Source organism: Legionella taurinensis (assembly GCF_900452865.1).
Lineage (GTDB): Bacteria > Pseudomonadota > Gammaproteobacteria > Legionellales > Legionellaceae > Legionella_C > Legionella_C taurinensis.
Genome location: NZ_UGOZ01000001.1, coordinates 2,241,809 through 2,299,479, shown reverse-complemented (window position 1 = coordinate 2,299,479; position 57,671 = coordinate 2,241,809). Strand labels below are relative to the sequence as shown.

Sequence of the window (57,671 nt, the reverse complement as noted above, 5' to 3'; positions counted from 1 at the left end):
CGTTCGCCACCGGTGGAGTGGGCTTTGATGGTCAGGTGGGACGGTAGGGGGGCTGTGAGTTGGGTGTCGACCTGCATGGTCAGTTCAGGGAGAGTACCGCGGATGAGCAGTTGCCCTTTCGCACTGGCGAGCTGCGTTAAACCCGGGAGCGGTGGCCATTGCAGTGATTGCCATTGCAGCCGGGTATCCAGTTGCTGACCGTTTTTCAGCGTGCCGGTGAGCTCCAGAGTGCCTAAACCCTGAAACTTCCCGTGCCAGCGATAAGCGGTGAGATCCCCGGTCATTGCAAGAGAGCCCTTAAGTCCCTGGCCTGGCTTGACCGCGCTTAATTCAATGCGGGCCTGCAGCGGGTAGGGGAAACGCGGTTTCGCCTTGGCCGTGATGTGCCATTGATGACCCTGGTAATTAAAGTCAACGCCACTTAATTGCCAGTTGTCATTCGACAACGAGGCCTTAAGGCTTACCTGCTTAAGGACCGCATCGCCGCCGGGATTACCAATGACCAGACGGTCGATGCGCGCCTGGGTTGCCATGATCGCCACAGGGAATTCAGGAAGCGCGAAGGAACCTGGCCCTGTCTGAGTTGTTGGTTCGGGATGAATGAGGACTTGTTTCGCCTTAAGGGTCTTAAAAGTCAGACGGTGATGAAAAAGCAACTGCCTGAGCGAGCATCGGAGGGTGACACCCTGACCCTCGATAAGCAGACCTTTGTCTTCATAGGTTAATTGACCGATGGTCAATCTGCCGCTTATATGACCGCCGGCCTGACGAATGTGAAGCTGGCCGGGTAAAAAAGCATGCGCCAGTTTGACTGTCAGGTACAGGCCTGGCGTTGTCGTTGCTAAAAAAACGAGGATGCTGGTCAGCATCACAAAGGCAAGAAGCAGGCTGTAAGTGATTGACTTGCTGAGTTTTTTTAGAAAAGGCATCATAAATCCGGTCCCATATTGACAACAAAGCGCGGTTTTCTGTCTTTGATGCGGTTAAAGTGGCTGTCCACGGCCTGGGCAATGCCGATTTTAATGGGGCCTACCGGTGAAACCCACATCAAGCCGATGCCTAAGTCATTTTGCAATACCCGGGGGCTGGGATCATACACATCGCCGGTATCAAAAAAACCGGTGAGATACCAGTGCTCCACCGTTTCCTTTTGGATTTCAAAACCCCCATAGGTGAGAATTTTACCCGGGCCAATGGCGTTAAAGGTGAAGGCTTTCAAATTGTCCGATCCCCCAAGCAACAGGGCCAGAGAGAGTGGCAATTGATTCACGTCATTAATGTCGGTAATCCCCTGCAGGGTATGAAAGTAAAATCGGGTGCGGATAAAGGGCAGGGTGATCGCCGCGCGGGCGTCCACCGAGGCCTGAGCAAAGCTCACTTCCGACAATACTGCGCGACTGGCACCCAAGGCATTTACGGTGATGTGATAACCCGTCGGTGAAAAGAGCTGGTTGGAAGTGTTTTTCCATCCCAGCGTGGCTTTTGGGAAAAAAGTCAGTTTTTCAAGTTTGGGCGCATTGTCATAGTTGAACCGCTCATACAAGCCATTTACCGTGAGCATTCGCTGAAACTGGTCCTTGTTGTGGCGTTGCCCCATGGAAAGCAGCAGCGAATTACTGTAGCCTGCGCCATAATCGAGATTGGACAGGCTGCCGGTAATGTCGTATTCATCGGTCAGCGGGTTTTTACCCGGGATGATATACTGCGCCTGCAGCGTATTCTGATTAAAAGAGCCTAAAGCAATGGCATTGAATTTATGACCGGCGCGATTCACAGGCACCACGTGGTAACCTACGCGCCCGCGAATCCCGGTGTCAGTACCAAAGCCTAAGCCCAGCGAGTAATTAATGCGGGCCGCCGCCTTAAGGTAAACATTGACCGGGATGGTGCGGCTGCTGTTCATGTCCGGTTTGGCATTGACCTGACTGAAATAACCACTGCCGGCTAGGCTGTTGCTGAGCTCAAGCAATTGTTCGGTGGAATAGGGTTGGCCATAGTCAAAGGGAATGTAACGGCGCAACAACTCCGGTGAAATGTAGGTCGGTTCAAAACGGACCTGGCCAAAATAAAACTGCGGGCCGGTATCAAAAACCAGGGTGATAACAGAGGTGTAGCTGGCCTGGTCGATTAGGATTTCAGCCTTTTGAAAATGGGCATGCAGGTAGCCTTCCTGTTCGGCGGCATCAATGAGCATCTGTTTACTCTCTTCGTATTTTACGCTGTTAAGCGGCTTGCCCTGTTGAATCGGTAAATGATGAAGTTTTCGCTTAATTTTAGCATTATCAGCCCCTTCTCCCTGCAGTTGAATGGACAGGCGGGTGACAAGCAGCGGCGGTCCCGGGTTGACGTTAATGAGGATGCTTTTGCCGCCGGCTGTGCGGCTGACCTGAATGGCGGGACGCAGGTAGCCGTAAGCGTAAACAGCCTGGGCCACTTGTTTTTCGAGGTTTTCATTGGTGTCGCTGAGCAGCGGTTTGGATTTTGCGTATTCGAGCAGGCGCATCTGAATATTATCCAGCACTTTGCCGCGGACGCCTTTGATTTGAACCTGCTCAGGGCCTTTGGCAGCAAAAAGCAGGGTAAGGCTGCCTGCGAAAAGTAAAAGGCAAACCAGTTTTTTCATGGTACGGTCAACGTGCTGGTTACTGAAAAAGAAGATTCCGCCAGGTTTTTCAGTGTGTAAATCAAGTCCAGGGCTTCCCGCGCGGACAACTCATCGGGGTTAATCGACGCCAGCAGCGCCGTGGCTGGCGAGGGAGCGGCCTTAAGGGGCTGCGTGGCAACCGGCGCAGCTGCGGCATGCGTAGCCTGTTGCAGGTGCTCTGTGGCAATGGCCAGGACGGCCTCTGGCATGCCGGCCAGGCGTGCGACCTCAAGGCCGTAACTGCGGTCGGTGGGACCTTCTTCAACACGGTACAGAAAGGCAATGCGGTTGGCATTCAATGCGGCCTGTAAATGTTTATTGCGAATGCCGGGATAGTGCTCAGGCAGCGTGGTCAATTCAAAGTAATGGGTGGAAAACAGCGTGTAGGCTTTGAGGGTGCCGGCCAGGTAAGAGCAGGTGGCATACGCCAGAGCAATGCCATCGTAGGTGCTGGTGCCGCGGCCTATTTCATCAATCAGGACCAGACTGTGCGCGGTCGCCTGCCTTAAGATACGCGCGGTTTCGGTCATTTCCACCATGAAGGTTGAACGGCCTGAGGCCAGATCATCACTGGCCCCGATGCGGGTAAACAGTTTATCAATGCGGCCAAGGCGTGCTTTTTTGGCAGGGACGAAACTGCCGGTATGGGCCAGCAGAACGATCAGGGCGTTTTGGCGCATAAACGTTGATTTGCCCCCCATGTTCGGGCCGGTGATGAGCCACATGGATTGCTCAGGCTTAAGGCAGAGATCGTTGGCAATGAATTGTTCTTGCAATATCTGCTCAATGACCGGGTGGCGGCCATCCTGAATGTCAAGCCCCGCTTCGGTGGTCATTTCGGGACAGCACCAACCGAGGCAGGCGGCGCGTTCGGCGAAATTGGTCAAGACATCCAATTGCGCAATGCCTTGCGCGAGGGTGGTCAATTCCGGCAGGTACTGAAGGATTTCGTCGAGCAGGTTCTCATACAACCATTTCTCGCGAGCCAGGGCTTTCACCCCGGCGGACAAGACTTTTTCCTCAAAGCGTTTCAGTTCCGGCGTGATGTAGCGCTCGACGTTCTTTAAAGTCTGTTTGCGTTGATAATAATCGGGTGCTTTCTCGGCCTGCAGACGGGACAGTTCAATGTAGTACCCCTGCACGCGATTGTAACCCAATTTTAATGAGGAGAGGCCTGAGCGGGCTTTCTCCTGCTGTTCCAGTTCGGCCAATTGACTGTTGGCATTGTCGCTGAGCAGGCGGAGTTCGTCGAGTTCGTCATCAAAGCCGGTGGCAATCACGCCGCCATCGCGAATCAGCATGGGGGGATTATCGACCAGCGCCTGAGTTAATAAAGCCAGCAACGCGGGCTTCGGCGTCAGATCATCGCGGATTTTAACGCCAAGCGGCGAGGAATGATTGGCCAGGGCGCTGTGAAGATCCGGCAGTAGGCGAAGCGCCTGGCGCAGTTGCGTCAGGTCGCGCGGCCTTGCGGATTTTAAGGCGATGCGTGAGGCAATGCGTTCAATATCGCCGAGCTGGCGCAAGAGGGGCTTTAAGACGGCCTCCTGCCGGTTGTGCATTAATTCCTTCACCGCATTCTGGCGTTCCTGGATAAGCGCATGTTGGCTTAAAGGCCGGCCCAGCCAGCGTTTCAATAAACGGCTGCCCATGGGGTTGCTGGTGTGATCGAGCACATCAAGCAGCGTGTTGTCCTGGCCGCCCTGGTAGTTTTCAAACAATTCCAAGTGCTTTTGGGTGGCGGCGTCGACCTGCAGGTAGTCGTCGTTTTTTTCAAGCGTCAACTGTTTAAGGTGAGGAAGGGCTTGCCGTTGGGTGGTGTGCAGGTAGGTTAAAAGGCAACCGGCGGCCGGATAGCTTATCAGGTACTCTTTGCCTGCGATGCCCTCCAGATGACTGACGGCAAATTGCTCGCAAAGCAGGCGGTAGGCCTGTTGTAAATCAAACTCCCAGGCGGGACGGGTTTTGACCGGGTAATCACCCAAACCGCCGTACTGACTTTGTTCGGGAATCAAAATTTCTGCGGGTTGCAAATGACCTAACGCCGCCTCGAGCGCCGAGTCATCCGCTACCTGCATTAAATGAAAGCGTCCGCCGCTTAAATCCACCCAGGCGAGACCGTAGTGGGATTTTTGCCGGTAAATGGCTAAAAGCAGGGTGTCGCGGCGGGCTTCAAGCAAGGCTTCGTCAGTGATGGTTCCTGGGGTGACAATACGGGTTACTTCACGTTCAACCGGCCCTTTGCTGGTCGCCGGGTCGCCAATCTGCTCACAAATGGCAACCGATTCCCCTTTTTTTAGCAATCGAGCCAGGTAATTCTCGACCGCATGATACGGAACACCCGCCATGGGAATGGGCTTGTCAGCCGACTGGCCGCGATGGGTGAGGGTCAGATCGAGAAGCTCGGCGGCGCGTCGGGCATCGTCAAAAAACAATTCGTAAAAATCACCCATACGATAAAACAGCAGCATGTCTGGGTAGTCAGACTTAATGCGTAAATATTGCTGCATCATGGGGGTATGGGTGGCTGACATAGGCAATCCCAAGCGGGTAAATAGTGCGATTTTAACAAATGCGCCACAGCAAGTCAGTAAAAGCCCGGAAGTCATGTGTATTAATTCAGAGCGGTCTGTAAAAAACAGACTTTTTTTAAGGGCTTATTCCACTCTCAGGATTTAGAGGCATAAGCTCAATGTCTTCAGGGCTATCGGAATGGTTCACCTTGAATAACCTGTTTTTCATGGTTTTAAAATGGCTGATGCTTTCCTGGCTCTCATCGCGCTGTAACAGCGTTTTTTTAATAAAATCAGCCAATTGATATAAAAAGTCGCCGATGGATGGAAAACCAGGAGCCTCTCCCTTCTCCTTTTTGTCAATAATGGCCTGGGATGCGGGTGAAAAATGAACACGGTTTGCCTGTAAAAGCCGCAAAATGGAAATGTCGGTTTGGGCAACTAAGCCGGGACTTAGCGTAAGGGCCTCAAAGATCAGGTCCTGATGCTCGGGAAGTTTATAAATTTCTTCGATAAAAAATTGAACCATGGGCAGTTGATTGGAGCGAATGGCCTGCAGCAAATGGGTCAATATCAGCGTTTCATCCACGAGGCCGGGCACTTTTTTTAACTGTTGGTAAAGAAGGTTGATGCAGGCTAAGGATTTACTGCGCAGGGCTGCCTTGATGGCATCGCCTGCAAGAATGGTTTGTGCAATGTCTTTTTCACTTAACTCTGGCGAGCCTTCATTCTGGTAAGCGTCAAGCATGAGCTGCAGAATATCCGGATTACCGCCGGCAGCGGCATGATGAAGGAATGTGGCGGCATTGCCTCGCATCAGGATAATGTCTCTAAAGCAGGCACTGCCATTGTCATCCTCCAGGAGACAATCCAGGGCTTCTTTACGGCCTTCACGCAGGGCTTCCCTGAAAATGTCAGGGATTTGACGGATGTCTTTCTCTTTTTTTATCTGTGAAAGGAAGAGGGGCAATACCTGAGTGGCATTCATCGAGGCGGCCACAATGCAGGCGGTGACTACATGCCTGTCATTGCTAAATCCTTTATCATACAGGACCTTGACTGCTTCTTTGTTGTCCATTTGGATGGCCCAAAACAGGTTGGTAATCCCATAGTCGCCGGCGCTGCTTAATGCCGTCTGGTCGGTTGTGAGGTATCTTTTAAATAATTCGTCCACGGCAGGAAAAGGCCTTGGCGTGTTATTTCGTTCAGGATGCCTGATCACCTGAACATGCAAACCTAAAGGGCCATACAGTTCAAGCGGTACGGCAATGGGGCTCAGCGTTTCGCTTAAATCCAATGGATCAGTGAGCAGGCCCAGCATGCCGGTGTATCGGAACACATTAAAGTGCAGTTCATGAATGACATCCTTTTCACTCTGGAATACTTTAAACCCTTCACGGTAATTGGGGTCATAAAGGATGTATTTGCCTTCTTTTTTACTGATGGACGCGGCATGATTGACGCTGCGGATAATCATGGCTTCGTCGTCTCTCAATGCAAGGTCTTTTAAAATTTGAATCCAGTGCGTGTCGCTGGTGGTTATGGCCAATTCAAAAGACGGCGTCAGAGGCTTGCCGGCAATCTCAAGGGTGGTAATGCTCTGTAATTGATTTAAGGTTTTATCATACTCTTCAGGCATGAAGCTTTTGGCAACTTGTTTGGCGAAAAGATGAATTTCTTCATTCCATTCGCCCGTCGCAGGCAGGTTGGCGATGGAATTTAACAGGGCCTGAAATTTTTCCACCTGCCCCTGCAGCGCATATTTAACGTACACGGCGGCCAGGCCATTGCAAATCCCTTGCCTGTTCATCCGTACGGGGTTGTTATGCCAATCAAGGTAGCGGTTAAGATGACGAATAATATTGCCTTGATGAGTGGCAGGATGCATAAGTTACCTTTGAAGAATACCGTTTCACAAACGCGTGATTGGTTTTAATTTTTATCATCTGGCGTCATTTTAATTCTTTAGGATTAACTAAAGCTTAATTGATGGAAAAATTGCAAAAAACTGATCTGAATTTAGTCAATCTGGCAGTCATTGGCGCTTACCGCTTCAGTGAATTCATGCTGCGGGTCAAGGCGGTCATCAGGCTATTTTAAAATCGTGCTGTGCAAAGAATTCCGTATTGGCCTGCTAACGGGTTAAGGAATCAATCCAGAATCAACATATTTGCGGTAAATCAACGCTAACTTCTTCACTTAAGATAAATTTTTGTTAGACTATAGCTGGTGATCTAGAATAACAATAATGTTAAAAACACGGAGAATAACTATGAAACGTTTAGCCCTTTTGGCTGTATCTTCATTCCTGGCTGTCTTACTGACTGCGTGCGGTGATAACGCTGAGAAAAAAGCGGAAGACAATGCCGCGACCAATGTTGAGCAAACCACCACAACCACGCCTGCGCCAGCGCCTGCTGATCAAAACAACAACCAAACCACCACCACTCCGACTGACAATAATGCCGCTACTGATGCCTCCAAGCCTGAGTAATGGTGTCTAAGGATTAGAAGCCCCGCAACCATGCGGGGTTTTTTTTGAGGCATAGAGAACATGAATGAAGTCATAGAGCCTTTGCTGAAATCCCTCACTGCCTTGCTGCAAGACAAAAAAATAATCATTGCCACGGCGGAGTCCTGTACCGGCGGGTTGATTGCCTCGCTGCTGACGGAATTGCCGGGAAGTTCGGCCTGGTTTGATCGGGGGTTTGTCACTTACAGCAATGAGGCCAAACAGGAGTTACTGGGGGTTGAAGCCGGGTTGCTGGCCCAATACGGTGCAGTCAGCCTGCAAACCGCAGAAGCCATGGCTGCCGGTGCCTTGAAGCACAGTCATGCCCATGTCGCCCTTGCGGTCACCGGCATTGCCGGGCCGGATGGCGGTACCGAAGCCAAGCCGGTAGGGACGGTTTGTTTTGCCTTTACTGAGCGCAATGGCCTCATGCAGTCCCGCTCCTGCCTTTACTCGCCGTCTTCCCGCAGTCAGATTCGTTTTCTGTCCTGTATCGAGGCCCTGCATGGCATGATTTTTTTGTTGAATCAAGCCTACCCTCAAGCGTAATTGCGACGTTTGCTGCAAGTGGCCATCTGTGTGATAATTTGCCCTTTGAATACTAGGTGATGAACTATGGAAGAGAATAAACAAAAAGCGCTGAGCGCTGCACTGGCTCAAATTGAACGCCAGTTCGGCAAGGGCTCGGTCATGCGCATGGGCGACAGCAGTGCAGAGCGGGACATCGAGGCGATTTCCACCGGCTCGTTGGGTCTGGATATTGCTCTCGGCATTGGCGGTCTGCCGAAAGGGCGTGTTGTTGAAATTTACGGCCCGGAATCATCCGGTAAAACCACGCTGACCCTGCAAGTGATTGCCGAGTGCCAGAAAATGGGCGGTACCGCCGCGTTTGTCGATGCGGAACATGCCCTGGATCCCAGCTATGCTGCCAAATTAGGTGTCAATGTCGATGAGCTTCTGGTTTCTCAACCCGATACCGGGGAGCAGGCACTGGAAATCACGGACATGCTGGTTCGTTCCGCAGCTGTGGATGTCATCATCATCGACTCGGTTGCCGCTTTAACGCCGAAGGCAGAAATTGAAGGCGAAATGGGGGATACCCATGTCGGTCTGCAGGCGCGTTTGATGTCGCAGGCGCTGCGTAAACTGACCGCCAATATTAAGCGCTCCAATACCCTGGTGATTTTCATCAATCAGATCCGCATGAAGATCGGTGTGATGTTCGGTAATCCTGAAACCACCACCGGCGGTAATGCGTTGAAGTTCTATTCTTCCGTGCGCCTTGATATTCGCCGCGTCGGCTCCATTAAAAAGGGAGAAGAGGTGCTTGGCAGCGAGACACGCGTTAAGGTCGTTAAAAATAAAGTGGCTCCGCCTTTCCGCACCACTGATTTTGATATTCTTTATAATGAAGGGATTTCCCGCGAGAGTGAAATCATCAATCTCGGTACGCAATTGGGTCTGATTGAGAAATCAGGGGCCTGGTACAGCTACAAGCAGGAAAAAATTGGTCAGGGCAAAGACAACGTTCGCGTTTTTCTGAAAGAAAATCCTGCCATTGCCAAGACACTGGAACAGCAAATTCGGGCTGAACTGCTGGTGAAGAAACTGCCGGTTGCTGCCGTGGAAGAAGAGGTTGAGACGGTCGATGACTAAGGCGTTCGACTGTGCCTTGCGTCTGCTGGCCAGGCGGGAGCACAGTGCGCAGGAGTTGGTTGGCAAGTTGATTCAAAAGGCGTACAGCCGGGAAGAAGCAGAAGACGCGCTTCGTGTGTGCCAACACCAGCAGTTGCAAAGCGATGCTCGTTTTGCCGAGCAGTTATGCCGCACCCGAATCAATCAAGGGTACGGCCCTTTGCGCATTCGCCAGGAACTGGAGGCGCAGCGGGTCAGTGAGGACATCATTGCCCAGGTGTTGGCAGAAGAAGAGGGTAATTGGCCAGACCATGCTCAGGCTGTCTGGCTTAAAAAATTTAAGGCCCAGAGGCCTGCCTCGTTAGCTGAGCTTAAAAAGCAGCAGCGATTTTTACTGTACCGTGGATTCCCTGGCGATATGATCGCTCGAGTTTTTAAAGATAATTTAAACGTTGTGAGAGCATGAAAAGTTCAGACATTAGAAAAGCATTTATTGAGTATTTTTCTCAACGAGGTCATCAGGCTGTGGCGTCGAGTTCACTGGTACCCGGTAATGATCCCACCCTGTTATTTACCAATGCCGGCATGGTGCAGTTCAAAGACACCTTTTTAGGTCTCGAGCCGCGCCCGTATACGCGGGCGGTGAGTTCACAACGGTGTGTGCGGGCCGGGGGTAAACACAATGACCTTGAAAATGTCGGCTACACGGCCAGACACCATACCTTTTTTGAAATGCTTGGCAATTTCAGTTTTGGCGATTACTTCAAGCGCGAAGCCATTCGCTATGCCTGGGAATTTCTTACCGGGGTGTTAAAGCTTCCCGCAGAAAAACTCTGGGTGACCGTGTTTGAAGACGACGATGAGGCGGCGGACATCTGGTTAAAGGAAATGGGGGTATCGCCGGAGCGCTTTTCACGATGCGGTGAGAAGGATAATTTCTGGTCCATGGGCGATACAGGACCCTGCGGCCCCTGCACTGAAATTTTTTATGATCATGGACCATCCATTCCGGGCGGGCCGCCAGGCAGTCCCGATGCTGACGGCGACCGCTACATTGAAATCTGGAATCTGGTTTTCATGCAATACAACCGCGATAAACAGGGCGAGTTGCATCCTCTGCCCAAGCCTTCGGTGGATACCGGCATGGGCCTTGAGCGCATTGCCGCTGTGGTGCAGGGCGTTCACACCAATTACGAAATCGACAGTTTCCAGCACATCATCTGCGCCATACAAAAATTAACGCCGACAACCAAAACCACGCACCCATCCCTTAAAGTGATAGCGGATCACATTCGCGCCTGTTCATTCCTGATTGCCGATGGCGTTTTGCCGGGTAATGAAGGACGGGGTTATGTGTTAAGACGCATTATCCGCCGCGCGGTTCGGCATGGGAATAAACTGGGCTTGCAATCGCCCTTTTTCTCAAGCCTGGTGGTGCCATTAATTGACGTGATGGGTGATGCTTACCCCGAATTGATTGACACGCGCGAAACCATCGAACGGGTTCTTGCCCAGGAAGAAAATCAGTTTGCCCGGACGCTTGAACAGGGGCTGCGTTTGCTTAAGGATCAGATTCAAACCATGAGCGGCCGCGAAATCAATGGGGAGGTGGCCTTTAAGCTCTATGATACTTACGGCTTCCCTCTGGATTTGACTCAGGACATTGCCCGCGAGCAGGATTTAACGGTGGACATTGAAGGATTTAATCGCTGCATGCAACAGCAGCGGGAACAATCCCAATCAGCGAGCCAGTTCACCACCGATTATTCTCAATCGCCGCCACTGCAGGAAACATCCACATTTCATGGCTACGAGGTGGAGGCAATGGCCAGCACAGTGACGGCCTTGTTAAGCGAAGGCAAAGCAACCGACGTGCTGGTGGCTGGGATGAAAGGCGCCATTGCGCTGGCGGCTACACCCTTCTATGCCGAAAGCGGCGGTCAGGTGGGTGATAAAGGTCAGTTACTCAGCCCCGATGCCTTGTTTCGAGTGGATGACACGCAACGAGTCGGTCAGGCCATCGTCCATTACGGCGAGGTTCTCAAAGGGCGCTTTGTTGTAGGACAAGCCGTCGAAGCGAAGGTGGATTCTGTTCGTCGCGGCGCCATTCGTTTAAACCACACCGCCACCCATTTATTGCATGCCGCATTAAAGCAGATCATTGGCGGCCATGTGCAGCAGAAAGGGTCCCTGGTTGACGCGGAGCGGGCGCGGTTTGATTTTTCTCATTACGAATCGTTAACGGCAGAACAAATTCATCAGATCGAATGCCTGGTGAATGAGCAAATCCGTGCCAATCATCCCGTCGTGACGGAATTAATGGATGTTGAGAAGGCCAGGAACAGCGGGGCGGTGGCCTTGTTTGGTGAAAAATACAGTGACGAAGTCCGGGTATTGTCGTTGGGTGAATTTTCCAAAGAGCTCTGCGGCGGTACGCATGCCATCCGAACAGGGGACATCGGTCTGTTTAAGATCATAGCGGAATACGGGATTGCCAGCGGCGTACGTCGCATTGAAATGATGACCGGCGGCCATGCCTTAAACTGGATTAACAGCCAGCTGGACAGCCTGGATGAGGTGGCCCGGAAATTAAAAACTACAACGCCACAGGCGGTTGAAAAACTCTCGCAATTGTTAAATGAGACGCGGCAGCAGGAGAAGGAATTGACCCGCCTGCAAACGAAGTTGGCTGCAAAATCCGGTGACGATCTGTTGTCAGAGGCAGTAAAAATCGGCAAAGTGAATTTGCTGGTTAAAAAACTGGACAATGCCGACAGCCAGGGCTTGCGTACAACCCTGGATCAATTGAAATCCAAATTGGACAATGCCGTCATCCTCCTGTATGCCATTGATCAGGAAAAAATGAATGTGGTGGCAGGGATTAGCAAAAATCTGATAGGCCAGGTGCCCAGTGCGGGATTATTGGTCAAGCACCTGTGCGGTAAAGGCGGCGGCCGTGACGACATGGCCCAGGGAGGCGGTCTGGTTCCGGATGATTTGACAGCTAAACTGGCAGAAATTAAAAACATGGTAGGGGATGCTGTGAAATCGGCTACCCTTTAACCTCTCTGGCCATTTTATGCGTTAAAATGGCCATGCCTGCACGAAAGGGAATTGATGATGCGTTTTTTCAGTGAATTTAAAGAATTTGCCATGCGCGGCAATGTGGTTGATTTGGCCGTTGCGGTAATTATTGGTGCCGCCTTCGGAAAAATCGTTTCTTCGCTGGTGGATGGCATCATCATGCCGCTTATCGGTTTGCTGCTGGGTGGTGTTAATGTCGCGAATAAATCCTTTCAAATTGGGGATGCGGTGCTCAAGTGGGGGGCTTTTTTACAAACCGTCATTGATTTTACCCTCATCGCCTTTGCCATTTTCGTGGTGATTAAGCTCATCAATTTGTTGCAGAAAAAAAAGGACGAAGCCCCGGAAAAGTTGAGTCGGGAAGCGGCCATTTTAATCGAGATCCGGGATTTGCTGAGCCAAAAGGGGACACGGTCCGCGGATTAGCTGAAGGTCTTGCGTTTATTTTTACCTAACTCCGCAAGCTTGAGCTTCTCCGGCGGATGCGCAATGGACGCCCTCTCAGGATGTCTATCCACGTGTGCAAAAGTCAGTTTATTCCTAACCCCTTTCAACGATCCCCTTGCTTCTTTGCTATACTTACAATGTGTTCACTGATAGGAAATTATCATGGCTGAACTACTTAATTTAATCGCGGTGATTATTATCGCCGGTGTATTAATGTGGCTCGTCAATGTCTTTATTCCCATGCCAGGGGCGATTAAAACCTTGCTTAATGTATTGGTGTTGATTGTATTAATTCTTTATATCTTACAATTCTTTGGTTTAATCCATACCATGTTGCCGACAATCCGGCTATTCCGTTAACGTGAATCAAGAGATGAAAAGCGGCCTTATGGCCGCTTTTTTATTGTGCATTTGGTCTATATTTATACAATGGTCCCGTTGTAGCGAGTGATATTTTGGCCGTTGATAAAGACAAGCTGCGTGAGTCGTTGAATGAAGACAAAGAGGCCATTCAACAGCGATTAAATTCACAAATTGCTCATTATACTGACATTGATACGCAACACTTCGTGAGTTCACGTCTAAATGAAGACGCTCAGGCTGAATTATACCGGGGCGTTCCACCGGACTCCCACCATCCTCTCGCACCGCCGAATGATGAGGGACTCTATGACCCGCAGTATTTTCGTAAAAAACTGATTGCCCATATTGCTGCCATTGAGGCGGGTAAGGAACCCTCTTACAAGGGCGATGCTCACAAGCGGGCGGTGGATCCGGCTTCCGCAACCATCTCGATGCAGGATTTTCTGGGAGCGAACGGGGTTAAACTCTATCGTCTGGCACTGGAAGAAGAATTAAACAGCAGGGAATACCGCAATGCCCTGTTTTATGCCTCAACCGACCATTACCCTGGCGAGAAATGGGCAGAAAGACCGGCGATCATTGTTTCCGGGCCTTCAGCCAGTGGCAAAACTGTAGCCACTCAGGCTGCTGTTGAGCAGGCGACACGCTTTTTACCCAAAGCCACGCCTCAGGATTTTTCTGGCAATGATGTCGTTGCCATTGACGGGGGTAAAGCGCGTGAGGTATCGCAAATGCGCAAGTTGGTCATCCAGGCAGCTAACCACAAAGGATTTTCAGGCATTAAGGATTTACACAAACAAAGCGACATCCTTGAAAAAGCCAAGGGCAGTATGCGTGAAGCAGTGATTAAATCCGATTTGGGCTTTGTCATTCCTGAAACCTTTTCAACCTGGAGTATTCCTTTTCACAAAATCCATGATTTGATGAAAAAAATTGATGTCTTACCTGGCACCAAGCAACTCTTTAGCCGTGTCGTCGGTGAAGAACCCTCGTTGTTTCAGAAAATTGTTAATTTTATGGGTAACAGGCGGGCCTGGAAGCGGGAGGGGTTTGAAGAACAACCCACCCTGGATCTCAATAATCAGCGCATCTCGGAATCCAAGGCTTACGGGGCAAGTGGTTTCAGTTTTGGTGTAAGCGGGTCTGAGAAGGCAGAAAAATGGTTTAAGAGACACAGCAAGGACAAACTTTCAATGACCATTACCAATGATTTGATGCTGGTGAAGGAACATCCACCCGGCTCCGAGCATTGGCAGAAAGCAGAACCCGGTGAACCGGGTGTCGAATTGATTTCACAACGGGTTTTTGATTACTGGCAGTTTTTACAGCAAACAACGGATGGGAATTCGTTAAGCATTTCTGATAAATATTATGCCAGCCTGGATTTTAAACGGTTTTGCAAAGAAATAACCCGCCCTGACGATTTGATTCGTGTAAAACCCGATCCTGAACACCCCAGACGATGGCTTGCGGCCCCTATCCATGACCAGGGGGCATTACTGGTTTCCCGGCGGGTATATGACCAATGGCGATTTCTGCAGGACAATAGTTCACAATGGCTGCTTGAAAGTCAGGAGGGCCACTTAAGTGAGGGGGATAAGAAAAATCTTCTCGACAGCCAGCTAAGCCTTGAAGAGTACAGCAAAAAAGTGATTCTTAAACCGCACATCAAAACGTCGGCGGAAATTGACATCAAGGTGGCTTTGGACGCCATCGTAAACCGTCATTTGAAATTGCAAGAAGGGTTGGATGCCGGCCTAAAAAGCGGCAAACTGTCTCCGGAAGAGATAGAAAAACTACAGGCAAAAATCAATGTGCTCAAAGGCATTGAAATCGTCCTTAAGGATTTAAATTCTCCCAGCAAGGACAGTTTAATGGCGTTAAGAGAGAATATTGATTTCAAAATCAAGGCATTAAAAGAGCATGGTTATACCCACAGACTGTACAGCGAAACCGAACGGGTCTTAAAAAACCTGCAAGGGGCGCTGGATAAAGCCATCAGTGAATTTGACGGCAGACCGTCCAGTACCCAGGATTTTAAAGAAGCACTGGCAGAGATAGCAAATGACACGGCCTATACTTCCGAAGTATCCGCCAAGCCAAGGTGACAGAAGGGGAAAGAAAGCATTTTATTGAACCTCATGAAGCCTCCAAAAAACGAGTTAAAATGGCAGTGACGGGTCAGACTGAGCCAAAGAGGAAGCGAGTGGGATGAAATCTTAAAAATGGATCCTTCGCTGAATGAATCCCTGAGAATAATGGTGGTGTGTTTATAGAAGTCGTGGGTATACTGTATTATGGCACTGTAGAGAGGGGCGAGGCATGCGCACAGCATTTATAGGGTTGGATTACATCATCGACATCATGCATCCTGAAGGTAAAATAGCACGGTGTGCTGAACAGGCGGCAGAGCGTGACATCATTACTAAAACGAATGACGCTTTGGAAATTATTACTCAGAAGGGATGGTTAAAAATTCTTGTCAAGGTCGGTTTTAGCGAAAACTATGTTGAGCAACCCAAGCATTCGCCCATGTTTGGTAAAGTCAATGAGTTGGGGGCTTTAAGGCTTGACTCTAAGGGCACTGACTTCCATCCGTCCTTGAATACCTCTGACTGTCTGATTGTCGTAAAGCCGAGAGTCAGTGCATTTCATGGAACAAATCTCGACGTGGTATTGCGCGCTAATAAAATTGAGCGTCTGTTGATCAGCGGGGTGAGTACTGCCTGGGCTGTACAAAGTACGGTGCGTGCGGCGCATGATTACGACTACCAAGTGTGCATTATTGAGGATCTGTGCGCCGCTGCGGATAGGCACGAACATCAAACATCAATCGATTTAATGAGCAGAATTGCAAAGGTAATCACTGTCGAGGATTTAAAAAATTTTTAATGCGATTCTATCAAAAGGGTTTAAACGGATTAAAAATGAAATCAGAGGCAACTTGCTGTTGCGTGGTGTTTTAGTTCTCCTGCCCTTTGCCTGTTTGTTTGGGTTAACTGGAAATTATTCCTGGATGCAAATATCAGTGGTCAGTATGTCTACTCTGATTGTTGAGGAAAGGCTTAAACTCACAGTTCCCGGCGTTTTGCTGCATGGCTTAGGCATCATTATTCTTTTTAATGTCCTGTTTCTAACTCAATTCCAACCCTTTATTTTTGTAATAGTCTGCACAATGTCTGCCACAGCGATTATTTGGGTTACCACTCAGGGTGAGCAGCTACGCACATTGGGAAATTGGACTTTTATTCCTGCAATTATTCTTTCGATAGAGTTAGCCTCTGAATCAAAGCATGGACTATTGGAGGAAAGCAAACTAATTTTCCCGTATTTGATAGCTGCTTTATTGCCCACGCTGTGTATCAGTTTGTATGAGCAAATTAAAATGATAAAAAGAGAGTCTCGTTTTAACCTGCTGCAATTGTCTTCTCTATCGGATTTTGGGGAAAAGAAAAATAATGTGGAGGCCATGCTGGCCATGGCGCTGGGAATTATTGTTTCTGCCTGTTTTGTTGAGTATTTACCAATGGAGAATGGGCAATGGATGATTTGGGGTGTTGCCAGTGTGATTACAGGTCACAAGGACAGTTCGACTAAGAAATTCAAGGAACGTCTTCTCGGAGTTTCAATCGGTGTTCCTCTCGGTATTGTCTTTGGTGGATACGTCATCCCTTCAACACCGTTTGATTTAATCGTGGTAACCGTTTGTCTTTTTTTGACCTTGGTCGCTTTTCGTCGTTATGTGATCGCCTATACCTGTCGTTGTTTTTTAGTGGCTACTGCGGTCATGCTGCTCACGCATTCGAAAACCATAGCCTTTGAAAGACTTTCCCATGTCATTGCGGGTGGTGTAATTGGCTTGACTGCCATTGCTTCCTCGCGTTTTCTGCTTAAACAAAGGAGTTAATGGCTTCTGGAATTGTACTACGAATGGGTCACTCCATTTTGCGCGGTAATAATAAAAACGGGCCTTGCGGCCCGTTTAGTTAATCCTCATCCCAGCTTAAAGTACCACCTGCCTGGTATTCAATGACACGGGTTTCAAAGAAGTTTTTTTCTTTCTTCAAGTCCATCATTTCACTCATCCAGGGGAAGGGATTTTCTGCGCCTGGGTATTGCTCTGGTAGGCCAATTTGCGCGAGACGGCGGTTGGCAATGAAATGCAGGTATTCTTCAAACATCTCGGCATTCATACCCAGAATTCCATGCGGCATGGTGTCTTTAGCGTATTGATATTCGAGAATGACCCCTTCTTTAATCAACGCAATGATTTCTTCTTTAAAGGCCGGTGTCCATAAGTGAGGATTTTCAATCTTAATCTGGTTGATGACATCGATACCAAAATTCATGTGCATGGATTCATCGCGCAGAATGTATTGGAATTGCTCAGAGGTTCCAACCATCTTGTTGCGTCGTCCCATGGACAAAATCTGAGTAAAGCCGACATAGAAGAAGATCCCTTCAAAAACTACATAGAAAGCGATTAAATCACGCAGCAAACGCTGATCCGCTTCAAGGGTGCCTGTATGGAAGGTGGGATCGCCAAGGCTTTGGGTGAAGGGCAGGGCCCAGGCCGCTTTGTTGGCTACCGCAGGAATTTCGCGATACATGTTAAAGACAGCGGCTTCATCGAGACGCAGGCTTTCAATGATGTACTGATAAGCGTGGGTATGCAATGCTTCCTCGAAGGCCTGACGCAGCAGATACTGACGGCATTCCGGATTGGTGATGTGGCGGTAGACAGCCAGGACCAGGTTGTTGGCGACTAACGAATCCGCTGTGGAAAAGAAGCCTAGATTACGCAAAACAATCAGGCGCTCATCCGCGGTCAAGCCATTGGGATCCTGCCATAATGCCACATCCGCGCTCATGTTGATTTCGTTAGGCATCCAGTGGTTGGCACAGGCAGTTAAATATTTATCCCAGGCCCATTTGTATTTAAAGGGAACCAGTTGGTTTAAATCAGCACGGCAGTTAATGATTTGCTTATCATCAACCTGAATACGGCTGGCTCCCATCTCTAAGGATTCCAAACCGGTGGCACCCGTATGACCGGGTGCGCTGACATGTTGTTCTAATACTGACATTGGGTTCTCCTCAATTTATTGGCAGGCTTCACAATCCGGATCGAGAATCGAACACACTTTGGGTTCATCGATCGATACGGCATTGAGAGCACCGTCAGTAACCGTTGACTTCTCAGCGTTACTGGCACCCAAGCTGCGTAGATAATAGGTTGTTTTTAAACCGCGTTTCCAGGCATGCTTATATAACTCATCCAGCTTCTTACCGGAAGGCTTGGCCATGTAAATATTCAATGACTGCGCCTGATCAATCCATTTCTGACGGCGGGAACCGGCCTCCACCAACCACAGTGGATCAATTTCAAAAGCAGTCGCATAGCGGGCTTTCAACTCATCCGGGATACGGTTAATGGGTTGAACGCTGCCATTGAAATATTTTAAATCATTGACCATCACTTCATCCCAGAGATTCAGCGCTTTCAAATCAGCCACCAGGTAAGGGTTAATGACCGTGAATTCACCGGAAAGGTTGGATTTCACGTACAGGTTCTGATAAGTCGGCTCAATCGACTGGGCGACACCGCAGATATTGGATATCGTGGCTGTCGGTGCAATCGCCATCACATTGGAGTTGCGCATGCCCTGGGTGCGTACTTTAACACGTAATGGCTCCCAATCAAGCCGCTGTGAACGATCTTGATCGAGGTATTGGTTACGGGCCTGTTGCAGCAGATTAATGGAATCAATCGGCAGAATGCCTTTGCTCCACAAGGACCCCTCGTAAGTGGAGTAGCTGCCGCGCTCTTTGGCTAAATCAGAAGAGGCTTCGATGGCATAATAACTAATCAACTCCATGGACTCATCCGCAAATTCAACGGCCTTTTGTGAAGCATAGTCCACTTTCAGTTCGTAAAGCGCATCCTGGAAGCCCATTAATCCCAAACCGACCGGTCGGTGTTGCAGGTTGGAATGGCGGGCCTGAGGCACTGAATAATAGTTAATGTCAATGACGTTATCCAGCATGCGAACCGCGGTGGTAATGGTGCGCTTTAATTTGGCGCGATCGATCTGCCCATTGCTGATGTGCGCGGGTAGGTTGATACTGCCTAAGTTACAGACCGCAATTTCTTCCTGAGACGTGTTGAGTGTGATCTCGGTACACAGGTTGGAACTGTGGATGACGCCGGCATGCTGCTGCGGTGAACGCAGGTTGCAGGGATCTTTAAAGGTGAGCCAGGGATGGCCGGTTTCAAACAGCATGGACAACATCTTGCGCCACAGCTTCTGGGCCGAAAGCGTTTTTACGTTTTTGATTTTGCCTTGGCGGGCTTTTTCTTCATAGTCCATGTACAAGGCATCGAAGGCTTTACCGTATTGATCATGCAACTCAGGCACTTCGTCCGGTGAGAATAAAGTCCACTCGCCGTCTTCATTGACCCGCTTCATGAACAAGTCAGGAATCCACAGGGCGGTATTCATGTCATGGGTACGGCGTCGGTCGTCGCCGGTGTTTTTACGCAGCTCAAGGAATTCCTCGACATCACGGTGCCAGCACTCCAGGTAACCGCACACTGCCCCTTTGCGTTTTCCACCCTGATTAACAGCGACCGCGGTCACATCCGCCACCTTCATGAAGGGCACAACCCCTTGTGATTTGCCATTGGTGCCTTTGATGTGCGAACCCATGGCGCGAACAGGCGTCCAGTCATTGCCCAGACCGCCGGCAAATTTGGACAACAGGGCATTGTCTTTGATGGCGCTGTAAATGCCGTCCAGGTTGTCGGGAATGGTGGTTAAATAGCAACTGGATAATTGCGGTCTGACTGTTCCTGAGTTAAACAGTGTGGGCGTGGAAGCCATGTAATCAAAGGAGGACAGCAATTGATAAAACTCAATGGCCTTGGCTTCACGATCTTTTTCACGCAGGGCTAAACCCATGGCCACGCGCATGAAGAAGGCTTGCGGCAATTCATAACGAACGCCTTTCTCATGAATGAAATAGCGGTCATAAAGGGTTTGCAGACTGAGGTAGGTGAACTTCATGTCGCGTTCAGGCAACAGAGCGGCGGCCAGTTTGTCCCAATCAAATTCAGCCAGTTTGGTGTCCAGAATGCCTTGAGCAATACCTTGATTCAGGTAGGTTTTGAAATAAGTAGGGTAGAGCTCGGCCATCTCGTCAAAGGTCGCTTCCGTCTTAAGGGCTAATTTGTTCAATGCCTGGCTGCGCAGACTGTCGAGCAGGAGGCGGGCGCTGACGTAGGTGTAATTGGGTTCTTTTTCCACCAGGGTGCGAGCGGCCATGATCAGCGCTTTGTGCACGTCATCAAGCTTGGCCTGATTGTAGAGGTTACGCAGGGCATCTTTAATGACGGGTTCGGCACTGACGGCTTCGAGATCACGGCAGGCTTCTTCCACGATGGTGCGCAACCGATCCATGTCCAGCGGTCTTAATTCGCCGTCCGGCATGGTAATGAGGGGCACCTTGCTCTCAGCAGCCTGTTGCTGCAGCTTGGCTTCACGGGCTTTGCGGTGTTCTTCACGGTAGAGGACATAAGCGCGCGCCACCTTATACTGGCTGCTGCGCATCAGGGCTAATTCCACCTGATCCTGAATGTCTTCAATGTGGATGGTGCCACCGCTTGGCATACGGCGTTTAAAGGCCTGCGTGACCTGTCTTGCAATGCCTTCAATCAATTCGTGAATGCGATTGGACGCTGCCGCATTGGCCCCTTCCTCAGCGATAAAGGCTTTGGTAATCGCTACTTTAATCTTGTTCTCATCATAACTAACCACTTTGCCGTTGCGCTTGATGGTTTTAAGCAACCCAGGGGCATTGGCTGTCAATTCCAGCTGACTGATAGGCGGCACATCTTTTACCGGCTCAAGAAGTTCTGACATGGTTTCTCCCGAGATATTTTTCTTGTTATTTTTCTCTGACGCTTCATTCATAGTAAAGTAAAACCAACCCAATATCTAGTGTGTATTCTATAATTCTAGCTCAAGATATTGTGTTTTTCTTGTGGAAAGCAAGGGAATAAGCTGTGGATAAATTGTTGTTAATTCGCAAAAAACCAGGCGTAAGCGATGCTTAGTGTCTTAAGAAAACAAGCACGTTGGAGCTACTTCTTCGCCTTGACGATGATGGCATCGCTGACGTTGGAAAAGCCATGGACATTCAAACGGAAATTATTCAGCTTAGCGTACAGCTGCGTGGAGTTTCCGCCATCGAGATTGAGCGCGTTCAAGCAGTTAAGCGGCGGGGCTTTCATGAGTTGCGCCAACTCCGTGGTGGACATGGCGGCATGGTCGGTGACCAGGATGATGACATGCCCATCCTGGGTAATCCCCAAGGCGGTGCGCTCTGCGCGGCCTGCTTTAAGCGGTGGAATCTTGCCATTGACCAGAAGGCGCGGACCGCTTTGTACGGCAAAATCAATCTGGGCGCTGGGGTAGAACTGGCGGGCGCTCGCTAAGTAGGCGTGGTTGTTTTTAATGTAGAAAACACCCCACCAGCTGATTGGCTTAAGCGGGTTAAGCTGCTTTTTGTCCTTGATACGAAGCCCTAAGGAATTGTAATTGTCATCAAAAAAGCCGCCATTAATCGCCAGCAGCGCCTTGCTGAAGGCTGCAAATTCATCGACTGACGCATACTGCTGCGATAAATCCCGCGCCATCACCAGCGACAGGCGGTTGTCTTTCAAATGAATACGGAAGGCATGAATATGCGACCAGGGAGTCAGGTAGCCGCTGCCTATATCCTGGTAGTCAATGCCGGGAGACAATTGCTGCCAGTCGCTGGCCGCCACGGCAAAATTGAGCACCAGAACCACCATCAGCAGGGTAAATGCTGTTTTCGAAGCTCGCGTCAGCCATTTAAAGGGTGCAATGGTTTTCTTGAGCATAGTAAACTTGTATCCTTGAAACAAAACTTCAGCAGTAAGGGGACTGCCAATGGAAATATCAACGCAAAATAACAAAAGATTACAGGAACAGTCAACCGGGAATTTAAAGGCATTAATGCAGGAGGTCTTGGCGCTGGCAAAAGCAAAAGGGGCGAGCGATGCGGCAGTTTCAGTCAATCATGACAGCGGTTTTTCCGTTGACGTGCGCATGAGGGATGTTGAAACGGTCTCGTTCAATGAAGACAAGGGAGTAAGCCTGACCGTCTATTTTGGGCATCGCAAGGGGTCAGCGAGCAGTACCGACACATCCCCCAAAGCCCTGGATGCCATGGTCAATGCCGCCTGCGACATTGCCAGAGTCAGCGCCGCTGATCCCTGTTTTGGCCTTGCGGACAGAGAGTTAATGACCAACGAGCACCCGGACCTTGATCTCTATCATCCCTGGGACATTACGCCAGTGGAAGCCATTGAGCGCGCCTTGGCCTGTGAAACGCACGCCCTGTCGCTGGACAAGCGCATTGCCAACTCCGATGGCGTCAATTTCGGCACCTACACTTACAGTTACGGCTATGCCAACACCTACGGCGGGGAAGGCGTCATGCGGGGGTCGCGCCACAGCTTGAGCTGTTCCCTGATTTCCAGAGAGGGCGAGGGCATGCAGCGCGATTATGATTACACCACGGCCCGTCATGCCAGTGAATTGAAATCCCCTAAAGAACTGGCTGAAAGTGCGGTGCAGCGTGCAGTGAGTCGCCTCGGCGCCCGTAAAATCAAAACACAGAAACTGCCGGTGATTTTTTCTTCCAGGGTCTCCAGCGGGTTAATTTCAAGCTTCGTGGGGGCGATAAGCGGTTCCAATTTATACCGAAAAAGTTCGTTTTTGCTCGATTCCATTGACAAGCAGGTGTTTCCGAAGGGGTTTCGAATTTATGAACAACCGCGCTTGTTAAGGGCCTTGGGCAGTTCAGCTTTTGACGGGGAAGGTGTGCCGACCCGAAACAATGTGCTGGTGGAGGACGGCCGGGTCTGTCAATACGTGCTTGGCAGCTATTCCGCGCGCCGTTTGGGGTTAAAAACCACCGCGAACAGTGACGGGGTACATAATCTCACCGTGGATGCCAACGCGGGTGATTTGCAGTCGCTGCTCAAACAAATGGGAACCGGCCTGCTGGTCACCGAGCTCATGGGACAGGGCGTTAACGGCTTAACAGGCGATTACTCCCGGGGGGCGACCGGTTTCTGGGTCAAGGATGGTGAAATTCAACATCCCGTGGAGGAAATCACCATTGCCAGCAATTTAAAAGACATGTTCCTGGCCATTGCGGCGGTAGGAACGGACATCAATCCGAATATCGCTACCCGTTGCGGGTCGATTTTAATTTCACAAATGATGGTGGCGGGGGAGTGACGCGGTAACACACAGGACATGCGCGGTGCGGTTAATTCTGCGTACCGCGGCTTGTCCGCGGTATCCGGATACTGTCCTATGACAGGTGTCATGAAGAGAAATGAAAAGGCGAAGGCAGGATACAACCGGTAAGATTAATTCTTGTCGCGGAAGATAATGCGGCCTTTGCTCAGGTCATAAGGGGTTAATTCGACTTTAACTTTGTCGCCGGTAAGGATACGAATGTAATTTTTACGCATACGACCGGAAATATGGGCCGTCACAATGTGGCCATTTTCCAGTTCGACTCGAAACATGGTATTGGGTAAGGTATCGATAACGGTACCCAGCATTTCAATATGATCTTCTTTTGCCATAAGCTCTCACAAAAATGGAACGAGAATAAGGCACAAATGATGCACTAAATTATCCCAGATGGCAATAAACTCAATGCGGCTGCCACGATCCCTGCCGTGTAGGGTGAGTCAAACTTTCTTTTAAACGCTTTAAAAAATCGGATCGTTCGACAATCACCGCACCCAGACTCATCAGGTGGGCGGTGGGCAATTGGCAATCAATAAAATCAAATTGCCAGTCGGCTAGCGTCTTGCAGAGATAATACATCGCCATTTTGGAGGCATCGCGTCGATAATGGAACATGGATTCCCCAAAGAAAGCGCGTCCAAGGCTCAAGCCGTACAATCCGCCGCACAATTCGTTGTCTTCTGTCCAGATTTCAAACGAGTGCGCATAGCCCAGATGATGAAGCCTAATGTACGCCTCCTGCATTTCCGGCGTTATCCAGGTGTGATTTTCACCTCGCCCTTCACAGCTGGCACAGGCCTTAATGATCTCGCTGAAATGACTATCTCGACGGAAAACATGGGGGCGGTGCAGGGCTTTTTTGAGGCTGTGCGAAACGTTGAACTGATTGGGTTTCAGCAGCAGCCGCTTTGGGGGCGACCACCACAAAATTGGAGAGCCGGCCTGATACCAGGGGAAAATACCTTGGCTGTAAGCCTGTAAAAGATGGTGGGGCGCAAGGTCTCCGCCTACGGCAAGAAGGCCTTCCTCATCGCTCTGATTTGGATTGGGGAAAACAAAATCATCACCGGTGAGGAAGGTCAATGGCGCAATAATTATTCTCCCAGATCATCCAGGTATTTTTCGGCATCAAGAGCCGCCATGCAGCCAAATCCCGCGGACGTCACCGCCTGGCGGTAAACGTGATCAGCGACGTCGCCGCAGGCAAAGACACCGGGAATATTGGTTGCGGTGGCCATGCCTTCAAGACCCGAACGGATAGTAAGGTAACCATCCTTCATATCGAGCTGGCCTTTAAACAGGGCGGTGTTGGGATCATGGCCTATGGCGATAAAGACGCCGTCCATGGGTAATTCCGTGATTTCGTTGTTCTGAAGATGACGCAGACGCACACCTGTGACTTTCATGGCATCCCCCCTCACTTCTTCAAGGGTATGGTGCCACATCAGACGGATGTTGCCGTTTCGTGCTTTTTCAAACAGTTTATCCTGGAGAATTTTCTCGGCACGCAGGCTGTCACGGCGATGGATCAGCGTCACACTGGCTGCAATGTTGGATAAATAGAGGGCTTCTTCCACGGCTGTATTGCCGCCACCAATCACACAGACTGTTTTATTGCGGTAAAAAAAGCCATCGCAGGTGGCGCAGGCAGAAACGCCGCGTCCCTGATAGGCTTTTTCGGATTCAAGACCCAGGTAGCGGGCGGAGGCGCCCGTGGCGATAATCAAGGCATCACAGGTGTAGGTTTCGCTGTCGCCGTGCAGGACGAAGGGTCTTTGCTGAAGTTCGGCTTTGGTGATGTGATCAAAAATAATCCGGGTATCGAATCGCTCGGCGTGTTTCTGCATGCGCTCCATCAGCGCGGGACCCATCAGGCCTTCGATGTCGCCGGGCCAGTTGTCGACTTCCGTGGTAGTGGTCAATTGCCCGCCGGGCTGCATGCCGGTGATGAGAACGGGTTTTAAATTGGCGCGCGCGGCATAGACGGCGGCGGTGTATCCGGCGGGGCCTGAGCCGAGAATTATAAGGCGATGGTGATTGTTACTGCTGATCATCTCTGCCTTCCTCATGAATTATGTTAAGATGCAAAATAGTATGACAAAACAACTGATTTTAAAATAGCTATGGCAAAACAAGACGCAAGTACCAAGGTCGATAACTCGAAAAAAATCCTGCCGAATTTTTTGATACGACGATTAAGTGAAGGCAGTTTCATTCTGGTTTTAACCTGTGCATTATTCGTTTTATTATCACTGAATACGTACAGCTTTTCCGATCCAAGCTGGTTTCATGTGACTAAACGCAGCAATGTGGTCAATAACGCCGGCGGCCAGGTGGGTGCTTATGTGGCGGACGCCCTGTACTGGATGTTCGGCTATTTCGCCTACCTGCTACCCTTGTGCGTGGCGTATGTGGCCTGGGTGATCCTTCAGGATCACCGGGCGTTGCGCACGGTCAATAAACCGGCGCTTCTGCTTCGCACCAGCGGTTTTTTGTTTTTAATGCTGGGCGGCTGCGGCCTGTTGAGCCTTGAATCCTCCGGAACGAAAGAATTTGTCCACCGTGCGGGAGGATGGCTTGGCGATTTTGTTGCCGGCGGTTTCGACTATGCGCTTAACTCCCAGGGCGCAGCGCTGCTGCTGTTGGCAATTTTATTGGTGGGCGTGACCTGGCTGACGGGCTTGTCCTGGGTTCGCGCGACCGAATTCATTGGTTTTTATACCCTGCAGTTCTCGCAGAAACTGTTAAAATGGGGGCAGCAACTCGCCGCTGTCGTCAAGGCAAGGCTTGCACAGTTTGCAACGCATCAGGAGCCGGTTGCGCCGTCCAGTGAGCGCAGGCCGCCGCTGCTAAAAAAAGAAAAAGCCGAACTGCCGGTTCTCAAGGGACCTGCCCTGACGGTGCCCGCCGCGGCAACCGTCCCCGCACTTCCCTCATTGGAAGTCGCCCCGGCCCCAACGAACGTGGTGGTCAGGGAACCAATAAAAGAGCCGCCGCGGGAGACCCCTCGGGCCCATAAACCGATTGTTCCGGTATTGGGTAATCTGCCTTCGATTAATCTGCTTGACAAGGGGCAGCCCGGCAAGGCGTTGGGCGGTTACACGCATGAGCAACTAGAAACCCTGTCGCGCGATGTCGAACAGCATCTGCTCGATTTTGGGATTCAGGCGGATGTGGTTGCGGTTCACCCCGGGCCGGTGGTGACCCGTTTTGAACTGCAGCTGGCGGCAGGCATTAAGGTCAGTCGTTTGTCATCCTTAGCCAAAGATCTCGCGCGCTCGCTGTCGGTGACCAGTGTTCGTGTCGTGGAGGTTATTCCCGGAAAAACGGTCGTAGGTCTTGAGTTACCCAATCAGCACCGCCAGACTGTCCGTTTATCGGAGGTCCTGTCTTCCGAGGTGTATCAACAGGCCAGTTCACCCCTCATTCTGGCCCTGGGTGTGGATATCGCAGGACACCCCATGGTGGTTGATTTAGCCAAAATGCCCCACCTTCTTGTCGCCGGAACCACGGGTTCGGGTAAATCAGTGGGCATTAACGCCATGATTTTAAGCCTGCTGTTTAAGGCAACACCCGATCAGGTGCGCCTCATCATGGTGGATCCCAAAATGCTCGAGTTGTCGGTTTATGACGGCATTCCGCATTTACTGACTCCGGTGGTGACGGACATGAAAGAGGCGGCAAGCGCCCTGCGCTGGTGTGTGGGCGAGATGGAGAGACGCTATCGTCTGATGGCGGCCATGGGCGTGCGTAACCTTGCCGGTTTTAATACCAAAATCAGCGAGGCCCAGGCGAAGGGCGAGCCATTGAAAGACCCGCTGTGGAAACCGGTCTCTTCAATGGATGAACAGCCCCCCGAATTACAAACCTTACCCTATATCGTCGTGGTCATTGACGAACTGGCCGACATGATGATGGTCGTGGGCAAAAAAGTGGAGCAACTCATTGCTCGTATCGCCCAGAAAGCCCGTGCGGCGGGAATCCATTTGATCCTGGCCACCCAACGGCCTTCAGTGGATGTGCTGACCGGACTGATCAAATCCAATATCCCGACACGCATGTCATTCCAGGTGTCGTCAAAAATTGATTCGCGTACTATCCTTGATCAACAGGGCGCTGAACAGTTGCTTGGCCATGGCGACATGCTTTATTTGGCGCCCGGCAGCGGTGCTCCTCTGCGCGTGCACGGGGCCTTTGTTGATGACAAGGAGGTTCACCGGGTGGCGGATGACTGGCGTGCCCGTGGTGAGCCGGAATACATCGATGAAATCACCCAGTTCAGCAGCGACGGTGAAGGCGGGGGCGGTGGTGGTTTTGGTGAAGAGAACCAGGATACCGAAGACTCCGATCCTTTGTATGATCAAGCGGTGGAATTTGTATTGCAGACCCGTAAGGCAAGCATCTCTTCCGTTCAACGGCGGTTAAAAATCGGTTACAACCGCGCCGCCCGCCTGATAGAAGAAATGGAACGTACCGGCATTGTCGGGCCTCTGGAAGGGGGCTACAGGGATGTGCTGGTCGCAACGGTTAACGAGGAATAAACCATGAAAAAACTGATCCTGTCCGTCTTATTGTTGGCATTCAGTACGGCCTACAGCGAGCCTGTGGCTGAAGAGTTGCAAGTCAAATTGAATAATATCCGCAGCATGACGGCTAATTTCAGCCAGGTGGTTAAAGCGAAAAAACGGGAAGTATCCAACTCTCAGGGTACCATGGCGCTGGAGCGCCCCGGGCGTTTCCGTTGGGAGACTAAAAACCCCATGGAGCAACTGGTGGTGGCCGACAGCCAGAAACTCTGGGTGTATGATGTGGAGCTGGAGCAGGTCACGGTTAAAAAACAGGAGAAAGGATTAGGGGGAACGGCGGCTTTGTTTTTAAGCGGTTATGATGACACCGTGACCCGTGATTTCAATGTCACCGTGTCCAATCAGGGAAAAAATCAACTTTATGATCTGCATGCCAAATCGCCCAAGGAAAATTTTCAGCAGGTAAAACTCCTCTTTAATAACGACATGTTAATCGGCATTGAGTTGTTTGATCAGTTAGGTCAACATACGGTGGTGAAGTTAACGAATATTAAATCCAATCCTAAACTGGCCGGCCGTTTGTTCCAGTTTAAGCCGCCAAAAGGAGTGGATGTGGTGCAGCAATGAGTCTGTTTAATGACCCGCCCCATGCCCCTTTAGCGGAGCGTTTGCGCCCTGAGCACTGGGATGAAGTCATTGGCCAGACGCACCTGTTAGGACCGGGTAAACCCTTACGGCTTGCCTTTGAAACCGGGAAGCCGCATTCCATGATCCTCTGGGGGCCGCCTGGCGTGGGCAAAACCACGCTGGCTAAGCTCAGCGCCAAAGCCTTTGATTGCGAATGGATTGCCCTGTCAGCCGTGTTTTCCGGTGTAAAAGACATTCGTGCCGCTGTTGAGCAGGCCAAAACATTTTTGATGCAGGGGCGTCAAACGGTGCTGTTTATTGATGAAATTCACCGGTTTAATAAATCACAGCAGGATGCGCTGTTGCCGTTTACAGAATCCGGCCTGCTCACGTTTATCGGGGCGACTACGGAAAACCCCTCGTTTGAAGTCAACTCAGCCCTGTTATCCCGGGCGCAGGTTTATGTTCTTAAATCATTGGACGAGGAAGAGTTAGCCCGATTAGTCCATCGCGCACGGGAGACACTGCCTCATTTGCAATTTGATGAAAAAGCAATTGAACAGCTCATTGCCATGGCCGATGGCGATGCCAGGCGTTTACTGAATCTGGTTGAGCAGGTGGGAACTGCCGCTGACGCGAAGCAGGAGAATCAAATCACGCTCGATTTTTTACAGAACGTGCTGGCTTCCACGCAACGACGGTTTGATAAAGGCGGGGATTATTTTTACGATCAGATTTCTGCTCTGCATAAATCGGTACGAGGGTCCAATCCGGATGCAGCCCTGTATTGGCTGGCCCGCATGCTGGATGGTGGGGTTGATCCTTACTATCTTTCCCGCCGTATTGTGCGCATGGCCTGGGAAGACATTGGTTTAGCTGATCCCAAAGCCCTGCAGATTGCCAATGAGGCGGCTCAAACGTATGAACGGCTCGGTTCACCCGAAGGGGAGCTGGCCCTGGGGCAGGCTGTGATTTATCTAGCCGTGGCTGCTAAAAGCAATGCGGGTTACAACGCCTTTAATGAGGCGCGTGAATTCGTTAAAAAAGACAAATCACGTGAAGTGCCGCTGCATTTACGCAACGCGCCCACTAAGCTGATGAAAAAAATAGGCCATGGCCACGATTACCGTTATGCCCATGACGAGCCCCATGCCTATGCAGCCGGCGAAAACTATTTTCCGCAGGGGATGAAAGCGCCCGGCTGGTACCAGCCGGTACCCCGGGGCCTTGAAATCAAGATAGCCGAAAAACTGGCTTTTCTGCGCAGCCTGGATGAAGAATACAAAACAAAAAAATAGCCCGGCCGCTTCGGCATTGAGTTAATAATTTGACTTTCCTGTGTTTTTAACTGTCAATTATTCGGCAAAACCGATTTTCACGCAATTAATGCATTGATTGCATTGGCATTTTTAATTTGGCCTGATCTTTGCTAAAGTCGAATTAAAACGGATAAAAAGAAATGCCATGAGCACAGTCATTGACCGACAGAACCAACGCCCCTTTACCCTTTCAGAGAAGGAAATTCTTGGCTGCCTGCCCTGTGGTTTGATCGTGCTGAATACCCAGGGATTGATCGTTTGGCTTAATCAGGCGGCCAACCATCTGCTCGGCGGTGATTTGCGTGGCGAGTTGTGGCTGGATGTCATTAATCGCGTTTTTTCGCCGCGGGCGGATGATGGCCATGAAGTGTCTTTGGTGGATGGACGCCGGGTTAATGTATCGATTTCTTCATTGGAGACTGTACCCGGCCAATTAGTGACGCTCATTGATTTGACGATGACGCGTGATTATGAAGACGCCAAGGCGAATCAGGACAGGCTGATGATGATAGGCCGCATGACGGCCCAATTGGCGCATCAAATCCGCACGCCCCTGGCTTCCGCATGCCTCTACACGGATCATCTGCAGCAACAGGTGACGGAGGAACGATGCCTGCAATGGTTATCCCGCCTGCAGGATTGCCATGCCAGCATTGAACAGCAGATTGCCGACCTGCTGCTGTTCGCCCGCGGTGAAGCCCTGGTGTTGGCCCCAACGGATCTCAGGCAATGGAGTTATCGCTTTTTAGAGCGCGTTTATACACTCCTTGACAATCAAAAAATTAAACTGGAAGTCAACAACCGATTGCCGCAGGCCCTGTGGCGCCTCCACAGTGAATCCTTGATTGGGGCGTTGCTGAATCTGATTAATAATTCACTGCAGGCAGAGGCTGATGCCCTTAAAATTACCCTTCAGTTGCAGGAGGGGGAGGGGGTTGTCATTCAGATTGAGGACAATGGCCTGGGGTTATCCGACGAAGCAAAGCGTCAGGCGTTTACGCCCTTTTTCACCACCAAAGCACAGGGAACGGGATTGGGGCTCGCTGTGGTGCAGGCTGTGGTCAAGGCCCATGGCGGGCAGGTTATGCTTGACTCCACGCCGGGTCAGGGTTGTTGTGTGACAATTCATTTAGTGGAATGACATTAAGAGAGGGGTTGTTCATGAGCGACGTATTAATTGTTGAAGATGATCCGGTTTTACGTGAAGCCTTGGGTGAGACGATGAGCCTGGCCGGTCATTCTTTTCTCGCTGCCCGCGATGGCAGAGAGGCCTTGGCCATGCTGGAACGTCATAACCCGGCCATCGTATTGAGCGACATTCGCATGGATAAAATGGATGGGCAGCAATTGCTGTCTGAAATTCAACGCCGTAATCCCGGCGTTCCTGTCATTTTAATGACTGCTCATGGCTCGATTGATGATGCAGTTCATGCCATGCGTCAGGGGGCAGTCGATTATTTGCAGAAGCCCTTCAGCGCCCATACATTGACTGAAAAAATCAATCACTACATTAAACCGCTGTCCATGGATGATTCCGAGCCAATCGCTCAGGATCCCAAGAGCCAGGCCCTTATGTCCATGGCATTAAGGGTGGCACAGTCGGATGTGGGTGTCATGATCAGCGGCGAAAGCGGCACAGGCAAAGAAGTCCTGGCCCATTTCATCCATGATCATTCCCCCCGCCGCGAGCATCCGTTCATCGCTATCAATTGCGCAGCCATTCCCGAGCAAATGCTGGAAGCCACGCTTTTTGGCTACGAGAAAGGCTCGTTTACCGGTGCCTACAAGTCCACGCCCGGCAAGTTTGAACAGGCCCAGGGGGGTACGCTGTTACTCGATGAGGTCAGCGAAATGAGTCTTGGACTGCAGGCTAAACTGTTGCGGGTATTGCAGGAAAAAGAAGTCGAGCGCATTGGCGCCAACAAGATGATTAGCCTGGATGTCCGGGTACTGGCAACCAGTAATCGCCAATTACTGGATGAAGTGAAAGCAGGGCGTTTTCGCGAGGATTTATTCTACCGTCTGAATGTGTTCCCTCTGCATTGGCTGCCGCTGCGCGAACGTCCCAATGACATTATTCCCTTAGCCAATTACTTAATCCGTCGTCATTGCCAGAATAACCTGCCGGTTACCCCGGTATTAAGCGACAAAGCCAAACAGGCCCTGCTTCGCTACGCCTGGCCAGGTAATGCCCGCGAACTGGATAATGTGGTGCAAAGGGCGTTGGTCCTGCAAACGCAGAATGTCATTGAAACAGAGCATTTGCAATTACCGGATACGGCGGTGTCAGGTACAAAAAAAGAAGTTAAAAACCTGCAGAATCATGAATTTGATTTGATTGAGCAGATCTTGAAAGAGCATCAGGGAAACCGCCAGCAGGTGGCGGCTATCCTTGGGGTCAGTGAACGCACCCTGCGTTACAAACTCGCGAGGATGCGGGAAGAGGGGTATGTTGTGTAAATTTGCATCATATTTGACGGCTGTTGCCAAGGCGCGTAATTATAGAAGCTGGGGTAAGGGTTATTCATAAGTATCATTAAGAGGACAGCATGATGAGCGATATCAATACCGTATCCTTGTTGAATCAGTTGAAAGTCATGGCCAGTGAGGCACAAGGAAAGAGTGTGGAATTTGCAAACGATCAGGTACAGTTTAACGATATTTTTCAAAAGACCCTGGGCGAGGTGAATGCCCTGCAACAGACGTCCGATGGTTTGAAGGCGCGGTTTGAATTGGGTGATCCCAATGTCAGCATTGGCGAGGTGATGATTGCAGGTCAAAAGGCCAACCTGGGCTTTGAAGCCGCCTTGCGTGTGCGCAACCGTTTCGTGCAGGCCTACCAGGATATTATGAATATGCCGATTTAACGGTAAGGTCATTCAGGTGGACAGGAGTTAATCATGGCATTGGCTGACAGCGCATCCAAAGCGGCCGCAAAATTTGCAAGTCTCTCAATCATGAGGCAGTTGGGCCTGCTGGTTGGGCTGGCTGCCAGTGTGGCCATTGGCCTTGGGGTGGTGTTGTGGTCGCGTGAGCCAAGTTACATGCCCTTGTACAGTCAGCTCAGCAACCGTGATTCTGCTGATGTGGTCGATGTGCTGCAGCGTAATGCCATCAGCTTCAAGGTGGATGAAACCAATGGCATGATTCTCGTCCCCACCAATCAGGTTCAGGCTGCCCGTATGAAACTGGCCGCAGAAGGGCTGCCGCGAGGCAGCGGCGGAAGTTTCGAATTGTTTGCAGGCAACAATTCATTCAGCACCAGCCAATTCATGGAGAACGCGCGCTACATTCAGGCGCTGGAGGCCGAGTTGGCGCGAACGATAAGCCAGTTTCACGACATTAAATCCGCACGCGTTCATCTTGCCATTCCGCGGGAATCAGCCTTCGTCAGGGACACGCGCCAACCCAGCGCCTCGGTATTCATTGATGTTTATTCCGGCGTTGAAATTAAAAAACAGACCATCGCCTCCATCATTAACCTGGTGGCTTCAAGCATCCCAAGCCTATCTGCCAGCCGCGTGACAGTGGTGGATCAGAACGGGCAGTTATTAAGCGAAGGTGGTGGCCAAACGCTGTTTACTGAAACCGAACGGTTCCTTGATTACCGGCAAACGCTGGAACAACAATACGCGCAGAAAATTCAGGACATCTTAACGCCGCTTTTAGGGTACGGACGGGTCAGTGCCAAAGTGTCGGCTGACATTGACTTTACCTCTTATGAGCAGACTCAGGAAATGTATAACCCGGAGATGCCGGCGGTCCGAAGCGAACAACTGGTGCAGGATAACCGCAACGTAGGTCCCAATGCGTCCAGTGGTGTTCCCGGCGCCTTGTCCAATACCCCGCCTGCCAATTCGACTTTAACGCCGGTGAGAAACCGTAACATCAATTCACAGGCAATGACGAATCAGGATATTGAAGCCAACATGGTGCACAAGGAAAGCACCAAGAATTTTGAGTTGGATAAGACCATCAGCCACACCAAAAATCAACCCGGAACCATTCGGCGTCTGACCGTGGCAGTCTTAGTCGATAACCGCTCGGTGATGAATGAAAAAACCAAGAAAATGGAAGTCAAACCCTTATCAAAAGCCGAACTGGATCAGGTGAAAGCCTTAGTGGCGGACGCCATCGGCTTGAATGCGGAGCGGGGGGACAGTTTGAATGTGGTTAACAGTAATTTTGTGAAACCGGAGCCCATTGAAAGCCTTCCTGAGCCCCGCTTCTGGCAAAAAGACAGTTTTTGGTCAATTATTAAACAAGTGCTGAGTGGTTTATTTGTACTAACCATCGTGTTTGGTGTACTGAGGCCTTTATTCAAAACCTTAGCCCATTCCCGCCGTGAGGAGGAAAGCGGCTCGGCGGAAACGCAAGCCGCCCTGTCGTATGAAGGGAAGGGATTGCCGCCTAATCTCAGCGATTATGACCAGCAGTTACATCTGCTCAGACAAGTTGTGGACAAAGAGCCCAAACGGGTAGCGCAAGTAGTAAAAACCTGGGTTGATCGGGGGTAAGTAAGATGGACGGTATTGAGCGGGCAGCCATTTTGTTGTTGGGTATGGGGGAAAAAAATGCCTCGGAGGTCATGAAGTACCTTGAGCCCCGACAGGTTCAAAAGGTGGGTATGGCCATTTCCAACATGAATAACGTCAGTAAGGCCAAGATGCAGAACGTGCTCAGCGAATTTTTAAATGCCATCGAGGAGCAAAGCAGTCTGACGGTGGATACCGAAAACTACCTGCGTACAGTGTTGATTAATGCCTTGGGCGAGGAAAAAGCCATTCCTTTTATTGATCGTATTCTGGTTTCTGACAAAGACAGTGGCCTTAACCGTTTAAAATGGTTGGATGCCCGTCTCATTGCCGACGTTATCCGTAACGAACACCCGCAGATTATTGCGACCATCCTGATTCACTTAGACAGTGAGCAGTCAGCCGAAGTGGTCAGTTATTTCGCTGCTGAGAAACGCGCGGAAGTGCTGCTTCGCATGTGCAATATCGATACCGTCAAGCCTGAAGCGATTTCAGAGTTAGGTCATGTCATTGAAAAGCAATTAAGCGGACAAAAAGTAGCTAAAACTGCTTCTGTGGGTGGCATTAGAAGCGTGGCTGACGTGATTAACTTCCTAGACGGTGCTATTGAAGCGGAAGTGCTTGAAAAAATCAATGAATGGGATCAGGAGTTATGCGACAAGATCAAAGACAAAATGTTTGTCTTTGAAAACTTGGTCGATATGGATAACCGCAGCGTGCAAACCCTGCTTCGCGATGTGACCACCGAGCAGCTCATGCTTGCTTTAAAGGGAACAACCGAGCCTGTGAAGGAGAAAATATTCACCAACATGTCGAAACGAGCGGCTGATTTGTTGCGTGAAGACCTGGAAATGCAGGGGCCTGTTAAAGTCAGTGACGTGGAAAAGGCTCAACGCGATATTTTAGCGATTGCCCGAAGCCTCGCAGAAGAAGGCAAGATTTCCTTAGGTACCAAGGGCGGCGAGGAAATGATTTAATCATGGGGATAAGACGTTATGAACAAGGATTTTCAACCCCTGTATGACGAATCCAATAAAAAGGATTTCAGCGCCTGGGAATATAAAAAGGATGAAAAACCGGCTAAAGATCCGGTAGTGGATGAACAGGCCCTCTTAGCCGCCGAATGCGAACGTCTGCGCGAAGAGGCGAAAGCCAAAGGGTATCAGGAGGGATTGCAGCAGGCCCAGGACGAAATGAACCAGCTGCGGGATGAATTAAAGGAATGGCTTGAGTTTATCCAGAACCCGGTGCAGCTGGTGGATAAAAACGTCAGTGAAGAAATCATTAAGACCATCATCTGGCTTTGCGAAGCTTGCATCGGCATTGAAATTTCCAACTCACCAGAAAAACTCCTGCTTCTGCTGGAAGAGATTAAGAAAGAACTGCCAAGCCTTCGCCGCGATCAGCAACTGGTGATGAACACCGAAGACGTCGAATGGTTAAAAAGCCAGTTAAGTCATAAATACCGCGACATCATTGCCATGTTAGTCAGCGACTCCACCCTGTCGCGCGGCGATTTTTATCTGCGAAACGAGTACAGTGAGTTGGATGGCACCTTAAAAACCCGTTTGATGAATTTATTCAGCGCCCATTTGGGTTCCTTAACGCTTGATATTATCGAAGACGAATAATGGCTATTTACGAATCGCGTCTGGTGGATGCCTTAAAAAAATTCCGCCAGGTCCCGGATTCCGGGCTAAGGCATTGCGGTCATGTGAGCCGGGCTGTTGGCTTAACGCTCGAAGCCAAGGGGTTCCATTACCCGGTTGGCGCGCGTTGCTGGGTAAAATTAAATGAGACTGAGCGCGTGGAGGCCGAAATTGTGGGCTTTGACGGCGAGTGTGCCTACCTCATGTCCATCGGCCAAACCCAGGGAATAGGCCCCGGAATGCTCATCACCCCCAGCGGCCGTGTTGCCCACGTGAAAGTCGGAGCGCAATTGTTGGGGCGAATCTTAAATGGCGCCGGTGTCCCCATTGACGGCGGTGAGCCCTTGGTGGCTGCGGAAAGTTATCCACTGACCAGCGCCCCGTTTAATCCCTTGCAGCGGGCGCCGATTAGCACAGCCATGGATGTCGGTATTCGTGCCATTAATGGTTTGCTGACTGTTGGCCGCGGTCAGCGGCTTGGCCTGTTTGCCGGTAGCGGCGTGGGTAAATCGGTGCTGCTCAGTATGATGACCCGTTTTACCGCGGCTGATTTGGTGGTCGTCGGACTCATCGGCGAACGGGGTCGCGAGGTCAAGGAATTCATCGAATGCAATCTGGGTGAAGAGGGGTTAAAGCGCGCGGTGGTCGTCGCCGCGCCGGCCGACGAAAGTCCCTTGATGCGCCTGCATGGCGCCATGGTCGCCACCAGCATTGCGGAGTATTTTCGTGATCAGGGAAAACACGTGCTGCTGCTGATGGATTCACTGACCCGGTTTGCCCAGGCGCAACGGGAAATCGCCTTGTCCATCGGTGAACCGCCTGCCACCAAAGGGTATCCTCCTTCGGTGTTTGCCAAATTGCCGCAGCTGGTTGAACGGGCAGGGAATGGTACCCAGGAGGGCGGTTCGATTACTGCTTTTTATACCGTATTAACCGAGGGGGACGATCAACAGGATCCCATTGCCGATGCCGCCCGCGCCATCCTTGACGGCCACATCGTATTGAATCGAGAACTGGCGGAATCGGGACAATACCCCGCGATTGATCTGGAGGCTTCGATAAGCCGGGTGATGCCGGCCATTGCGGATTCCAAACAAATGAGTCAAACCTTGTTGCTGAAAAAATATTTGTCCATCTATGAAAAAAACAAGGATTTGGTCTTGCTGGGCGCTTACACCAAAGGCACCGACAAGCAGCTGGATAAGGCCATTGCCTATCGCGAAGCCATCAGCAATTACATTGCCCAGGGTATGAATGAGGCCGTCAATTACCAAGAAAGCCTGGCGCAACTGGATGCCCTGGCTGCAAGCCTGGAGCGCTAAGCCGTGTCCAGACAGCGGCTGGAACGCTTGAATACTCTCCTGGGCATGAAAGAAAAGGCCATGGAGAAGGCCGGTGAGATGCTTAAACAGGCGCGCGAGCAGTTTACCGCCGGAAAAAGCAAGCATGACCAGATTGTCAGTTACCGTCAGGATTACGTTGAGCAACTGCACCGTATGGGGGATACCGGGTGTACGCTTGGACGATTACGCAATCGCATTGATTTTATCAACCAGTTAGACACCATTCTTATCCAGTTGAACCAGCAATTGAGTCAACTTGCCAAATTTCGCACCCAATGCGAAAAAAAATTTTTACAGGCTAAAGCAGAAAAAGATGCCGTTATTCGCTTGATTGAACGAGTAAAATTACAACGGAGCGAACAGCTTGCCAGGCTTGAGCAAAAGGAAAGTGATGAGTACGCGCAAAAGCAATGGTATAGTAAAAACTCGACGAACAACCCTGATAAACGCGGTGGTTAACTTTTTTAAGCGAATAAGGATTTTCCTGGCTGCATTCATTATTGTCGCGGCATTACTTTCCAGTCTGTTTCGTGCGCTGACGCCCTGGGCTACGCAGTATAAATCAGAAGTGGAACAGCACTTGTCAACCCTGCTGGGGGAGTCTGTGACGATTCAGTCGATGGAAACCGGGTGGTATTGGTTTGAGCCGGTGATTAAGCTTAATCAGGTCACCGTGACGGATGCGCATCGTGACACCATCAAACTCAGGCAATTGTTTGTGGGCATTAATCTGTTCAGTTCCCTGTGGCATTGGCAGATTCAACCTGGCGTGCTCTACATCAATGACGTGAAGCTGACGGCAAGGCAACAGCAGGATCAATGGCAGATTGATGGCTTAACCACCCATGACAGACAGCCGATCCACTGGACCGACGACTCCTACCAGCCGGTTTTAGCCTGGATTCTGGCGCAACAGAAAATCATCATTAAACACCTGTCTTTGGATGTGCACTTAAAAGACGGCACCTTTATTCCTGCCCGTGGCATCAACCTGGTCATTGGTCGAAGCGGATGGGGTTATCGCATCAAGGCCAAGGCGCACCTTCGCCAGCAGGTCCCCACCGCGCTGCAGTGGGTGGCTTACCTGACGCTTGATCCCTATCATCTCGACAAGACAGAGGGGCAAGTGTATCTCTCATTGAAAAACGTGGTGCCTGCGCAATGGCAGGGTTTTTTTAATCCAGAGCGCTACACGGTGACTGATGGACGCGGCGATGTGCAGGTGTGGACGGACATTAAGGCCGGTCATCTCGAGGACGCCCAGGCGCGGGTCGATATTTACCGTTTGGCCTTGAATGACAATCAAACGCAGCGCCATAACCGTCTGGATCGTTTTAAAGCCAATTTAGCCTGGCAACTCACCCGGACTGGATGGCAGTTAAGCGGCGATCATGTGGGTCTTGAAATTAATCATCGCCATTGGCCGCAAAATCAATTCCTCGTGGAGTACCAAAAGCCGCTCAATACCTGGACAATCTACGTCAAACAACTACTCATCGAGTCCCTGTTGTCTCTGGATGTCTCCTGGCCTGATTCGTTTAAACCCTGGCTAGCCGTCAAACCCCAGGGCCTGCTTAAAGACACCCGCATTCAGGTTAAAAACGACGCGCCTGCCTTCCTGCTGACCCAATTTAAAGCCTTAGGCTGGGAAGCGTTCGGTCCTTATCCCGGGGTAGAAAACCTGTCGGGGGTATTAAGCTGGCAACCGAACGAAGGCCATGTGGAGATTGACGGTGAGTACACGGTCATTAAACCCAAAGACAAACCGCCCGTGACCTTTTTATCCTTAAACACGGTGCTGGACTGGAAAGAGCTTAGTCATGGCCTGCGCATCAGCCTGGATAGACTCGTCTTACGGCACCCGGATTTACTGCTCAGTGGCAATGGCGTTCTTGATGACGTGACAGCCAGCGAGATAGGCCACATCACTTTAACGGCGGCCTTATCCGCAAGCAAGGCCCAACGCTGGCTGCTTTATCTTCCCTCCCAATCGCTTAAACCCAAGCTTGATGCCTGGCTTAAGCACGATGTGAAGCGCATTGATAAACTCGTCGCCAATGTCAATATCAATGGCCGTGGCGCCGACTTTCCCTATGACAAGGCTGAGGGTGAATTTGAGATCAATGGCCATTTAAGTGGAGTGGATTTGGTTTTTGCCCCCCAATGGCCGGTGACCAAAGACATTGAAGCTTATGTACAGGTCAAGCAACGCACCTTTAATGCCGACGTGGTTTATGCCGATTTGCAGGGAATTGTGTTAAATGAAGCCAATGTGGTCATTAATAATCTTGGGTTGAACCGCGAAACCCTGCTGGTGCACACCAAAGTCGATACCAGTGCCAGTAAGGCGCAGAGCTATGTTCTGGCCTCACCGCTGAATAAAAAACTCTCGGCTCTAAACAGCCTGCAGATGAGCGGCCCCTTAAGCCTCGATCTCCAGCTTGAAGCGGCCTTGTATCCGGAAAATGACGACATTCTCGCCTTAGGTGATATCACGTTTAAAAACAATCAGGTGAAGGTGAATCACACGCTTGAAAACATAGAACTGCACGAGTTGAATGGCTCCCTGCAATTTGATCATGAAGGCGTGCTCGACAGCAGTTTGCAGGCGTCGCTGCTCAATAATCCGGTGTCAATACTGATCCAGTCCATACGTTCCTCCAATCCGCGTACCGAGGTCAGGATTAAAGCCAAAACCAACATCGCCCTGTTACGCGACAAATTGAATTTATCCATTTTTGAATTGATGCGGGGGGATTTCTGGCTGGAAGGGCTTCTGATTATAACCGAGAATAAACAGGATCTGGATCAGTTTCAGATCAAATCCTCCTTAAGCGGTCTTAAGATCGATTTACCGCCGCCGTTAAACAAAACCGCCGACAGCAAAGCGCCGTTAACCGTCGACATCCATTTCAATCCGGATAAAGCCCTGCGTTTTCGCATCAATTACGATTCACGACTCAGTGCGGATTTGTGGTTCAGCGGGCCGAAAGGCCAGTTTCATCTGCAAAAGGGGGAAATCCGCCTGGGCAGCTCCACGGCACGCTGGCAGGAGCAACTGGGTCTGCAGATTGTCGGATCGCTGGCTTCGTTTGATTTGCGCCAATGGCTTGATACCTTGGCCAAATTACCCGCCACCCGCAGCAAGGAAAGCGTTAGCGACGCGGTCAGCTTCATTGACTTGCGTTTGAAACAGGCGCGCATTGCCGAGCGCAATTACACCGATTTGGCTGTGCAGGCCACCCGGTTAAATGCCAATGAATGGTCTATCGAAATCGAACAACAACGGGTGAAAGCCAATCTGCGTTACAAAATCAAAGAGCGTTTGTTAAGCGGGGTATTGGGTCACCTGTATTGGGATAAAAACAGCGACAGGCAGTCCAAACCGTCTACGCTTAACGTCAGCGACATGCCCAATCTGGATTTGCGTATCAATGATTTTCGCTATGACACATTCAATCTCGGGCAAGTGGCCTTAAAAATGACAAGAGCCCCCAAGGCCTGGCGGCTCGATTATTGCAAAATCAAAACCCCGGCTTATCAAGTGACTGCGACCGGCCAGTGGACCCAGGAGGCACCGAGCAGTCAAACCCAAATCAAAGTGGATATGCAAATTAATGATCTGGCAGGCAGTCTGGCCCGATGGCATATCAGTCCGGTGGTGGAATCGTCGTTTGGCCAGATTGAATTGCGAGGCACATGGCCCGGATCGTACACCGATTTTGCCTTAAATAAAGTAAAAGGGACAATGGCGCTTTATTTTAAGCATGGCCGCATCACCAATTTAAGCTCGGAGACGGAAGAAAAACTTGGTTTGGGTAAATTATTAAGCATCTTAAGCCTGCAAACCATCCCGCGGCGTTTAAAACTGGATTTCAGCGATCTGAAAAATGATGGTTACAGTTTTGATGTGCTGAAAGGCAGCTTTGACGTCAGGAACGGGGCGATACACACGACGGACAGTTACATTGACGGTCCGGTGGCCTATGCCAGCATGAAAGGCAGTCTGGACCTGGCAAGACAGCTTTACGATGTGGATTTGCAGGTATCGCCACACATTACCGCAAGCCTGCCCATTGTGGCGACAATTGCCGGCGGTCCTGTGGCAGGCGTGGCCACCTGGGTGGCCAGCAAGATCATTAATCAGGGCATGCAGAAAATCAGAGCCTATACTTATAAAATATCAGGACCGTGGAAACAACCGGTGGTGCAGCAGGTCAGTATTTTCAGAAAGGAAAAAAACCAGTGACCCTGCAAACAAAGAAAAACTTAACCCGGGATTGATCGATGTGGCTTGCCATTTTAAAAAAATACTGGCGTGTGACGACGTTCAGGGAAACCCCTGCCAACACGCCTTATTCCCTGTTGATTCTGCTGCTGGCCATCCTGATTTATTTTTTAATCGTTACCCTGCAATGGGAACTGATGGATTTAAAAAATCAGTTTCCCTTATCAGACACCATGCTTGCAGCCATCTTGTTAGTCGTCTCTTATTACGCCTATACCGCGTTGTTGCTGGCCGCCACCGGCAAAAGCAACCGGATCCTGCAAACCTTGACCAGTCTTTTAGTCTGCCATCTCATTATTCTGATGGTGGGGTTTATCATTGTTTTTTTAACGCCGATGCTGGCTAAAGCCGACATGACACAGGTTGGCATGCGGCTGTTGGTTATGATTTATCTTTTAAAGGTTCTGGTGTTAACATTATGGCAATTTTCAGTGGCCGCCCACATTTACAGACAAGCCCTGGATTCGGACTATCTGACCGCCATCCTGGCCAGTTTTGGTTTACTGGCGGCCAACATTTTAACCATGAGTTTCTTACGGTGAGAGCAACATGCATTTACACATTTTGGGAATAGGCGGGACCTTCATGAGCGCGCTCGCTATTCTGGCGAGAGAAGCCGGGCATCAGGTCACCGGATGTGACGCAAACTGTTATCCGCCGGTCAGTGACTTGCTTGCAGCCAAAGGGATTGAATGGTCTGAAGGCTATGAGGACACGGCCAGGGCGTTGAAGGCGGACTGCGTGATTGTCGGTAATGCCATGAAGCGCGGCGTACCGGTACTCGAAGCCGTGCTCAATCACAGCAAACAGTACACTTCAGGCCCTGAATGGCTGGCGCAAAACATTTTAACCCGTTACCGCGTGTTAGCGGTGGCGGGGACTCACGGTAAAACCACCACCACCTCCATGCTCGCCCACATTCTTCAGGAGGCTGGCTTGAATCCGGGTTTTTTAATTGGCGGCGTCGCGCCCAATTTTGCCACCAGTGCGCGGCTTGGGTCGGGGGAATGGTTTGTCATCGAGGCGGATGAGTACGACAGTGCCTTTTTTGACAAACGACCCAAATTGATGCATTACCGTCCGCAGATTGCCGTGTTAAACAACCTGGAGTTTGATCATGCGGACATTTACACGGATTTGGCAGCCATCAAGCAGCAGTTTCACTACTACCTAAAGACGATTCCATCGACTGGCACCGTCCTTAAACCCCGGGATGATCAGGCATTAAATGACGTCATTGCCCGCGGCATTTACTCTCATCTTGAAGACCTTGCCCTTGAAGGCACAGCCGCCTGGCGGGCGGAGATTCTTGATGAAAGCGGCAGCCATTTTCGCGTCTGGCATCAGGGCAAGCCGGTGGCGGAGGTACAATGGCCTTTAATTGGCCGCTTTAACATTGAAAACGGCCTGGCCGCACTGGCTGCCAGCACCCACGCAGGGGTTAAGCCGGGCATTGCGGCTGAAGCCCTGGCCCGCTTTGCCCCGGTCAAGCGGCGTCTTGAAGTCAAATCCAACCGCCATGGTATCACCGTCTATGATGATTTTGCGCATCACCCCACGGCCATCGGCAAAACCATCGAGGCATTAAAGCAAAGCCAACGGCATCAACGCATTTTTGCAGTCATGGAATTTGCTTCCTACACCATGCGCTCGGGCGTGCATGCGGCAGACATGGCGAAGGCGCTGGCGCCGGTGGATGGCGCCTTTGTCTTAACTCCACAGCAATTTAATCTCGCTGACTTAGCCAGGACCTGGACCTGCCCCTACCAGTTGCTACCGGATACCGACAGCATCATTGCCAGCCTGGTCAATACCGTGCAGCCGGGCGATGCCGTGTTGATTATGAGTAACCGGGGCTTTGATAACATTCATCAGCAGTTGGTTCGCCGCATTGATGAACGCTTCTTATCCGCCTCATCCATGATTTAAAGCAAAGGTTATTGCAAATTCTTTGGCAGGTTGTTATAAAAAAAGAAAGTGCTGATTAACAATATCTCTGCACTCTGGTATTTTTGTTAACCCTAATACCAAAAAAGTTGCAAATAAATACCGACAGGCTTACAAGATGTGCGTGGTTGATTGATGGGCAACATAACGGACTGACTTTTATCATCCTTAATGACGATGCTCGCTTAACAGCCAGCGTGGAGGATTGCCATGCCAGACTACAAGGAGTTATTGGAGAAAGCGACGAAGCTGCCTGGAAATCTGGTTGTGGCCCATGATAAACGTTATTCGTATGTTTCCATGTTTTTTACTTCTGTTTTATGCACCCAGGCCTACACGGATGCCCTGCTGATTCAAAAAACAGCGATTTGTCTCAATCACTACAAAGCCAGTGAGGAGGATAAGAAATTAATCCTGACAGGGATGTACATTTACGTGGCCAGGAAAAATTACAGCGGTTTGGCCATCCTGGGCGATAACACGCTGTTGCAATTGCTGCATGACCATCTGAAAATCAAATCATTCACTGAATTCAGCGCCGGCTTCATCAAGGCCTGTTACGAGGAACTGGATAAATTTTCTGACTGGGTTTATGAGCAGAGGGAGTTTGAAGAGCCGCACGCGCTCTACACCGCGTTTCCTCACGATATGAAAATCGTGATCCAGGGTCCTATCGCAGAAGAAAAAAATACTCACGGTTGTCTTGGTCTGGTCTCTGATTGCCTGTCCGGACTGAGAATATAAATTATTGAAGGGAGGTAGTATGGAGATACCAAATTATGAGAGTCTGCAAAAGGCCACGCGGGAACTGATTGGCTCGTTTAATGATCTTGCCAAACGGTATAAGCCGGGTTCCTATCAGGCGCTGCTTCAGGTGGTTAAGGGCCTGAAAGAAACATACGAACAAAACGTTGAAAAGAAACAACAAAAAAAATCCAGGGGATTGTTCTCATTCACGTATTTCACGAACCCCGCTATTTATTTCACGAATACCGTACCCGATCAACTGCGCCTGGAGCAAATTGCCTGCATCACCCAACTGGCAACGACGCTGCCGGAAACCCTGGAAGAAAAAAAGACGGCCAACTATTTGGGGATTTTATTAGGCAGCATTATTTATCGTTATTTAAGGCTGGAAATGGTCTATCAAGGTTTTTCAGCCGTGGGGTCCGACTCAGAAAACTGCGCATTAAAAAAAACCCTGGCCGAGGTGCTTAAATTAAACACGGATAACGCACTGGATGCATTGACTGTGTTTGAGTGCTGCAGTGCCTATCAGACGTTTTTAAAGCAAGATAAAATTGCTGATACGTTTGCATACATTAAAAGCGACAAGGAGTTTTTTAGCAAACTAAGCCACGTCATTGCCGAATGTCAAACTGACAGCGAGATGATCTTAAGGCGCATAGAGTATCTCCACGTCATCCAGAATGTCGATGAGGTCTTAACCCGCCTGGATGGTCCTACCCGTCTGCTCTTCCCCCCTTTAATTAAAGAATTAAAAGCCGCCATGGCTGAAAAGCAGGAACTCAGTGCAGCAGAGATCCAGGAATTTTGGAAAAAATACGCGGTCAAACTCAAACCGCAGGAGGCGGTGTTGCTGGAAAAAATAATGGTGTCAACTATCAAAAAAGAAGAACTTGATTCTAAAGATTCAAGCATTTCTCCTCTCGAATGCAGGCTCGGACGCCGATTAAACACGTACAAAGAATATGTTTTGTTTGGCGCGTATGTGACCACTTTGCAAAAGGTCAATGAACTATCCGTCGCCGAGCTGAACCCGTTGGCAAAAAAAATGAATACCGCGTTGACTGAAACGATCTCTAAGGCACTCAAGATTGATGCCTCAAATCGGCTTGAGAAACAAGACCTGAAATGGGGCTTTGATTACATGGAGCATTTCTTAAAAACACCTGGTATTGAGGAACAAATCAATGCCAAGCCCTGGGGGAGGGCTGATATTTTAAAAGGTTATGTGGTGACCAGCCACAAAGCGTTGGACGAAGTGGATGAAGTGGATGAAGGTATGGTGTTGAAAGTCTAGGGCTTAGGGCTGCTTCGCAGCCCTGCAGGAATTAAGACACCTGTTCAAAGGCCAGATTTCCATTCTTAAGCACCACCTCAATGGTATGCCCTGGCGTAAATTGACCGGTCAGTATGGACTGGGCTAAGGGATTTTCCAGTTTTTGCTGAATTGTGCGTTTGAGCGGTCGGGCGCCGTAGACGGGATCAAAACCGGCTTCCGCCAGATAATTCAGCGCGTCTTCGCTGAGGTCAAGGCCGATATTCTGGGCGCTTAACCGGTGTTGCAGGTAGCGGATTTGAATCGCGGCGATGTTGGCGATTTGCGCCTTGTCAAGCGGATGAAAGACGACGCTGTCATCAATGCGGTTAATGAATTCAGGCCTGAAATGCTGCCCGACAATTTCCATGACGGCTGTTTTCATCTGCTCGTAATTGAGTTTGGACGCCATGTCCTGAATCAGATGCGATCCTAAGTTGGACGTCATGACAATGACGCTGTTGCGGAAATCAACCGTTCGCCCCTGTCCATCCGTCAGGCGGCCATCGTCCATTACCTGCAAGAGGATATTAAACACATCGCTGTGTGCTTTTTCCACCTCATCCAGCAGCACCACGGAATAGGGGCGGCGTCTAACGGCCTCCGTCAGGTAGCCGCCTTCTTCGTAGCCCACATACCCCGGAGGAGCGCCAATTAACCGCGCGACGGAATGCTTTTCCATGAATTCGGACATGTCAATACGAATCATTGCTTCTTCCGTGTCAAAAAGAAACGCAGCCAGGGCTTTGCAAAGTTCGGTTTTACCCACACCGGTTGGTCCTAAGAACAGGAATGAACCAATCGGGCGGTTGGGATCGGCTAAACCGGCACGGGAGCGGCGAATGGCATTGGCCACCGCATCGACCGCTTCATTCTGGCCGATCACGCGTTTGTGCAGGGCTTCTTCCATGTGAAGGAGTTTCTCTTTTTCCCCTTCCAGCATTTTGGCCACGGGGATGCCGGTCCATTTCGACACCACTTCCGCAATTTCTTCCTCCGTGACTTTGTCGCGAAACAACTTCGCCTCCTCGCTGTTCTGTCCTTCCCCCGCCTGGGCCAATTGCTTTTCGAGCTCTGGAATACGGCCATACTGCAACTCCGACATGCGGGTTAAATCCCCGGCACGGCGTGCTGTGTCCAACTCAATTTTGGCTTGTTCGAGTGCTTCCTTGATTTGGTTGGCGCCTTGCAGGGCGGCTTTTTCTGACTTCCAGATTTCCTCAAGATCCGCGTAATTTTTTTCCAGTTCGCCGATGGTGGTTTCGAGATCGTGCAAACGCTTCCTGGAGGCTTCGTCGTGTTCCTTTTTTAAGGCTTCGCATTCAATTTTCAACTGGATGAGGCGTCTGTCCAGTTTGTCCAGGCTTTCCGGTTTGGAGTCAATTTCCATGCGGATCTGGCTGCCGGCTTCATCAATGAGATCGATGGCCTTGTCAGGAAGCTGACGATCAGTGATGTAGCGATGCGAGAGGGTTGCTGCGGCAACAATCGCCGGGTCGGTAATCTCAACGCCGTGGTGCACTTCGTAGCGTTCTTTAAGGCCGCGTAAAATGGCAATGGTGTCTTCAACACTCGGCTCATCGACTAAAATTTTCTGGAAACGCCGTTCGAGGGCTGCGTCTTTTTCGATGTATTGACGGTATTCATCCAGTGTGGTTGCACCGATGCAGTGCAATTCACCGCGTGCCAGCGCTGGTTTCAGCATGTTACCGGCATCCATGGCGCCTTCGGCCTTGCCGGCGCCGACCATGGTGTGCAGTTCGTCGATAAACAGGATGATTTGACCTTCCTGCTTGGCCAAATCATTTAAAACGCCTTTCAGGCGCTCTTCAAATTCGCCGCGGAACTTGGCGCCAGCGATGAGAGCCCCCATGTCAAGCGACAGCAGGCGTTTGTCTTTTAATCCTTCAGGCACTTCGCCGTTGACTATCCGTTGTGCCAGTCCTTCCACAATAGCGGTTTTTCCTACACCGGGTTCGCCGATGAGTACGGGGTTGTTTTTAGTCCGGCGCTGCAAAACCTGGATGGTGCGGCGGATTTCATCATCACGGCCGATGACCGGATCCAGCTTCCCCTGTTCGGCGCGTTCGGTGAGATCAAGGGTGTATTTTTCCAGAGCCTGACGCTGTTCTTCCGCGTTAGGATCTGTAACCTTGTCGCCGCCGCGGATTTCCTCAATGGCTTTTTCAATGGCCTGTTGGTTTGCGCCTGCCTGTTTCAGCAATTTAGCCAGATTGCCCTCTTCGCTCACGGCGGCCAAAACGAAAAGCTCACTGGAAATGTAATTGTCCTTGCGCTGCTGCGACAGCTTGTCCGTCAGATTCAAGAGACGATTTAACGCATTGGAGATATGGATGTCGCCCCCGGTGCCACTGACTTTGGGTAATTTATCGAGGGCCTGATCAAGCAGATTTCTAAGCATGGCCAGGTTGACGCCGGCCTTGCTGAGCAGGGGACGGCAACTTCCGCCCTGTTGATCGAGCAGGGCTTTTAAAACGTGTTCCGGTTCTATAAATCCATTGTCTCGGCCTAAGGCGAGTGATTGGGCATCAGCCAGGGCCATTTGAAATTTGGAGGTGAGCTTATCCATACGCATAGTGCAGTCTCTCTTAAATGAGTTATTTAAATTAACGGATACCTACCGTAAAATGAGGTTCTAATTCAAAAAATCAAGTAGCTACTATGAACAATAATCCGACTCAGGACAATGTTGAATCGCAAACCCTGTTAAATAAACTGGTGATCGAATACCTGCGGGATCAACGGCGTAAACGCCGCTGGCGATGGATCGTGCGGGGAGCCATTGCCTTGCTGATTGTTTACTTCTATTTTAGTGCGTCAAGCTTCACTGATGACAGAACTGCTAAAAACAAACCGCATGTCGGCCTTGTCGATCTCGAGGGGACCATTTCGGATAGCGACACAGCCAGTGCTGACAATTTCGCTAAAAGTCTGGCTGCTGCCTACAAAAGCGAAGGATTACGGGCTCTGCTTGTTCGCATCAACAGCCCCGGAGGCAGTCCGGTGCAGGCTGACTACATGTACAATACCCTGCAGTATTACCGAAAAAAATACCCCAACGTGAAAACCTATGCGGTCTGTGTCGATATCTGCGCTTCCGCGGCCTACTATGTCGCAGCAGGGACCGATGAGATTTATGCCAATCCTTCGAGCATGGTGGGCTCCATCGGGGTGCTTTATAATGGGTTTGGTTTCGTCGACGCCATCCAGAAGCTTGGCATCAGCCGCCGCCTGCAGACTGCCGGCACCAATAAAGCCTTCCTCGATCCCTTTTCTCCAACCACGCCGGAGCAGCAGCAAATGCTGCAAACCATGCTCAATGAGGTGCATCAGCAATTCATTGACAAGGTGAAACAGGGACGTGGCAGCCGCCTTAAAATTGATGGCGATACGTTTTCAGGGTTATTCTGGACTGGGACTCAATCAAAGGAAAGGGGCTTAATTGACGGCTTTGCCAGCAGCGGTGAACTTCTGCGTGACGTGATCAAGCGCGAAGAGGTCATTGATTACACGTACAAGCAAAGCGTGTTTGACCGCATGACCAAAAACATCGGCGCGGCGGCGGCCAATCAATTACCGGCAGCACTGGGATTGAAGAGCGGGATACAGGAGTAAATGCCAGGCCTCCCCTGATCCACAGGGGAGGGTACTCAGATGACTATTGCAGTTGCCGCCAGGATTGCCGGCCAAAAATTTGTTTACCCGGGTTTTCATGAACTTTTTGAATACCGCCGCTGGTGCCTGGCAGGTATTTGTATTCTTTATCACCCGCATTCAATACAGACGGTGTGGCAATCAAACCCACGGAAGCCTTCATGCCGCTGACCGGAACAGTGTAGTTTTGTCCACCGTTGCTGTAGGTCACGGAGTCATTGACATCAAAATTATTGTCGTTGTTGATATCAAACACATTGTAATTCAACCGCGCTCCCGTGAAGGCATCGAGTTCCATAAGCCAGCTTTCGCCTCCAAAATCGCAGGGATCGCTGGTGGGTATGATGGTTGAGAAAATGATTTTGCCGCTCAGGTACAGCATGTTGGACACGACCCGCTCGCCCCGAGCATTGCCATTGTAGACTAAATCCATGTACCAGCCGCGATCATTGTTGGCCAATAAATTATTGCTGGTGATACGCAGGCCATTTTGTTCATAGATAATGGTTTGCTGGCGCAATTGCGCGCGTCCGGTGATGACGGAGGTGTTGTCATCCCTTAAGGCGTAAATGGTTTGCACGCTGGTGTCGGTTTTATCACTGGGCTCAATGTATTTGCCGGTACCAATGTAAATCTGCAGGCCTGAGGCTGAGAAGTTCAGTCTGGAAACGGCGGGCTTGGACGTGATGGGTTGACGGTTACCGCCGCTGTCGGTGGCCACAAACAGGGGTTTGGGCGTGCTGCCCTGTTTGTAGGCGAAATCCCATTGATTGGGGTTGCTGGCGGAAACATTGATTTTCCATAAATTGCCAAACAAATCGCCGACATAGACGGTATCGGCAATCGCATTGCCGTCCAAGTCGACGACCGTGGGGCTGGACATGCCGTTCGGGCGGCCCAGAGACAGCGGATCCGCGCTCATGCCCACACCGGTATCCAATTTTTTAATCAGCGTCCCCGTGGCAATATCGACAATATAAAGAACCGCATTACCGGTGGTGCTGGCATTGCCGTCGGTGGCGGTGTTGTTGTAGCCATTGCCAAAGATGGCAGCCCACTGGCCATTGGCCATTCTGACTATGGACGCCTGGCTGTAGGTGAATCCCAAATCGGCATCATCGGTGTCATTAAACTCCCATTTGACAATGCCTGGCGCGCCATTCTCAGTAAATTGAGTCGGATCGGTCACATCCAGGGCATAGACCCCCTGGCCGCCGCCATTTAACGTACCCACAAGCACGGTACGCCACTCGCTGTTGATGTAGACATCAATCACGGTGGGGGAGCCATCCACGTAATAACGGTGGGCGTAATTGGGATTGGTCAGTTGATTTAAGGTTTTAAAAATGCTGGCAGGGACATAGGCAAAGACCTCAACCCCCGTGACCGCGTCAAACGCATGCAGCATCCCGTCGTTGGCTCCCACATAGATGATCGCGCGGCGGTTTAGATTGTTTTCACGGAAAATACCGTAAGGGCTGCTGTTTTCCGGGGCGCCGCCCGCCCAGGTCACCGGGTATTGCTGGTTGGGCACTTTGATGACCAGCGGGGTGGAGTTAATGATGTCGCCCAGCAGGGTGGTGCGATTACGGAAAGTCCCGCCATTTTTCTGTTCCAGCGATTTATCCCCGCGCAGGAAATTCAAGCGGTTGCTGCCTTGCCCGTCACTGACCGCGGTTACCGGATTTAAGTTTAAAGCCGTCACCTGGGATACATCCAGTTCCGTGTTGGTGGGGGAGGCTGGGTTCGAAGGCCAACGGAATTTAATGCCGGTGTTGTTGGAGGGCTTAAAGGTGATGATGTGACGCCCTGTGCTGAAATTTTGCAGGCTCAGCTTCTGGGAGGCATCCCAGAGGGAGCCTTGCGGTCCTGAACCCGTAAAAAGAATATTGCCGTTGGTTTCATCAATGTCAAAGGCAAGCAGTTGACCACTCCAGTCCTTGGTTCTGAAAATAGCCTGATAAATCAGGGTGTCAGAGGCCAGGAAACCGCTGCTTAAGGCAGCAGATGAGAAGGATCCTGTTCGATCGAGGATTAAGGCAAACGCCTTGGCCAGTTGCGCGCGCAGGCTATTGGCATTGGTCACCAGAAAATAATTATCCGGATCGCTGTCATTGTCGGTGTCGAATTCGGTGTTCAAATCCGGCTCATTGTTATTATTGGAATCAATGAATCCACCCCATTTTGCCGCATACCACAGCGGGGATTTCAGGACGGTGGCCGAAGGGGTTGAGCTCGGTGTAAAGGTTCGGGTGGTGGTTAAAGGCAAGGCCACCCAATCATTCCAGATACCGCCAGGCGGCTGGCCGGGCGGGGTGTCTAAAAAGTAGTTGACGTCACTGCCGGCAGCCGTGTCGATATCCCGTACTTCAAGATACACCCCATCCTGCGTGGTACCGGAAATGACATACCCCATGTGCTGGGTGATCCCGCCCGCGGCGTAGATGGAGTCGCAGGCAATGGTCAGGGTATTGTCGGCATTGACGGTGATGGTGTATTTGACAATCGCATCCATGTCAAAGTCAGCGCCCTGTTGCAAGTCGGCAAAATTCACCCGCAGCACGGCCTGGGTAGGCGTGAGGGATTCAATGTAATAATCGACAATTTCATTGGTGGGCTGGTATTGGCCCTGGGTTGCATTGATACTGAATCCGGCGACGGATTTCCCGAAAGGCAGCACGGTAATCGGATTGCCTCCCACTAAAAATTTAAGTTCAGGCATGGGGGCGGACAGTGCAATTAAGTAGGATTTGGCATTTTGTTCTCCCTGAGCGCTGTTGAGATCATTAACCCAGGCATACCAGGCAACGCTTCCTGGGTAATAGCTACCCTCCGAGTTGGCTTCCAAAGGAGCAAGACCGCGGATATTGCCGAAACTGGTCACGGTTTTAGGCTTGGGAGACCCATCGGCTGTCCCGCCGGATTGGCCAATGAAAGCCAGCAGGCTTGAAAAGCCTTCACCGGTAAAAATACTTTGTGCGAGGGAGGCGGCATTGAAGGAGGGCGATAAGTCACCGCTGAAGGAATTGAAATAGCTCCCGGGCACCTGATCGCTGTCATAGGTTGGGTTTAAGTCGCTTAGCACCAGCATATTGGCTTTGGCACAATAAGGATAAACCGAATAGGGGTTAACCCAGGAGGGCTTGGGCAGGCCGAGTGTCACATCTGTGCCGGTAGAATAATTGTAGGCAGAGTTGGCTGACGATTTACCGGCCAGGTAACGCACCGATTCATACATCATTTCACCCAGTGGATTTCCCCACATTTCGCACTCGCCGTTGTTGATGTTGCGGGTTGAGATAAATCCACAGGAATACTCGTAATTACCGCCAAAACCGGTGACGGTTAATTTGTTAATGGTGGAAATAATGCCGTTCACCGCGGTAAATTGCCCGGTGTTTAAATCAATTTCATCGGTAATGCTGGAGATGTTTTTGCGCAATACGCCGCCAGCCAGGTTGTTTTTGTATGTTCCAGTCAACAAACCAAACAACATGGAATTGTTTTCGCCAAATTCCTGCAGCAGACCAATGGGTTTTTTCTGACCATTGGGGTAGCTGCGGCAATTGTCTTCAAGGCCAATGGCGCTGTCGCAGACTTTAACGCGCACGACATAATCGGTAAGGCCGGTAATCAGCGGTCCTGAACTGCCATGCAATGCCCGGGAACCGGCCACCGGCCGTTCAATGCTGACCCATTCCCAAATGCGATAGGGTTGGTTTAAGGCCACCCGCAGCAGGGGGGAGGCGGTGTTTAACAGGGTGGTGTTGGCAAACAGATGGTAGTTGGTGCCGGATGGGGCGGTAAACGGGGTGTAGTCGCTGATGTTAAACCCGTCAATGGCTAAACTTTTGTATTCTTTACCCCAGCTGTGCCCATCCTGAGGAATGTAAGAGCGTTGCAGCACCGTGGCGGTCGTTGAGTCGATGGAACGATAGCCGCCATACAACACCTTGCGAATGGCATCCAGGCGGGATGTGGTTAAATAGTTTAGGAAATTACCGCTCCAGCTCCCCGGGCATTTGCGATCAACCGCCATGGCGGTTGGGTAGAAATACTGCTGCCCAGAATCGTAGGCATAGCATTTGGCGCTGTCAAAATAACCGTAATAGTCAATGCTGGGTTTAAAATGCAATTCAATCTGACCATCGTCATCCAGATCAGTCAAATCGTTGTAGGCTTCAAAATAAAGTTTGTGGTCGCGGCTTAAAATCAACATGGTCATGGGTGCGACGGTGTCGGTGATGAACAGCGGGGTCTGCGACAGATTCAAGGTGCCGGAGAACAGGGGGGATATGCTTAAGGTGCCGGTCAGGCACGCCACTGCTGCGGTTATGCGTTTCATCAGTATCTCCTTGCCACAGTGGTTTGCAGGACACTGATTGAATCATTCGTAGACCCTGTACCCCGGGCAGTGACCTGGTAATAAAAAACGCCGGTGCTTTTAGCGGCCGATGAACCAACGACGGGTGAATCAGGAACAAACTGGAGAAATTCAATAATGAAACGGGGATTGGTTGCGATATTGTCCAGGCTCAGGGTGTATTGCGCTGAGCGGCTGTTCCACCAGCTTGATGGCTGGGTGGACAGATTGATGTTTTCATAGACCTGCTGGGCGCAGGGGAAAGCCTGGCAGGTGACATACACCGTGGGCTCTTTTTCCTGGCTTAAAACCCAGTTCTCACCCGCTTTTAAGGCGGATTCAGCGGCCACGAAGGATAATTCCTTATCCTGCAGGTTAGCTGACATTTTTTCCTGCAGGTGGGTCACCTGCACTGAGGTGATGCCTAAAAGGGTGATCACCAGTAATAACAGCAGGGTTGCGGCGAGCGTCGCACCAGATTGTGTCCTCATGATGGCAAACCTCGATTCCTTAAGGTAATGAATGTATCCCACTGACGGCGTAATTTACGATCGGTAGGCGTCAGGGTTACGCCGTTAAAGGTATAGGGTTGAACTTTGTCATTGACATTTTCCGTTGTGGCAAAGAGAAGGTTAATCTGGATGCTGATGACATTATTCCAGTTATTGGCATTATTGACCTGGGTGGCGGTCTGGTAACTGTCCACGGTGTTATCGCCATTGGTATCGACGCCGTAGGTGACCCGCATGCGTTCTACGCCTTCAGCGATTTCATCCTCATTGCCATTAATATCCAGACGCACCAGCGCCAGGATGGGCTGACCGACGGAATTGACGCGGCCGGTGTTTTTAACATAAAAAGCATAGTAGAGAAAGCGCATGACCTGTGAATTGGCTGGATACGCCATGGTCAAATCATTGCTGGTATTGTCGCTGACGGTATGGGTAATGGCCGTGGCATTGGTGTTGGCGCCGGCAATAAAAATATCGCCTACCGAGCAATTGGTAATCATCACCGGATCACCCGAGGCGATGCCTAAGCGATCATAAACCAGAATAGGGTTGTTGGGTTGATTCATGTCATCGCGCAATTGCACGCCAAAATTAGAGGCCATCCTCACCTCAATAATGTCTGATCCGATGAGGGGTTTGCCGGTTAAATTGGCCGGGAGGATGGGGCTGAAGGAGGCGGCGAGCCCGTCGTAACCTTGCACAGGTTTGTCATAAGACAACATTGCTGATACATTTCTGACCAAATTGGTCACTGCAATCTGCTTTTGATTGGAGCAGCCCTGAAATCCCGCCATGCGTAATTCCCGGGCCAGTAAAAAATTGGCATACCGCCCATTTTCCTGCAGACGGGCTAGGCCTTCCTGCATGACGTAGGTGGATTTATTGCTCAGGTAAACCGCACCCGCACTGGCAATGAGCAGGGTGCCGAGCGTAATGGCCACCATGAATTCAATCACTGAAAAACCGTGGCATTGCAAGCGCTTCATAATTCCACTTCCATAATCAGGCAGGTTAGATCGACATCGGCATCGCCGCTGCAGCCTGTACCGTTAACGCCGGTGCGCTCATTATCCCAACGCATGATGACAGTGAACTGGTTGCCGTTACGGGTAATTGTGCCCTGGCCCTGTGGCAGTAACGTGCTGTTGGTTGAATTCCAGATGTGCACGTCGCGTTGGGCAATCTGCCCGGCGCTGCAGGTGGTGCAACTGGGTAAGGAGGGCGTTCCCGAGACATTATTATAGGCGCCAGACTGGATGCCGGCTGAATTGGCCATCATGCGATCAACCATATTGCCCGCCTGGGCAATGGCAATTGAGCGCAACTGCGCCGTCTGATTGTAGCGGATGGCATTCATCTGCAACGATGCGATGCCAAGTAAGCCCAGTGCCAGAACAAATGAACTGACTAAGACTTCAATTAAACTGAATCCTTTTTGGTGACTTGCCCAATGTTTCATAGCTTCAGGTTGACAGAGACCCGGTACGATTTCTGTGCAAAATTCGTACCGGAGCTGAAGCTGTATTGCGGGGCGTTTAGCGTTTCATGACGGGCATCAGTGTTTGTAACAGCGCTTTGAACACTTTGGGGGTTCCGGCGATGACATCGCCCTGTTTCAGATACTCTTCACTGCCCTGAGCGTCGCTTAACAAGCCGCCTGCTTCCTTGACAATCAGGGCACCGGCGGCGATGTCCCAGGGGCGCAGACCAAATTGCCAGAAACCATCAAGCCGTCCTGCGGCTACATACACCAAATCAAGAGCCGCAGAGCCGGTTCGTCGGATGCCAACGCATTTACCCATTAAGGCTTCAAACGTCGGCAGATACCGCTGGGCTGCGGCTGGATTGCGAAAGGATACGCCTGTACCGAGCAGGGCCTGCTGCAGCTGCGTTTGTTTGGAAACGCGGATGCGGCGGTCATTGAGTTGGGCGCCGCGGCCGCGGGTAGCCGAAAAACACTCATGCCGGATGGGATCATAAACCACCGCGTGTTCGATGCGATTTTTAATTTTGCAGGCGATGGAGACCGAGTAAAAAGGGAACCCGTGCAGGAAATTGCTGGTTCCATCCAGCGGATCAATGATCCACTGGACTTCGGATTCCTCATTATAAAGGCCGCTTTCTTCCGCTAAAATACCATGGTCGGGGTAGGCCTTGTGGATAGCCTGAATGATGGTTTGCTCCGCTTTAATGTCCACTTCGCTGAAATACTCGGCATTGTCCTTGGCCGTGACTTTAATTCTGTCAATTTGTTCAATATGACGTACAATAATATCACCGGCCTGACGGGCAGCGGCGACTGCAATATTAAGTAATGGTTCCATGGCTTCGCTCTTTTCTACAAAAGTCAGCGATTCTAGCACATTTTTTTTGTACAGAGAGAAGACATTGCTGTTATAGTTACGCACTTCGCAAAATTCATTGACCTTTATGAAATTAGAGTCCTTTCGCATTGTACTGATTGCCACCTCGCATCCGGGCAATATTGGTTCCGCGGCAAGAGCCATGAAAACCATGGGGTTGAGCCGTTTGTATCTGGTAACGCCCAAGTCTTTCCCTGATCTCAAAGCCTGGGAAATGGCAGCGGGGGCGGATGATGTCCTTGAACACTGCGTCGTCACAGAAAGTCTGGATGACGCGTTACGCGGCTGCCAGCTCGTTTTAGCCACCAGCGCGCGGCCCCGCGGCATTGCCTTGCCGGGCCTAACGCCATCGGAAGCGGCGGAAATGCTGTGTAAAAAACCCGATGACACCCAGGTGGCCATCGTCTTCGGACGTGAACACGCCGGCCTGACCAACGATGAATTGTTAAAAAGCCACTATCATATTTATATCCCCAGCAATCCGGAGTATGGATCGCTGAACCTGGCGCAGGCGGTGCAGATCATTGCCTACGAGTTGCGGATGAAATTATTGTCGCCTTCCGCCGAAGTGGCGTTGCGGGCGGATAAACCGGCTACTGCGGATGAGGTTGAGCAGTTTTATGCCCATCTGACCGAGGTCATGGTGGCGATTGATTTTTTAAAACCGTCCAATCCCCGGCGTTTACAGCAACGCATCCGGCGTCTGTTTAACCGTGCGAAACTGGAGCACATGGAGGTCAATATCCTGCGCGGCATTTTAACGCACGTTCAGAATGCATTGAGGTGGGCGGGCGTGAAGGACAGAGGATAAGGTCATGAAACAGTTACCGATTTATTTTGATTACATGGCGACCACCCCGGTTGATCCGAGGGTTGTGGCGCGTATGGTTCGGTATCTCGGTCCTG

General features: G+C 50.7%; 46 protein-coding genes (2 of these 46 running past the window's edge). 30 read left to right on the top strand and 16 right to left on the bottom strand.

What is annotated here, in order from left to right; all coding sequences use genetic code 11:
* The 4 genes from DYE45_RS10495 to DYE45_RS10480 form a co-directional block, all read right to left on the bottom strand.
* On the bottom strand, positions 1-932 hold the 5' portion of the coding sequence (locus DYE45_RS10495) for a translocation/assembly module TamB domain-containing protein (protein ID WP_115300884.1). It extends 2,020 nt beyond the left edge of the window; only the first 932 of its 2,952 coding nucleotides appear in the window; it begins with the start codon at positions 930-932; the stop codon falls past the left edge of the window.
* Positions 929-2,623, bottom strand: a complete 1,695-nt coding sequence (locus DYE45_RS10490; RefSeq protein WP_108290379.1) for an autotransporter assembly complex protein TamA — start codon at positions 2,621-2,623, stop codon at positions 929-931. Before DYE45_RS10490 ends, DYE45_RS10495 begins: the two co-directional genes overlap by 4 nt.
* Positions 2,620-5,178: a DNA mismatch repair protein MutS gene (gene mutS, locus DYE45_RS10485; RefSeq protein WP_108290377.1), complete on the bottom strand. Its 2,559-nt coding sequence runs from the start codon at positions 5,176-5,178 to the stop codon at positions 2,620-2,622. Before mutS ends, DYE45_RS10490 begins: the two co-directional genes overlap by 4 nt.
* Before the next feature lie 115 nt (positions 5,179-5,293).
* Positions 5,294-7,045, bottom strand: a complete 1,752-nt coding sequence (locus DYE45_RS10480) for an ankyrin repeat domain-containing protein (RefSeq protein ID WP_108290375.1) — start codon at positions 7,043-7,045, stop codon at positions 5,294-5,296.
* A gap of 384 nt (positions 7,046-7,429) precedes the next feature.
* On the opposite strand from DYE45_RS10480, the gene DYE45_RS10475 reads away from it, so the two are divergent.
* The 10 genes from DYE45_RS10475 (at position 7,430) to DYE45_RS10430 (ending at position 17,105) form a co-directional block, all read left to right on the top strand.
* On the top strand, positions 7,430-7,651 hold the full coding sequence (locus tag DYE45_RS10475; protein WP_108290373.1) for a hypothetical protein: 222 nt from the start codon (positions 7,430-7,432) through the stop codon (positions 7,649-7,651).
* 60 nt (positions 7,652-7,711) lie between these two features.
* Positions 7,712-8,218, top strand: coding sequence for a CinA family protein (locus tag DYE45_RS10470; protein ID WP_108290371.1), 507 nt, complete (start codon positions 7,712-7,714; stop codon positions 8,216-8,218).
* Positions 8,219-8,284: 66 nt separating this feature from the next.
* Positions 8,285-9,325, top strand: a complete 1,041-nt coding sequence (recA, locus tag DYE45_RS10465; protein WP_108290369.1) for a recombinase RecA — start codon at positions 8,285-8,287, stop codon at positions 9,323-9,325.
* Positions 9,318-9,770 (top strand): recombination regulator RecX, encoded by a 453-nt coding sequence (gene recX, locus DYE45_RS10460; protein ID WP_108290367.1) that lies wholly within the window; start codon positions 9,318-9,320, stop codon positions 9,768-9,770. The genes recA and recX overlap by 8 nt, the downstream gene beginning before the upstream one ends.
* On the top strand, positions 9,767-12,367 hold the full coding sequence (alaS, locus tag DYE45_RS10455; RefSeq protein ID WP_108290365.1) for an alanine--tRNA ligase: 2,601 nt from the start codon (positions 9,767-9,769) through the stop codon (positions 12,365-12,367). The genes recX and alaS overlap by 4 nt, the downstream gene beginning before the upstream one ends.
* 57 nt (positions 12,368-12,424) lie before the next feature.
* Entirely contained in the window at positions 12,425-12,814 is a 390-nt protein-coding gene (gene mscL, locus DYE45_RS10450; protein ID WP_108290363.1) for a large-conductance mechanosensitive channel protein MscL, read from the top strand.
* A 183-nt stretch (positions 12,815-12,997) separates the two neighbouring features.
* Positions 12,998-13,195 (top strand): Thivi_2564 family membrane protein, encoded by a 198-nt coding sequence (locus DYE45_RS10445; protein ID WP_108290361.1) that lies wholly within the window; start codon positions 12,998-13,000, stop codon positions 13,193-13,195.
* 95 nt (positions 13,196-13,290) lie between these two features.
* Positions 13,291-15,306 (top strand): hypothetical protein, encoded by a 2,016-nt coding sequence (locus DYE45_RS10440; RefSeq protein ID WP_108290359.1) that lies wholly within the window; start codon positions 13,291-13,293, stop codon positions 15,304-15,306.
* A 214-nt stretch (positions 15,307-15,520) separates the two neighbouring features.
* On the top strand, positions 15,521-16,090 hold the full coding sequence (locus DYE45_RS10435; RefSeq protein WP_115300883.1) for a cysteine hydrolase family protein: 570 nt from the start codon (positions 15,521-15,523) through the stop codon (positions 16,088-16,090).
* A 145-nt stretch (positions 16,091-16,235) separates the two neighbouring features.
* Entirely contained in the window at positions 16,236-17,105 is an 870-nt protein-coding gene (locus tag DYE45_RS10430; RefSeq protein ID WP_242602624.1) for an FUSC family protein, read from the top strand.
* 79 nt (positions 17,106-17,184) lie between these two features.
* Here DYE45_RS10430 and DYE45_RS10425 read toward each other — a convergent pair whose 3' ends face one another.
* The 3 genes from DYE45_RS10425 to DYE45_RS10415 form a co-directional block, all read right to left on the bottom strand.
* Positions 17,185-18,285 (bottom strand): ribonucleotide-diphosphate reductase subunit beta, encoded by a 1,101-nt coding sequence (locus DYE45_RS10425; RefSeq protein ID WP_108290353.1) that lies wholly within the window; start codon positions 18,283-18,285, stop codon positions 17,185-17,187.
* A 15-nt stretch (positions 18,286-18,300) separates the two neighbouring features.
* Complete coding sequence (locus DYE45_RS10420) at positions 18,301-21,120, bottom strand: ribonucleoside-diphosphate reductase subunit alpha (protein ID WP_115301078.1); 2,820 nt, start codon at positions 21,118-21,120, stop codon at positions 18,301-18,303.
* Between the two features lie 221 nt (positions 21,121-21,341).
* Positions 21,342-22,055, bottom strand: coding sequence for a phosphodiester glycosidase family protein (locus tag DYE45_RS10415; RefSeq protein WP_242602629.1), 714 nt, complete (start codon positions 22,053-22,055; stop codon positions 21,342-21,344).
* 118 nt (positions 22,056-22,173) lie between these two features.
* Between DYE45_RS10415 and pmbA the strand changes: the two genes are divergently transcribed.
* The gene (pmbA, locus tag DYE45_RS10410; RefSeq protein WP_108290349.1) at positions 22,174-23,532 is read left to right on the top strand and encodes a metalloprotease PmbA; all 1,359 of its coding nucleotides are present in this window, start codon (positions 22,174-22,176) and stop codon (positions 23,530-23,532) included.
* A 134-nt stretch (positions 23,533-23,666) separates the two neighbouring features.
* Here pmbA and infA read toward each other — a convergent pair whose 3' ends face one another.
* The 3 genes from infA to trxB all read right to left on the bottom strand — a co-directional run bounded on the left by infA (position 23,667) and on the right by trxB (position 25,610).
* Positions 23,667-23,888: a translation initiation factor IF-1 gene (infA, locus tag DYE45_RS10405; protein ID WP_058527262.1), complete on the bottom strand. Its 222-nt coding sequence runs from the start codon at positions 23,886-23,888 to the stop codon at positions 23,667-23,669.
* Between the two features lie 70 nt (positions 23,889-23,958).
* Positions 23,959-24,639: a leucyl/phenylalanyl-tRNA--protein transferase gene (aat, locus tag DYE45_RS10400; protein ID WP_108290347.1), complete on the bottom strand. Its 681-nt coding sequence runs from the start codon at positions 24,637-24,639 to the stop codon at positions 23,959-23,961.
* A gap of 11 nt (positions 24,640-24,650) precedes the next feature.
* A complete protein-coding gene (gene trxB / locus DYE45_RS10395; protein WP_370447871.1) occupies positions 24,651-25,610 on the bottom strand; it encodes a thioredoxin-disulfide reductase in 960 nt (319 codons plus the stop codon).
* A 69-nt stretch (positions 25,611-25,679) separates the two neighbouring features.
* Between trxB and DYE45_RS10390 the strand changes: the two genes are divergently transcribed.
* From DYE45_RS10390 to DYE45_RS10315, 16 genes are all read left to right on the top strand, one after another.
* Positions 25,680-28,097, top strand: a complete 2,418-nt coding sequence (locus DYE45_RS10390; protein ID WP_115300882.1) for a DNA translocase FtsK — start codon at positions 25,680-25,682, stop codon at positions 28,095-28,097.
* Between the two features lie 3 nt (positions 28,098-28,100).
* Entirely contained in the window at positions 28,101-28,709 is a 609-nt protein-coding gene (gene lolA / locus DYE45_RS10385) for an outer membrane lipoprotein periplasmic chaperone LolA (protein WP_108290343.1), read from the top strand.
* Entirely contained in the window at positions 28,706-30,007 is a 1,302-nt protein-coding gene (locus DYE45_RS10380) for a replication-associated recombination protein A (RefSeq protein ID WP_115300881.1), read from the top strand. Before lolA ends, DYE45_RS10380 begins: the two co-directional genes overlap by 4 nt.
* Positions 30,008-30,173: 166 nt before the next feature.
* The gene (locus DYE45_RS10375) at positions 30,174-31,169 is read left to right on the top strand and encodes a sensor histidine kinase (RefSeq protein WP_108290339.1); all 996 of its coding nucleotides are present in this window, start codon (positions 30,174-30,176) and stop codon (positions 31,167-31,169) included.
* A gap of 20 nt (positions 31,170-31,189) precedes the next feature.
* Complete coding sequence (locus DYE45_RS10370) at positions 31,190-32,488, top strand: sigma-54-dependent transcriptional regulator (RefSeq protein ID WP_108290337.1); 1,299 nt, start codon at positions 31,190-31,192, stop codon at positions 32,486-32,488.
* A 92-nt stretch (positions 32,489-32,580) separates the two neighbouring features.
* Positions 32,581-32,895, top strand: a complete 315-nt coding sequence (gene fliE / locus DYE45_RS10365; RefSeq protein ID WP_108290335.1) for a flagellar hook-basal body complex protein FliE — start codon at positions 32,581-32,583, stop codon at positions 32,893-32,895.
* Between the two features lie 33 nt (positions 32,896-32,928).
* Entirely contained in the window at positions 32,929-34,545 is a 1,617-nt protein-coding gene (fliF, locus tag DYE45_RS10360) for a flagellar basal-body MS-ring/collar protein FliF (RefSeq protein ID WP_108290333.1), read from the top strand.
* Between the two features lie 5 nt (positions 34,546-34,550).
* On the top strand, positions 34,551-35,540 hold the full coding sequence (fliG, locus tag DYE45_RS10355; RefSeq protein WP_115300880.1) for a flagellar motor switch protein FliG: 990 nt from the start codon (positions 34,551-34,553) through the stop codon (positions 35,538-35,540).
* 18 nt (positions 35,541-35,558) lie between these two features.
* The gene (locus tag DYE45_RS10350; protein WP_115300879.1) at positions 35,559-36,194 is read left to right on the top strand and encodes a FliH/SctL family protein; all 636 of its coding nucleotides are present in this window, start codon (positions 35,559-35,561) and stop codon (positions 36,192-36,194) included.
* Positions 36,194-37,534 (top strand): flagellar protein export ATPase FliI, encoded by a 1,341-nt coding sequence (gene fliI, locus DYE45_RS10345; protein ID WP_108290327.1) that lies wholly within the window; start codon positions 36,194-36,196, stop codon positions 37,532-37,534. The genes DYE45_RS10350 and fliI overlap by 1 nt, the downstream gene beginning before the upstream one ends.
* A gap of 3 nt (positions 37,535-37,537) precedes the next feature.
* On the top strand, positions 37,538-38,014 hold the full coding sequence (gene fliJ / locus DYE45_RS10340) for a flagellar export protein FliJ (RefSeq protein ID WP_308810077.1): 477 nt from the start codon (positions 37,538-37,540) through the stop codon (positions 38,012-38,014).
* Positions 37,947-41,804: a YhdP family protein gene (locus DYE45_RS10335; RefSeq protein ID WP_108290325.1), complete on the top strand. Its 3,858-nt coding sequence runs from the start codon at positions 37,947-37,949 to the stop codon at positions 41,802-41,804. Before fliJ ends, DYE45_RS10335 begins: the two co-directional genes overlap by 68 nt.
* Before the next feature lie 38 nt (positions 41,805-41,842).
* Positions 41,843-42,385, top strand: coding sequence for a hypothetical protein (locus tag DYE45_RS10330; RefSeq protein WP_108290323.1), 543 nt, complete (start codon positions 41,843-41,845; stop codon positions 42,383-42,385).
* Between the two features lie 7 nt (positions 42,386-42,392).
* Positions 42,393-43,772 carry a UDP-N-acetylmuramate:L-alanyl-gamma-D-glutamyl-meso-diaminopimelate ligase gene (gene mpl / locus DYE45_RS10325; RefSeq protein WP_108290321.1) on the top strand — a complete coding sequence of 460 codons (1,380 nt, stop codon included), beginning with the start codon at positions 42,393-42,395 and terminating at the stop codon, positions 43,770-43,772.
* Between the two features lie 228 nt (positions 43,773-44,000).
* Positions 44,001-44,534, top strand: a complete 534-nt coding sequence (locus tag DYE45_RS10320; protein ID WP_108290319.1) for a hypothetical protein — start codon at positions 44,001-44,003, stop codon at positions 44,532-44,534.
* A gap of 19 nt (positions 44,535-44,553) precedes the next feature.
* The gene (locus DYE45_RS10315; protein WP_108290317.1) at positions 44,554-45,834 is read left to right on the top strand and encodes a hypothetical protein; all 1,281 of its coding nucleotides are present in this window, start codon (positions 44,554-44,556) and stop codon (positions 45,832-45,834) included.
* Positions 45,835-45,865: 31 nt separating this feature from the next.
* On the opposite strand, the gene clpB is transcribed toward DYE45_RS10315, so the two are convergent.
* Positions 45,866-48,448, bottom strand: a complete 2,583-nt coding sequence (clpB, locus tag DYE45_RS10310; RefSeq protein WP_108290315.1) for an ATP-dependent chaperone ClpB — start codon at positions 48,446-48,448, stop codon at positions 45,866-45,868.
* 86 nt (positions 48,449-48,534) lie between these two features.
* Between clpB and DYE45_RS10305 the strand changes: the two genes are divergently transcribed.
* Positions 48,535-49,488 carry a S49 family peptidase gene (locus DYE45_RS10305; RefSeq protein WP_108290313.1) on the top strand — a complete coding sequence of 318 codons (954 nt, stop codon included), beginning with the start codon at positions 48,535-48,537 and terminating at the stop codon, positions 49,486-49,488.
* A gap of 43 nt (positions 49,489-49,531) precedes the next feature.
* Here the strand turns inward: DYE45_RS10305 and DYE45_RS10300 are convergent, their stop codons facing one another.
* The 5 genes from DYE45_RS10300 to DYE45_RS10280 form a co-directional block, all read right to left on the bottom strand.
* Positions 49,532-53,872, bottom strand: a complete 4,341-nt coding sequence (locus tag DYE45_RS10300) for a pilus assembly protein (RefSeq protein ID WP_108290311.1) — start codon at positions 53,870-53,872, stop codon at positions 49,532-49,534.
* The gene (locus DYE45_RS10295; protein ID WP_108290309.1) at positions 53,872-54,381 is read right to left on the bottom strand and encodes a pilus assembly PilX family protein; all 510 of its coding nucleotides are present in this window, start codon (positions 54,379-54,381) and stop codon (positions 53,872-53,874) included. Before DYE45_RS10295 ends, DYE45_RS10300 begins: the two co-directional genes overlap by 1 nt.
* Positions 54,378-55,388: a PilW family protein gene (locus DYE45_RS10290; protein WP_108290307.1), complete on the bottom strand. Its 1,011-nt coding sequence runs from the start codon at positions 55,386-55,388 to the stop codon at positions 54,378-54,380. The genes DYE45_RS10295 and DYE45_RS10290 overlap by 4 nt, the downstream gene beginning before the upstream one ends.
* A complete protein-coding gene (pilV, locus tag DYE45_RS10285) occupies positions 55,385-55,861 on the bottom strand; it encodes a type IV pilus modification protein PilV (protein WP_108290305.1) in 477 nt (158 codons plus the stop codon). The genes DYE45_RS10290 and pilV overlap by 4 nt, the downstream gene beginning before the upstream one ends.
* Before the next feature lie 76 nt (positions 55,862-55,937).
* A complete protein-coding gene (locus DYE45_RS10280; protein WP_108290737.1) occupies positions 55,938-56,726 on the bottom strand; it encodes an inositol monophosphatase family protein in 789 nt (262 codons plus the stop codon).
* Between the two features lie 106 nt (positions 56,727-56,832).
* Between DYE45_RS10280 and DYE45_RS10275 the strand changes: the two genes are divergently transcribed.
* Positions 56,833-57,576 carry an RNA methyltransferase gene (locus tag DYE45_RS10275; protein WP_108290303.1) on the top strand — a complete coding sequence of 248 codons (744 nt, stop codon included), beginning with the start codon at positions 56,833-56,835 and terminating at the stop codon, positions 57,574-57,576.
* Positions 57,577-57,580: 4 nt separating this feature from the next.
* Positions 57,581-57,671, top strand: partial view of an IscS subfamily cysteine desulfurase gene (locus tag DYE45_RS10270; protein ID WP_115300878.1) — the beginning only. Its footprint extends 1,070 nt past the window's final position; 91 of the gene's 1,161 nt are visible here — the first part of the coding sequence; its start codon is at positions 57,581-57,583; its stop codon lies off the right edge, out of view.

Bases quoted from the DNA above. Each gene is read 5' to 3' on its own strand.
- DYE45_RS10315 (WP_108290317.1), top strand. From the start codon at position 44,554: ATGGAGATACCAAATTATGAGAGTCTGCAAAAGGCCACGCGGGAACTG.
- fliG (WP_115300880.1), top strand. From the start codon at position 34,551: ATGGACGGTATTGAGCGGGCAGCCATTTTGTTGTTGGGTATGGGGGAA.
- alaS (WP_108290365.1), top strand. From the start codon at position 9,767: ATGAAAAGTTCAGACATTAGAAAAGCATTTATTGAGTATTTTTCTCAA.
- fliE (WP_108290335.1), top strand. From the start codon at position 32,581: ATGAGCGATATCAATACCGTATCCTTGTTGAATCAGTTGAAAGTCATG.
- DYE45_RS10475 (WP_108290373.1), top strand. From the start codon at position 7,430: ATGAAACGTTTAGCCCTTTTGGCTGTATCTTCATTCCTGGCTGTCTTA.
- DYE45_RS10275 (WP_108290303.1), top strand. From the start codon at position 56,833: ATGAAATTAGAGTCCTTTCGCATTGTACTGATTGCCACCTCGCATCCG.
- pilV (WP_108290305.1), bottom strand. From the start codon at position 55,861: ATGAAACATTGGGCAAGTCACCAAAAAGGATTCAGTTTAATTGAAGTC.
- trxB (WP_370447871.1), bottom strand. From the start codon at position 25,610: ATGATCAGCAGTAACAATCACCATCGCCTTATAATTCTCGGCTCAGGC.
- pmbA (WP_108290349.1), top strand. From the start codon at position 22,174: ATGGAAATATCAACGCAAAATAACAAAAGATTACAGGAACAGTCAACC.
- DYE45_RS10470 (WP_108290371.1), top strand. From the start codon at position 7,712: ATGAATGAAGTCATAGAGCCTTTGCTGAAATCCCTCACTGCCTTGCTG.
- DYE45_RS10445 (WP_108290361.1), top strand. From the start codon at position 12,998: ATGGCTGAACTACTTAATTTAATCGCGGTGATTATTATCGCCGGTGTA.
- DYE45_RS10280 (WP_108290737.1), bottom strand. From the start codon at position 56,726: ATGGAACCATTACTTAATATTGCAGTCGCCGCTGCCCGTCAGGCCGGT.
- DYE45_RS10335 (WP_108290325.1), top strand. From the start codon at position 37,947: ATGAGTACGCGCAAAAGCAATGGTATAGTAAAAACTCGACGAACAACC.
- DYE45_RS10300 (WP_108290311.1), bottom strand. From the start codon at position 53,872: ATGAAACGCATAACCGCAGCAGTGGCGTGCCTGACCGGCACCTTAAGC.
- DYE45_RS10295 (WP_108290309.1), bottom strand. From the start codon at position 54,381: ATGAGGACACAATCTGGTGCGACGCTCGCCGCAACCCTGCTGTTATTA.
- recA (WP_108290369.1), top strand. From the start codon at position 8,285: ATGGAAGAGAATAAACAAAAAGCGCTGAGCGCTGCACTGGCTCAAATT.
- DYE45_RS10330 (WP_108290323.1), top strand. From the start codon at position 41,843: ATGTGGCTTGCCATTTTAAAAAAATACTGGCGTGTGACGACGTTCAGG.
- DYE45_RS10380 (WP_115300881.1), top strand. From the start codon at position 28,706: ATGAGTCTGTTTAATGACCCGCCCCATGCCCCTTTAGCGGAGCGTTTG.
- DYE45_RS10375 (WP_108290339.1), top strand. From the start codon at position 30,174: ATGAGCACAGTCATTGACCGACAGAACCAACGCCCCTTTACCCTTTCA.
- DYE45_RS10415 (WP_242602629.1), bottom strand. From the start codon at position 22,055: ATGGTGGTTCTGGTGCTCAATTTTGCCGTGGCGGCCAGCGACTGGCAG.
- DYE45_RS10390 (WP_115300882.1), top strand. From the start codon at position 25,680: ATGGCAAAACAAGACGCAAGTACCAAGGTCGATAACTCGAAAAAAATC.
- mpl (WP_108290321.1), top strand. From the start codon at position 42,393: ATGCATTTACACATTTTGGGAATAGGCGGGACCTTCATGAGCGCGCTC.
- DYE45_RS10435 (WP_115300883.1), top strand. From the start codon at position 15,521: ATGCGCACAGCATTTATAGGGTTGGATTACATCATCGACATCATGCAT.
- fliI (WP_108290327.1), top strand. From the start codon at position 36,194: ATGGCTATTTACGAATCGCGTCTGGTGGATGCCTTAAAAAAATTCCGC.
- DYE45_RS10350 (WP_115300879.1), top strand. From the start codon at position 35,559: ATGAACAAGGATTTTCAACCCCTGTATGACGAATCCAATAAAAAGGAT.
- DYE45_RS10320 (WP_108290319.1), top strand. From the start codon at position 44,001: ATGCCAGACTACAAGGAGTTATTGGAGAAAGCGACGAAGCTGCCTGGA.
- mscL (WP_108290363.1), top strand. From the start codon at position 12,425: ATGCGTTTTTTCAGTGAATTTAAAGAATTTGCCATGCGCGGCAATGTG.
- DYE45_RS10490 (WP_108290379.1), bottom strand. From the start codon at position 2,623: ATGAAAAAACTGGTTTGCCTTTTACTTTTCGCAGGCAGCCTTACCCTG.
- DYE45_RS10420 (WP_115301078.1), bottom strand. From the start codon at position 21,120: ATGTCAGAACTTCTTGAGCCGGTAAAAGATGTGCCGCCTATCAGTCAG.
- DYE45_RS10430 (WP_242602624.1), top strand. From the start codon at position 16,236: ATGTCTACTCTGATTGTTGAGGAAAGGCTTAAACTCACAGTTCCCGGC.
- DYE45_RS10425 (WP_108290353.1), bottom strand. From the start codon at position 18,285: ATGTCAGTATTAGAACAACATGTCAGCGCACCCGGTCATACGGGTGCC.
- mutS (WP_108290377.1), bottom strand. From the start codon at position 5,178: ATGTCAGCCACCCATACCCCCATGATGCAGCAATATTTACGCATTAAG.
- DYE45_RS10305 (WP_108290313.1), top strand. From the start codon at position 48,535: ATGAACAATAATCCGACTCAGGACAATGTTGAATCGCAAACCCTGTTA.
- clpB (WP_108290315.1), bottom strand. From the start codon at position 48,448: ATGCGTATGGATAAGCTCACCTCCAAATTTCAAATGGCCCTGGCTGAT.
- DYE45_RS10290 (WP_108290307.1), bottom strand. From the start codon at position 55,388: ATGAAGCGCTTGCAATGCCACGGTTTTTCAGTGATTGAATTCATGGTG.
- lolA (WP_108290343.1), top strand. From the start codon at position 28,101: ATGAAAAAACTGATCCTGTCCGTCTTATTGTTGGCATTCAGTACGGCC.
- DYE45_RS10370 (WP_108290337.1), top strand. From the start codon at position 31,190: ATGAGCGACGTATTAATTGTTGAAGATGATCCGGTTTTACGTGAAGCC.
- fliF (WP_108290333.1), top strand. From the start codon at position 32,929: ATGGCATTGGCTGACAGCGCATCCAAAGCGGCCGCAAAATTTGCAAGT.
- infA (WP_058527262.1), bottom strand. From the start codon at position 23,888: ATGGCAAAAGAAGATCATATTGAAATGCTGGGTACCGTTATCGATACC.
- recX (WP_108290367.1), top strand. From the start codon at position 9,318: ATGACTAAGGCGTTCGACTGTGCCTTGCGTCTGCTGGCCAGGCGGGAG.
- DYE45_RS10480 (WP_108290375.1), bottom strand. From the start codon at position 7,045: ATGCATCCTGCCACTCATCAAGGCAATATTATTCGTCATCTTAACCGC.